The organism is Aurantimonas sp. 22II-16-19i (assembly GCF_002088275.1).
GTDB lineage: Bacteria > Pseudomonadota > Alphaproteobacteria > Rhizobiales > Rhizobiaceae > Jiella.
Genome location: NZ_AQQS01000010.1, coordinates 112,862 through 154,253, shown reverse-complemented (window position 1 = coordinate 154,253; position 41,392 = coordinate 112,862). Strand labels below are relative to the sequence as shown.

The 41,392-nt window shown below is 68.8% G+C and carries 28 protein-coding genes (1 of these 28 only partly in view); 16 read left to right on the top strand and 12 right to left on the bottom strand.

What is annotated here, in order from left to right; all coding sequences use genetic code 11:
- Positions 1-576: 576 nt before the first annotated feature.
- The 3 genes from ATO4_RS10605 to leuC all read right to left on the bottom strand — a co-directional run bounded on the left by ATO4_RS10605 (position 577) and on the right by leuC (position 4,282).
- The gene (locus ATO4_RS10605; RefSeq protein ID WP_348626460.1) at positions 577-921 is read right to left on the bottom strand and encodes a DUF6481 family protein; all 345 of its coding nucleotides are present in this window, start codon (positions 919-921) and stop codon (positions 577-579) included.
- 245 nt (positions 922-1,166) lie between these two features.
- Entirely contained in the window at positions 1,167-2,594 is a 1,428-nt protein-coding gene (locus ATO4_RS10600) for an SNF2-related protein (protein WP_083591492.1), read from the bottom strand.
- A 227-nt stretch (positions 2,595-2,821) separates the two neighbouring features.
- Positions 2,822-4,282, bottom strand: a complete 1,461-nt coding sequence (gene leuC, locus ATO4_RS10595; protein ID WP_083591491.1) for a 3-isopropylmalate dehydratase large subunit — start codon at positions 4,280-4,282, stop codon at positions 2,822-2,824.
- A gap of 502 nt (positions 4,283-4,784) precedes the next feature.
- On the opposite strand from leuC, the gene tssK reads away from it, so the two are divergent.
- From tssK to ATO4_RS10555, 8 genes are all read left to right on the top strand, one after another.
- Positions 4,785-6,116 carry a type VI secretion system baseplate subunit TssK gene (gene tssK, locus ATO4_RS10590; RefSeq protein WP_083591490.1) on the top strand — a complete coding sequence of 444 codons (1,332 nt, stop codon included), beginning with the start codon at positions 4,785-4,787 and terminating at the stop codon, positions 6,114-6,116.
- A complete protein-coding gene (gene tssL, locus ATO4_RS10585) occupies positions 6,113-7,639 on the top strand; it encodes a type VI secretion system protein TssL, long form (protein ID WP_083591489.1) in 1,527 nt (508 codons plus the stop codon). Before tssK ends, tssL begins: the two co-directional genes overlap by 4 nt.
- A 28-nt stretch (positions 7,640-7,667) precedes the next feature.
- Positions 7,668-11,309: a type VI secretion system membrane subunit TssM gene (tssM, locus tag ATO4_RS10580; protein WP_083591488.1), complete on the top strand. Its 3,642-nt coding sequence runs from the start codon at positions 7,668-7,670 to the stop codon at positions 11,307-11,309.
- On the top strand, positions 11,291-12,094 hold the full coding sequence (gene tagF, locus ATO4_RS10575; protein WP_083591487.1) for a type VI secretion system-associated protein TagF: 804 nt from the start codon (positions 11,291-11,293) through the stop codon (positions 12,092-12,094). Before tssM ends, tagF begins: the two co-directional genes overlap by 19 nt.
- On the top strand, positions 12,091-12,846 hold the full coding sequence (locus tag ATO4_RS10570; RefSeq protein WP_083591486.1) for a protein phosphatase 2C domain-containing protein: 756 nt from the start codon (positions 12,091-12,093) through the stop codon (positions 12,844-12,846). The genes tagF and ATO4_RS10570 overlap by 4 nt, the downstream gene beginning before the upstream one ends.
- A complete protein-coding gene (locus tag ATO4_RS10565) occupies positions 12,839-15,061 on the top strand; it encodes a serine/threonine protein kinase (RefSeq protein WP_083591485.1) in 2,223 nt (740 codons plus the stop codon). The genes ATO4_RS10570 and ATO4_RS10565 overlap by 8 nt, the downstream gene beginning before the upstream one ends.
- Before the next feature lie 172 nt (positions 15,062-15,233).
- Entirely contained in the window at positions 15,234-15,962 is a 729-nt protein-coding gene (gene otsB / locus ATO4_RS10560) for a trehalose-phosphatase (protein WP_083591484.1), read from the top strand.
- A 53-nt stretch (positions 15,963-16,015) separates the two neighbouring features.
- A complete protein-coding gene (locus ATO4_RS10555) occupies positions 16,016-17,452 on the top strand; it encodes a trehalose-6-phosphate synthase (RefSeq protein ID WP_083591483.1) in 1,437 nt (478 codons plus the stop codon).
- A 31-nt stretch (positions 17,453-17,483) separates the two neighbouring features.
- Here the strand turns inward: ATO4_RS10555 and ATO4_RS10550 are convergent, their stop codons facing one another.
- Positions 17,484-18,629 (bottom strand): YbfB/YjiJ family MFS transporter, encoded by a 1,146-nt coding sequence (locus tag ATO4_RS10550; protein ID WP_176222937.1) that lies wholly within the window; start codon positions 18,627-18,629, stop codon positions 17,484-17,486.
- A 289-nt stretch (positions 18,630-18,918) separates the two neighbouring features.
- Between ATO4_RS10550 and ATO4_RS10545 the strand changes: the two genes are divergently transcribed.
- Complete coding sequence (locus ATO4_RS10545) at positions 18,919-19,692, top strand: polyphosphate kinase (RefSeq protein ID WP_083591503.1); 774 nt, start codon at positions 18,919-18,921, stop codon at positions 19,690-19,692.
- A 45-nt stretch (positions 19,693-19,737) separates the two neighbouring features.
- Here ATO4_RS10545 and ATO4_RS10540 read toward each other — a convergent pair whose 3' ends face one another.
- On the bottom strand, positions 19,738-20,994 hold the full coding sequence (locus ATO4_RS10540; protein ID WP_083591482.1) for an ATP-binding protein: 1,257 nt from the start codon (positions 20,992-20,994) through the stop codon (positions 19,738-19,740).
- Positions 20,991-21,740: a response regulator transcription factor gene (locus ATO4_RS10535; RefSeq protein ID WP_083591502.1), complete on the bottom strand. Its 750-nt coding sequence runs from the start codon at positions 21,738-21,740 to the stop codon at positions 20,991-20,993. The genes ATO4_RS10540 and ATO4_RS10535 overlap by 4 nt, the downstream gene beginning before the upstream one ends.
- Positions 21,741-21,973: 233 nt before the next feature.
- Between ATO4_RS10535 and ATO4_RS10530 the strand changes: the two genes are divergently transcribed.
- Complete coding sequence (locus ATO4_RS10530; protein ID WP_139802378.1) at positions 21,974-22,939, top strand: hypothetical protein; 966 nt, start codon at positions 21,974-21,976, stop codon at positions 22,937-22,939.
- Between the two features lie 331 nt (positions 22,940-23,270).
- Here ATO4_RS10530 and ATO4_RS10525 read toward each other — a convergent pair whose 3' ends face one another.
- Positions 23,271-23,948 carry a DUF1045 domain-containing protein gene (locus ATO4_RS10525; protein WP_083591480.1) on the bottom strand — a complete coding sequence of 226 codons (678 nt, stop codon included), beginning with the start codon at positions 23,946-23,948 and terminating at the stop codon, positions 23,271-23,273.
- A gap of 381 nt (positions 23,949-24,329) precedes the next feature.
- Between ATO4_RS10525 and ATO4_RS10520 the strand changes: the two genes are divergently transcribed.
- Positions 24,330-25,145, top strand: coding sequence for a D-alanyl-D-alanine carboxypeptidase family protein (locus ATO4_RS10520; protein WP_245308678.1), 816 nt, complete (start codon positions 24,330-24,332; stop codon positions 25,143-25,145).
- A gap of 378 nt (positions 25,146-25,523) precedes the next feature.
- On the opposite strand, the gene ATO4_RS10515 is transcribed toward ATO4_RS10520, so the two are convergent.
- Entirely contained in the window at positions 25,524-31,784 is a 6,261-nt protein-coding gene (locus ATO4_RS10515) for a translocation/assembly module TamB domain-containing protein (RefSeq protein WP_083591478.1), read from the bottom strand.
- On the bottom strand, positions 31,784-33,685 hold the full coding sequence (locus tag ATO4_RS10510) for an autotransporter assembly complex family protein (RefSeq protein WP_083591477.1): 1,902 nt from the start codon (positions 33,683-33,685) through the stop codon (positions 31,784-31,786). Before ATO4_RS10510 ends, ATO4_RS10515 begins: the two co-directional genes overlap by 1 nt.
- Positions 33,686-34,335: 650 nt before the next feature.
- On the opposite strand from ATO4_RS10510, the gene ATO4_RS10505 reads away from it, so the two are divergent.
- The 3 genes from ATO4_RS10505 to ATO4_RS10495 all read left to right on the top strand — a co-directional run bounded on the left by ATO4_RS10505 (position 34,336) and on the right by ATO4_RS10495 (position 38,235).
- A complete protein-coding gene (locus ATO4_RS10505; RefSeq protein WP_083591476.1) occupies positions 34,336-34,824 on the top strand; it encodes a (2Fe-2S)-binding protein in 489 nt (162 codons plus the stop codon).
- 115 nt (positions 34,825-34,939) lie between these two features.
- Positions 34,940-37,291: a xanthine dehydrogenase family protein molybdopterin-binding subunit gene (locus tag ATO4_RS10500; protein ID WP_083591475.1), complete on the top strand. Its 2,352-nt coding sequence runs from the start codon at positions 34,940-34,942 to the stop codon at positions 37,289-37,291.
- Between the two features lie 137 nt (positions 37,292-37,428).
- Positions 37,429-38,235 carry a xanthine dehydrogenase family protein subunit M gene (locus ATO4_RS10495; RefSeq protein ID WP_083591474.1) on the top strand — a complete coding sequence of 269 codons (807 nt, stop codon included), beginning with the start codon at positions 37,429-37,431 and terminating at the stop codon, positions 38,233-38,235.
- A gap of 445 nt (positions 38,236-38,680) precedes the next feature.
- Here the strand turns inward: ATO4_RS10495 and ATO4_RS10490 are convergent, their stop codons facing one another.
- A complete protein-coding gene (locus tag ATO4_RS10490; RefSeq protein ID WP_083591473.1) occupies positions 38,681-39,127 on the bottom strand; it encodes a BA14K family protein in 447 nt (148 codons plus the stop codon).
- Between the two features lie 263 nt (positions 39,128-39,390).
- Here ATO4_RS10490 and ATO4_RS10485 point away from each other — a divergent pair, with 263 nt between their 5' ends.
- On the top strand, positions 39,391-40,638 hold the full coding sequence (locus tag ATO4_RS10485) for a putative DNA modification/repair radical SAM protein (RefSeq protein ID WP_083591472.1): 1,248 nt from the start codon (positions 39,391-39,393) through the stop codon (positions 40,636-40,638).
- 5 nt (positions 40,639-40,643) lie between these two features.
- Here ATO4_RS10485 and ATO4_RS10480 read toward each other — a convergent pair whose 3' ends face one another.
- A complete protein-coding gene (locus tag ATO4_RS10480) occupies positions 40,644-40,955 on the bottom strand; it encodes a HigA family addiction module antitoxin (RefSeq protein ID WP_083591501.1) in 312 nt (103 codons plus the stop codon).
- A 24-nt stretch (positions 40,956-40,979) separates the two neighbouring features.
- Positions 40,980-41,267, bottom strand: a complete 288-nt coding sequence (locus ATO4_RS10475) for a type II toxin-antitoxin system RelE/ParE family toxin (protein WP_083591471.1) — start codon at positions 41,265-41,267, stop codon at positions 40,980-40,982.
- Between the two features lie 14 nt (positions 41,268-41,281).
- Here ATO4_RS10475 and ATO4_RS10470 point away from each other — a divergent pair, with 14 nt between their 5' ends.
- On the top strand, positions 41,282-41,392 hold the 5' portion of the coding sequence (locus ATO4_RS10470) for a nucleoside deaminase (RefSeq protein WP_245308677.1). 504 nt of this gene lie beyond the right edge of the window; the window shows 111 of its 615 coding nt (coding positions 1-111); its start codon is at positions 41,282-41,284; its stop codon lies off the right edge, out of view.

Here is a 41,392-nt window from a genome sequence, read left to right as displayed (position 1 = left end):
GGAAGGGATTCGAACCCTCGATACCGTCTCCGGTATACTCCCTTAGCAGGGGAGCGCCTTCGACCACTCGGCCACCTCTCCGACGCCGCTCTTCTAGGCGCAACCGGCCGATTTGCGCAACCCCCTCGCAGCGGTGTTTCCGTCGCAGATCGCGGGAGATCGGCACGCTTGACTGCGCTGCAGCCGGATCAGCGGGGCAGGGTGCCCGATTGGTCACAGGGACACCTTCCGAAAGAGGCCCATCCAAGTGGCTCATCGCGAACCTGCCGGGATTGGCAGGCGTCCCATACCGCGTGCCACGGATCGCGAGGCGCGGGACCGCCGGTGCGTCCCGACGTGCGAGAATGCCGAGGCATCACGGCACGGAGAAGGCGGAAGGGCAGCCGCTCGACTCGGACCGCCTCGGGAAATGTTTCGAGCGGCTCGCGGATGCGCGGGACAGGAAAGTTCAGGAACGGCCACGGGGCCCGTCGGTGCCCCGGCGCCGACGAGGAAAAGAGTGTGCCGAAGGGGACATCACGGCGGCGGCAGTGATGGCCGACCAAGCCAAGCCGAGCCGGGCCGCGACCGCTGGGGTCAGCCGTTCCCCTTGCGGGCCTTGCGGGCCGCATAGCGTTCGTCCCGGGCGGCCTTCAGAGCGGCCTCGTCCTGAACCATGCGGTTGATCAGCTTGTTGTCCTCGGCGGCCTTCTCGGCCTTCTCGGCCTCCTCGCGCTCGGCGGTTTCGCGGGCGATCCGGTCGGCCTCCTCGCGTTTCGCGGCCTCGCGCTCCTCGCGGGCGGCGACGACGGCGGCGCGCTCGGCCCGGCGTTCCTCGGCGGCCGGATCGGCCTGCCTCGCCTTCACCTTCTCCAGAAGCGCCGCCTTGGCATCCTTTGCCGCCGCGCGACGCTCGACGAAATCCGCATCCTTGCTCTTCAAGTTTGTCCGACCGATCATGTTTGGAGGGAAACCGGGACATTCCGGCAATCCGGCCACGATCTACGCGCTCGCAGCCGCGAGTTCAACCCGGCGGTGCGCGACGATCAAGCAGATTTGCTCTGAAAGGCGCCACGAATCGCTGTCGGTGCGAAGGGCACGTCCAGCTGTCGCGGCGCCGGCGGGCCGTCGGATGTTCGGGATCAGGCGTTCACGATCGGCCGTTTCGGGAGGGTATGGCGGTCGGATCAAGCCGCGAGCCGCAGCTCCTCGGCGATCGCGTCGAGGAGGGCCGTGTCGTCGCCGGCCATGCCGTCCATCGCGGCCATGCGGGCAATCACGATCGCGGCGATCTTCTCTTCGACGGTGCCTTCCCCATAGGTGTAGTAGATGACCGCCCGCTGTCCGTCGCGATGGCAACGGCCCTCGATCTGCTGCAGCTGGATCGCGCTGTGGCGCATGTCGTGGACGACGAGGGAGCGCTGCCGGTCGCCGCCGGGCATCTCGCTTTGGTGGAGCGAGATCGATTCCGTCACCGTGAAGATCACTGCGTCGAGTTCGCCGGTCTGGAAGGCGAGGCGGGTCGCCTCGTTCGCCTCGCCGGTCTGGTTGCCGTTGATCTCGCCGACGCGCCAGCCATGGCCGGAAAGCGTCTCGGCGAGCATCGTGCTGGTCTCGAGGAAGGCAACGGAAAGCGCCACCTGCTGGCCGTTGCCGAGGATGTCGTCGGCAAAGTCGGCCGTGCCCTTCACCCGGATGAGGCTGGCCTTCTGGCGAAACCGCAGGTCGGCGGCCCATCCCGCCGGTCGCCGGGTCGAGCCGCCGGCAAGGCCGAGTTCGCGGCGGAACTCGCGCCAGGTGGCGTCGTAGAGACGCCGCGCCGCCGCATCGAGCGCCGTCGGCGCCAGCTCCCGCTGCACCTGCGGCCAGCCGGCGATCTGTTCCGGCCGGCGGCGCATGCCGATCGCATCCGTGCCCCTGTAGAGCAGCGCCGACATGACCTGCCGGTCCCTCTCGTTGGGCTCCCAGCTCCAGTTCTTCCACCGCCCCCTGGCGCGGCCGATCTTCAGCCGCTTCATCAGCGCCCGGAATTCGTCCATCTCGCCGGAGGCTCCGCCCGCCGCGAATGCGAGGAGCCTGCCGAGATAGGAGAGTTCATGCGGCGACTGCCCGGCAGTGGCGCTCATGTAGATGGTGAAATCGGCCGCTGCCGCGACGTGCCGGCAGACCTGGCCCTGCTGGGAGGCCGGGTTGCGGATGCGGTGGCTCTCGTCGACGATCACCAGCGGCCAGCGCCGCTTCAGCGTGCCGAGCTTCGCCAGTTCGTTGTTCTTCGCCCGGGTCGAGCGGCGGCTGCTGGCGGCAGGCGGCGCCATCAGCGACTTGGTGCGCTCGAAGTTGAGGATGGTGACGTCCTTGCCGGTCGCGGGCGAGCCGGCGATGGTGCGCCGCCACTGCGGGATCGCGCCCTTCGGGCAGACGATCAGCACGTCTTCCTCGGGCATTTCGCTGATCGCGCTCCAGGCGGACAGCGTCTTGCCGAGGCCGGTCAGGTCGCCGAGGAGGAAGCCCGGTCGCCCGCGCTGCCGCGCCGCGAGGATGGCGTCGCGGGCTTCCAACTGGTGGGGGCGCGGCACGAAGACCGGCCCGGAGGGGGGCGAGACTGCGGCGGACATGTTTTTTCCGTGATGAGGGGCCATCACCCCGCATCCCATGCGCTGGATCGGCCCATGGGCTGGCCGCTGCGCCTCATGGCGCAGCGGTGGCGACCTCAATCCGGCCGTCTCTTTCAGGTCGCGGCGATCGCCCGGCTTCGCCGGCGGCGACGCGTCGGCTCGTCTGAGGGCCCCGCCCTCGTGGCGTCGCGCGATCCTCGGGAGCGCTCTCCTCGGCGAGGAAGAGCCTATTCCGCCGGCTCCAGCGCTTGCGCCTTGCCGAACTGCCGCACGTCGACGAAGCGGCCCGCGACCGCCGCCGCCGCCGCCATGGCGGGGGAGACGAGGTGGGTGCGGCCCTTGGAGCCCTGGCGCCCCTCGAAATTGCGGTTCGAGGTGGAGGCGCAGCGCTCATAGGGCTCCAGCCGGTCCTCGTTCATGCCGAGGCACATGGAGCAGCCGGCCTCGCGCCATTCGAAGCCGGCATCCTTGAAGATCCGGTCGAGGCCTTCGGCCTCGGCCTGGAGCTTCACGAGACCCGACCCCGGCACCACCATCGCGGAGACGCCATCGGCCACCCTGCGGCCCTCGACGATCTTCGCCGCGGCCCTCAGATCCTCGATCCGGCCATTGGTGCAGGAGCCGAGGAAAACCCGGTCGATGGTGACGTCGGTCATCTTCGTGCCCGGCGTCAGGCCCATATATTCCAACGCGCGCTGCTTCGACTTGCGCTTGTTCTCGTCGGGAATCTCGGCCGGATCCGGCACGACGCCCTCGATCGAGACGACGTCCTCCGGCGAGGATCCCCAGGTGACGATCGGCGGCAGGTTGCGGGCGTCGAGCCGGACGATCTTGTCGTAGCGGGCGCCGGGATCGGAGACGAGGGTCCGCCAGTAGGCGACGGCCCGCTCGAACTCCGCGCCCTTCGGAGCGCGGGGCTTGCCCTCGATATAGGCGAAGGTGGTCTCGTCGGGGGCGATCAGGCCCGCCCGCGCGCCGGCCTCGATGGACATGTTGCAGACGGTCATGCGGCCTTCCATCGACAGCTGGCGGATCGCCTCGCCGGCATATTCGATGACGTAGCCGGTGCCGCCCGCCGTGCCGATCTGGCCGATGATGGCGAGGATGATGTCCTTGGCCGTGACGCCCTCCGGGATCGGCCCGTCCACCTCGACGAGCATGTTCTTGCCCTTCGACTGGATCAGCGTCTGGGTGGCGAGGACGTGCTCGACCTCGCTGGTGCCGATGCCGTGGGCGAGCGCCCCGAAGGCGCCGTGGGTGGAGGTGTGGCTGTCGCCGCAGACGATGGTCATGCCGGGCAGGGTGAAGCCCTGCTCGGGGCCGATGATGTGGACGATGCCCTGACGGCTGTCGGCGGCGTCGAAATACTCGACGCCGAAGTCGGCGGCATTCTTCGCCAGCGCCTCGACCTGGATGCGGCTTTCCTCGTTCTTGATGCCGTTCACCCGGTCCGAGGTCGTCGGCACGTTGTGGTCGACGACGGCCAGCGTGCGGGAGGGCTGATGCACCTTGCGGCCGGCGAGGCGCAGGCCCTCGAAGGCCTGCGGGCTCGTCACCTCGTGGACGAGATGGCGGTCGATGTAGAGCAGCGAGGAGCCGTTGTCCTGGCTGCCGATCAGATGGGCGTCCCAGATCTTGTCGTAGAGCGTGCGGGGCTGTTCGCTGGGGGTCGTCGTGGAAGTCGTCATGGAGGCTGGTCTCCCGGGGCGCCGGCCCGATCCTGTCGGCGGGGCGCTCGCAAATCGATGTGCAGAAGGTCGGAAATCACTTGCCCGACATGGGCCGAGATCGGGCAGAGATGCAGATGGCCGCCCGAAGGGTCGGCCACGCGACGCCGCTATCGGCCGCCGGCGACCATCAGCCGGTAGAAGAACCGGCCGGGCAGGCGCGCGTGATCGGAGAGCTTGGCGAAGCCCTCGCTGGTCGGCAGCCTGAGGCGCCGCCTGGCGTGCGCCCATGATTTCGAAAACCCGTTCATCGCGGCGGAAAATAACAACTCGACCCCGCTCTGACAATCGAGCGATTCCAATCTCCCGTACTTGCCGGCGCGGGCACTCCGGATGCGCCCATGAGGGGCTGGGCGGTCCAACCACCGGGCTGGCTGCGGGGGCGATCCAAGGTTGAACAACCCAGGATTTAACGCTATCCATTTATGCACCCATTTAGTGCGACCGGAGAGCGTCCTGCCCAATGTCCTGGTATAGCAAGGTCGCCTGGACGGAAGGGCTGTTCCTCAGGCAGCATCATCTGCAGCAGCATGACCGGTATCTGGAAAAGCTGATCGAGTGCCGGGTCCGGCATCTGTCGCCCTATCCCTGGGGATTCTCGGAGCTGGAGATCGACAACGATCTCGCCCAGCAGTCGAAATTCGCGCTGCGCCGGGCCTGCGGGATCATGCCGGACGGCACCCCCTTCGACATGCCCGGCGTCAGCCCGCTGCCGGACCCCGTCGAGGTGAGGCCGGAGGCGGGCAACCTGTTCGCCTGGCTGTCGCTGCCGGCGGCCCTGGTCAACGGGCGGGAGCTCGACATGGCGGAGGCCGGCAGCGCCAGCCGCTACACCCGCGAACTGGAGAGGATCGTCGATTCGGCGGCGGCGATGCAGCTGGAGGAGGAGATCGAGGTCGCCCATCCGCGTCTCGCCTTCGACATCCGCGAGACGCCGCGCCCCGGCTTCCACGCCCTGAAGATCGCACGGATCGTCGAGGTGCGCGACCGCACCGTCGTCTACGACCAGGGCTTCGCCCCGCCGGTCCTGTCCCTCGGGGCGCACCGGGTGGTGGCGGGCTTTGCCGAGCGCGTCATCGGCTGGATCGACAACCACCTGTCGACCCTGGCACGTCACGCCGCCGATCCCTCTGCCAGTGGCGGCCTGCAGAACATCGACTATTTCCGCCTGCAGATGCTGAACCGGGTAATCGGCGGGCTGAAGCACCTCACCGCCTCGCGCTACACCCATCCGGTCGAACTTTACCGCGAGGTCCTGGCGATCGCCGGCGAGCTCTCGACCTATTCGCCCGAGCGGCTGGCCAGAACCTACCGGCCCTACGACCAGGACGACCTGAAGGCGAGCTTCGAGCCGGTGCTCGACGACATCCAGCGTCTGCTCAACCTCGACATCGGGCGGCCGGTCCGCCTGGAACTGGTGGAGCGCGACAAGAACCAGTTCCTCGCCCCGATCACCAATCGCAACCTCTTCCGCGACGCCGCCTTCGTCCTCGAGGTTTCGGCGGCCCGGCCGCTCGTCACCATTCGCGACAAGTTTCCCGACCTCTGCAAGATCGGCCCCAACTCCCGCATGAAGGAGATCGTCCAGATGCATCTTCCGGGAATCCAGCTGGTGCATACGCCGACGCCGCCGCGGCAGATCCGCACCTATTCCGACCGGGTCTATTTCTACCTCGACAAGGAGTCGCGGCTCTGGCCGGAATTCTCGGTCGCGTCCGGCATCGGCATCCAGATCTCCGCCGACTGGCCGGAGCTGCACATGGAGCTGTGGGCGATCCAGGAGGGCTACCGGTGAGCGGCCGGGACGACGAATGGGGCGGGCGGACGGTGATCCGGCCCAATCCGGGCGGCGTCCGCAGGGGCGCGTCGCCCGGCTTGCCGCCTTCTTCGCCGCGGCGGGACGACTGGGCCCGGCCGGCGGGCAGGGGCGATGGCTGGTCGGTATCCGACGAGGCACGCCAGCCGGTCTGGGCGCGCACCGGCGAGGCCCCCGGCAACTGGCAGGCGCCGCGGGCCGGCGGCGATGCCGGCCGGCTGTTTCCCGAAGGCCCGACGAAGGAGAAGCCCGCAGCGCCGACCCGCAAGATCGCGCTCGCAGCCGTCATCGGCGCCCGCGAGGGCGAGCGCATGGCCAGCGCCAACCCGCTGCTCGATGCCGCCGCGCCGCTGCTCATCCTGATCGGGCGCCTGCGCCTCGGCGTCGTCGAGATGGAGGCGGCGCCGCTGATGAACCATGTCATCGGCGAGATCGAGCGCTTCGCCGCCAAGGCGCTCGATGCCGGCTATTCCAACGACGACGCGAGGCGCGGGCAATATGCCCTCTGCGCCACCGCCGACGACATCGTCCAGAACCTGCCGAGCCGCGAGCGGGCCGAATGGCTGCGCTATCCGATGCTTGCCCGCTTCTTCGAGGTGCGCGACTCCGGCGTCGAGTTCTTCGAGGTCCTGCGCGACATCCTCGACAATCCGGCGGCCGAGTACGACCTCCTCGAACTCTATCACGCCTGCCTGTCCCTCGGCTTCGTCGGCATGTATCGCACCGCCCATGGCGGCGACGCCGGGCTGTCCAACGAGCGGCGGCGGGTCTACGAGGCGCTCAGGCGGGTGAAGGCCCGGCCCGACGACGACATCTCGCCGCGCTGGCAGGGCCAGGCGATCGCGGCGAGGGCGCTGCGCGCCGCCGTTCCGCTCTGGGTGGTCGGAAGCCTTGCCGCGGTGGGGCTGGTCGGCCTGTTCTTCACCCTGCGCATCCTTTTGTCCGGCGAGGCCGAGGCCGTTGCCGCCGAACTCACGGCGCTGAACGCCGCCCCGAAGGTGGCGCTGCTGCGCCCCGCGAGCGCCGAGATCGTCACGCCGAAGCCACCCGAGACGAGCCAGCTCGAGCGCATCCGCTCGGCCCTGCGCGGCGAGATCGACAAGGGCGGCCTCGCCGTCGAGCCGGTGGGCGAGAGCATCACCATCCGGGTCGACAATTCGCTGCTCTTCGACAGCGGCAGCGCCGACGTCACGCCGGCCTTCCAGACGCTCGCCGACGACATCGCCGCGGCTCTCGATGCCGAGCCCGGCCAGATCTTCGTCACCGGCCATACCGACGACGTGAAGCTGAGCGGCTTCGGGCGGTTCAAGTCGAACCAGGAGCTCTCGCTCGCCCGGGCGAAATCGGTCGAGGCCGTCCTTGCCGCAAATCTCGACGATCCCTCGCGCATCGTCGTCGAGGGGAGGGGCGCGGACCAGCCGATCGCCGACAACGCGACGAAGGAAGGGCAGGCGCGCAACCGGCGGGTGGAGATCGCCATCCCGCGGGAGGAAACCCTGTGAACGCGCTGCCGCAGCCCGGGAGTGGCTCATGAAGCGCCTCGTCCTCCCGAGCCTCGTCCTCGCCGGTCTTCTCGCCTTTGCGACGGTCGTCTGGCTGGCCGGCCCGTTCGTCGCTGTCGCCGACGTGCGGCCGTTCGCCTCGGCTGGCATGCGCTTCGCGGTGATCGCCGTCGTCGGGACCTGGTACGGCCTTCGCCACTGGAAGCGGCGGCGGCGCGAGAAAGCCCTCGAGGAAGCGCTCGTCGCCGAGGGCGGCGCGGACGACGTCATCGGTGACGGGGCCGGTCTGTCTGACCGCATGGCCGACGCCATCGCCGTCCTGAAGACGTCCAGCGGCAGGAGCACCTATCTCTACGAGCTTCCCTGGTACGTGATCATCGGGCCACCCGGTTCCGGGAAGACGACCGCGCTGGTCAATTCCGGACTGGAATTCCCGCTGGCGGGGCCGGGCGGGCCGGCGGCGATCGCCGGGGCCGGCGGCACGCGCTACTGCGACTTCTGGTTCACCGAGGATGCGGTGCTGATCGACACCGCCGGCCGCTATACCACCCAGGATTCCGACGAGAGGTCAGACGCCCGCAGCTGGCTGGCCTTCCTGGCGCTCCTCAAGGCGCAGCGCCCGCGCCAGCCGATCAACGGCGTCATCGTGGCGATCAGCCTCGAAGACCTGATGACCCTTCCCGCCGCCGCGACGGAGACGTTCGCCACCCGGATCCGGGAGCGGCTGACCGAGGTCCACAAGGAGCTGAAGGTCGATTTCCCCGTCTACGTGCTCTTCACCAAGGCCGATCTCGTCGCCGGCTTCTCAGATTTCTTCGGCAGCTTCACCAAGGCGCGGCGGCAGAAGGTCTGGGGGGCGACGGTGCAGAGCGGCCGGCGCGACGCCTCGCTGCTCGACAAGGTGCCGGAGGAGTTCGACGCCCTGGTGCGCCGGCTGACCGAGGAACTGACCGACCGCCTGCAGGAAGAGCCGGACAACCACGCCCGCATCGCCATCTACGGCTTCCCGGCCCAGGTGGCGATGCTGAAGGAGGCGGTCACGGGCATGCTCGGCCGCATCTTCGAGCCGACCCGCTACCGGGCGAAAGCCAGCCTGAGGGGCTTCTACTTCACCTCCGGCACCCAGGAAGAAACGCCGATCGACCAGCTGCTCGGCGCCATGGTGGAGGCAGGCACGGGAGCCGACAGGCGAGGGGCCGCGGTCGGCGGGCTGATGTCGGGCCTCGGCAAGAGCTTCTTCCTCCATGATCTGTTGAAGAAGGTGATCTTCGCGGAGGCCGGCCTCGTCTCCCATGACCGCCGGGCGGTGCTGCGCGGCCTCGCCGTGCGCTACGGCGCCTTCGCTGCGATCGGTATCGCGACCCTTGCGCTCGCCGGCCTCTGGGGCCTCAGCTATGTCGGCAACCGGGCGCTGATCTCCGAGACGCGGGCCGACGTCCGGCGTTTCAATGCCGAGGCGGGGGCGGATCTCACTGCCACCGAGATCGCCGACACCGACGTCGTCCGCCCGGCCGGTGCGCTCGACATCCTGCGGGCCATGCAGGTCGGCTACGACAACCGCGACCAGCCGACGCCGCTGGCCGAGGGTTTCGGCCTCGCGGTCCGGCCGCAACTCGTCTCGGCGGCGGCGGTGGGATATCAGGCGGGGCTCGACCGGATGCTGAAGTCGCGCATCCTGATCGACGTCGAGCAGCGCCTGGCGGGGCTGGTGACCGCCAGCGACCCGATGCCGATCTTCGACGCGCTGAAGGTCTATCTGATGCTCGGCGGCGAGGCGACGAAGGTCGACGCGGAGCTGGTCCGCGACTGGCTGCAGCGCAATCTCTGGGAGGGCGCCTTCGTCGGGCCGGACGGGCGGCGCCTCACCGAGAGCCTCGACCGCCACGTCGCCGCGATGCTCGACCTGTCGGCGCGGCGCGCGCCGAGCTTCGGGGTGAATGCCGACCTCATCGAGACGGCCCGCAAGACGCTCGCCCGCATGACCATCGCCGACCAGGTCTATGCGGCCATCCAGTCCGGCGAGGCCGGCAAGACCGCTGCCTTTCCCGACTTCGTCCTCACCCGGCGGATCGTCCAGGACGCCGACGTCGTCTTTCGCACGCGCGACGGATCGTCGCTCGAAACCCTGCGCATCCCGATGCTATACACGGCGTCCGGTTTCCACGCGGTGTTCCTCGACCGGCTTTCGCAGGCCGCCGCCCGGTTCGCCGAAAACCGCTGGGTCCTCGGCGAATATGGCGACCAGAGCGCCATCGAGGACCAGCTCGGCAATCTCGGGCCGGAGCTTCTGGAGCGTTACGGGCGGGACTTCGTCGCCGCCTGGGAGGGGATGCTCGGCAATCTCGAACTCCAGCCGATGGCGGCCGACGAGCCCTATCACGCGGCGCTGGGGGCGCTCGGCGCGCCGACCTCGCCCCTGGTCGTCCTGGTCGAGGAGGTGGCGCGGGAGACCGAGCTGTCGAAGGGCGAGGCGGATGGCCAGGGGGAAGGCCCGGCCGGCAGCCCCGGCGCGACCAGCGACGTCTCGGCCCTGGCCGAGGTGGCCGGCGCGGTGAAGACGCGGATCAGCGACCGCCTCGGCGGGCTGTCGCGGATCGGCCTCGACATCGCGGTTCGCAAGTCCCAGAGCCGGCTCGGGGCGCTGGTCGGCGGTGGCGCCGCCTCCGACCCGGCGGAGCTTCTGTCCGGTCGTAACATCGAGGCGCACTTCCGCGCCTATCACCGGCTCGCCGACGGAGAACGCGGCAACCGGCCGATCGACGCCCTGCGCCAGAACTTCGCCGAGGTGCACAAGACCCTCGTCACGATGGGCGAGAACCCGGCCTTCGTCGGCCAGGGGGAGGCGGCGCTGCAGGGCTATGTCGGCACGCTGCGCTCGACCGTCTCCCGCCTGCCCGAGCCGGTCGCGCGGATGGTCCAGGCGGCTCTCGCCGACATCGAGGGCGGCGCGATCGACGCCTCCAGGGCCGAACTGGTGCAGGACCTCCAGGGCCGGGTCACGCGCGACTGCAAGCGCATCGTCTCCGGCCGCTACCCCTTCGACCGCGGGAGCAGCAGCGACGTGTCGATCGACGAATTCGCCCGGCTGTTCTCGCCCGACGGCATCATCGAGCGCTTCTTCCAGCAGAAGCTCGCGCCCTATGTCGATCTCAGCGGCAAGTCCTGGCGCTGGCGCGACGACACCCCACTCGGCCGGTCGCTTTCCCAATCGTCCCTGGCCAGCTTTCAGCGGGCGGCGACGATCCGCGACGCGTTCTTCCCGCAGGGCGGCTCTTCGCCGAAGGTGACGCTCCGGGTCGAGCAGACGGCCCTCGACGGCGCCGCCCAATACGCGCTGCTGACGGTCAACGACGAGATCCTCCAGACCTATGCCCAGGGTTTCTCCAGCAGCCAGGCACGCACCTTCGAGTGGCCGGGCGGCGGCGGCGGCGAAGTGATGGTCCATCTGATGCCGCCGATCGAGGGGCGCCAGCACTTCATCAAGAAGGACGGGCCCTGGGCCCTGATGCGGATCATCGCGGCCGGCTCGCCCCAGAAGCGCGGGGACGTGATCCAGTTGCGCTATCCGATCGGCGGGCGCTCGGTGAGTTACCAGTTCAAGATCGATACGGCGCTCAATCCCTTCTATCTGCTCGAGCTGAAGGACTTCCAATGTCCGGCGGATCTGTGAGCGTCAAGGCGGGCGAAACGGCCCGCGCGGCCGAATTCAGCGGGGTGGCCGCTGCGGAGAGGGGGCGCGGGGATGGGGCCGCCGGGCCTTCGCCGGCCACCTGCGAGGTGTCCTTCGCGGTCTTCGGCAAGCTGCCGCAGCGCCGGGATTTCGTCGAACATCGCCTGCCTCGGCCGCTGCTCCTTGCTTGGGAAGGGTTTCTTCAAGCCGGGATGGCGGCCGCCCGCAGGACGCTCACGACGGAGTTCGAGGCCGACTATCTCGTCATGCCCGCCTGGCGCTTCTTTCTCGGCGCAGGATGCTGCGAGGTCGCCGGCCTCGGCGTGCTGGTGCCATCGGTCGATGCCATGGGGCGGCTGTTTCCGCTGTCGATCCTCGCCCTTGCGCCGCAGGGTGCGGCCTTCGACCTTGCGGCCCACGAACGGATCGAGGCGGGCCTGGCGCTGATCGAGGCGCGGCTCTTGTCGGCACTTCGCGCCGACATGGGCGCGCCGTGCGATCTCGGCGCCTTGACCGCCGGCCTCGATCCGCCGCCGCTGGCTTGCGGTGAAGCCGCTCGAACGGATATGGGATGCCGGTTTTGGACCGCCGGCCATGGTGGGCATCGGCCGGCGAGGTTCGTCCGCTGCGGTCTGCCGTCGCCGTCCGACTTCACGGCGATGGTGCTCGGCATCGCTCCCGCCGACGCACCGACGCATACGGCGCACCGGGATGACACGACGTCTTCCGGCCTTCGCCTGGAGGCGGCGAGCGCTCCGGATGCGCCGTCCGAGGGTCGGCCATGACGCCGCGGCTCTTCCGCCTCGACGTCTTCGGCGCGAGCGATGTCGGCCGGGTGCGCGATCTCAACGAGGACCGCTTCTTCGCCGACGCCCGCACCGGCGTCTTCGCCGTCGCCGACGGCATGGGCGGCCATCATGGCGGCGAGCGCGCCAGCGCGGCGATCGTCGAGCGGCTCGCCAGCGTGGGCGTCGCGACGACGGCGCCGGATCTTAGGGCCCGCGTCGAGGCCAGGCTGAACGCCGCCAATGCGGAGATCGTCGCGCTCGGCGAGGCCGCCGGCGCGACGATCGGCTCGACCGTGGTGGTCCTCCTCCTCTTCGGCGATCGCTTCGCCTGCCTCTGGGCCGGCGACAGCCGCCTCTACCGCTTCTCGCGCGGCATTCTCTGGCAGGTCAGCCGCGACCATTCGAAGGTCCAGGAGCTGCTCGACGCCGGCCTCATCACGGCAGGGGAAGCCGCGAACTGGCCGGAGCGCAACGTCATCACCAGGGCGGTCGGCGTCTTTTCCGAGCTCGAACTCTCCCGCATGTCCGATGCGGTGCGGGCGGGCGACGTCTTCCTCCTGTGCAGCGACGGGCTCACCGGCCATGTCGGCGACGACGAGATCGCCACCTGGCTCGCCCGCGCCGACGCGAAGGGCGCCGCCGAGGGGCTGATCGCGGCGGCGCTGCAGCGCGGCGGCTCGGACAACGTCACCGCGCTCGTCCTGCGCTGCCTCGAATCCACCGCTTCGCCGGGAGCCGGGAATGTCTGACCGCCCGTCCGATACGGTCGTCGCAGGCGGCCTTGCCGGCGTGACGGAGGTCCACCGGCCCGCTGCGCGCCTGGAACCCGGCACTGAACTCAACGACACCTATGTGGTCGAGGAACTGCTCGCCGCGGGCGGCATGGGCGAGGTCTATCGCGGCCACAACCTCGCCACCGGCGAAACGGTGGCGATCAAGGTGATCCTGCCGGAATTCGCCGGCGATCCGACCTTCATGCGGCTGTTCCTGCGCGAGGCGTCGACCCTGTCGCGGCTGAGCCACGATGCCATCGTCCGCTCGCAGGTGATGTCCATCGACAAGCGGCTGAACCGCGCCTACTTCGCCATGGAGTTCGTCACCGGCCGCTCTTTGAAGGAGGTCGCCGCCGAGCGTCCGCTGTCGCCCGGCGCCGTCTGTCGCCTGATGTTGCGTCTCGCCTCCGGCCTCGACGTCGCCCACCGCGCCGGCATCGTCCATCGCGACATCGCGCCCGACAACGTCCTCCTGCCCGACGACGACGTGGAGCGGGCCAAGCTGATCGACTTCGGCATCGCCAAATCCGCCCGGCCGGGGGACAAGACCATCCTCGGCGGCAGCTTCGCCGGCAAGTACAATTTCGTCTCGCCCGAGCAGCTCGGCCGCTTCGGCGGCGAGGTCACCGGCAAGTCGGACATCTACAGCCTCGCCCTCGTCGCCGTCGCGGCGCTGCGGGGCCGCCCCGTCGATATGGCCGGCAGCGACTTCGAGCGCTTGGAAAAGCGCGCCCGCGTGCCGGATCTCGCCGATGTGCCGGAGCGGCTCGGCGGGCTCCTCGCGGCGATGCTGCAGCCCGACCCGGCCCACCGGCCGTCCGACATGGCCGAGATCTGCGGAGCGCTGCTCGACATCGGAGCGGAGCTTCCCGGCGGCGCGCCGACGGGCCAGGGATGGCATCCGCGGCGATCCGCGGGAGGCGTGCCGCCCGGCTCGCAAGGTGCGGATGGCGCCACGGCGGCGGCTGCAGGAGGAGCCGGTCCGGCAAGGGACGGAAGGATACGTTGGACGGAGCGGCGGAAGCCGCGGCGCTGGCCGGTCGTGGCGGTCGCGATCGTCGCCGCCGCTGGCGTCTCAGTCGGCGGCATCGTCTGGGCGAGGCCGGACTTTGCCGGCGGCGTCAGCGAAACGGCCCTGCAGATCGCCGCCCGTATCGGCCTCGGCGAGCCGCGAGATGATCCGTCCGTCGATGCGGGCCCGCCAGCAACTGGTGAGGAGACGGCGTCGCAGGATGACCAGCCGCCAGGGCGCCTCGTGCCGGCACTGCCCCGCGGGGCGCCGGCGGGCCCGACGGTCGGCGAGGACCGGCAGGCGATGCTGGGCGAGCCGCCGCGCTTGCCGCCGCTTGCCGCCGATCCGCCCCGGTATCGGCTGCCCGCACCGGCGGATCACGATCCGCGACCCGATCCCCCGACTGGTCGGAGGGATGCGCAGGATCCGGCTCCGGACCGGCCCGCCGATTCTCCACCCTACAGCCAGCCGCCGATCGCGCTGCCGCAACCGCAACCCGCCGATCCGTTGCTCCCCGACGGATCCTTCGAGCCGCCGCAGGAACCGGTGGAGGCTATGGACGATACCGCGCGCTTCGTCGACTTCATCCAGCGGTTCGAGGGCGGAACCTGCTTCCACGCCGTTCCGGCCAGCGTCTCCGACACGAAGGTCCGGATCGATGCCTATGGCAAGGGTGCAGGTCCCGCCCAGCGCCTGCTCGACCGGTTCCAGGCGCGCTTCGGCATCGAGCCTGACATCGGGCTGCGGCCGGTGACCGAAGGCCAGTGCGCCGCCGTCGACTTCGCCGCCGAGCGGCGCAGGAGTCGCGTCGATCGGGCGGCGATCGCGCTCGAAGACGACGTCGTCGGGCGCGGCGCGCCGCTGAAGGCGCGGATCGGCAATCTCGGCGATCATGCCTTCCTCGTCCTCTTCGTCGACGGCCTGGGCTTCGTTCAGGATGCGACGCCCGTCGCCAAGCGGCGCGGTGATGCGGCCAGCCTCGGCCTGTTCTTCCGGCTGAAGCGGGATGCGCCCGAGCGCCAGCTGATGATGGTGATGACCGCCGGGACGCCGCTGGGGGAGATGCTGCCCGGATTGCCGGCGCAGGCAGGCAGCGTATTCGAGGACCTCGCCCGCAAGCTGAAGCAGGCTTCGATCCCCGTCTCTGTGAGCCTGCAGTCGTTTCGGGTGGAGCGCTGATCCCCGGTCGATGCCGGATCGAGCTGGCGAGACCAGCCTCCGCATCCTTCGGCCGTGCCCGCGCTGCGCGTTTCGAAGGCAGCGAGCACGTTTTGCGATACAATCTTTCCGCCGCCGCCCTATCTTTGGGAACAACGAAACGATCCCTCTGACTTGACGAGCCTGTGGAGCGATGAAGCGACCCCCTGCGATCGACGCCAAGACCCATGCGCTGTTTCTCGATTTCGACGGCACGCTCGTCGATCTCGTCGATGACCCCGAGAGCGTCGCGCTGGCTCCTGATCGCATCGAGCGGCTGCAGGAGATGACCGAGCGGCTGGGCGGGGCGCTGGCCATCGTCAGTGGCCGGCGGATCGAGGCGCTCGACCGATTCCTGTCGCCGCTGGCTTTCGCGGCGGCTGGCGTGCACGGGCTGGAGCGCCGGGTGCGGCCGGGCGGCGAGACCCGATTCCTGATGGCGCCGGAAGCGCTCGATCCCGTGCGCGACGCCCTCGCTCCGACATTGGAGGAGAACCGGCGCCTGTCGCTCGAGGACAAGGGCACGGCGCTCGTCCTGCATTATCGCACGGCGCCGGACCTCGCCGAACTGGCGAAGACGGTGATGCACAAGGCCACCCGCGACCGCGACGACCTCCTCGTCATGGAGGGCGACAACATCGTCGAGGTTCACCCCGCCGGAATGGACAAGGGCAGGGCGCTTGCCGACATCATGACCGCGTCGCCCTTCGAGGGACGCATCCCGGTCTATCTCGGCGACGACACCACCGACGAGTTCGCCCTGAAGACGGTTGGGACGATGGGTGGCATCGCCATCAAAGTCGGGACGAAGGACAGCGTCGCCGAATACCGCCTTGCGGACGTGGCGGACGTCCATCACTGGCTGGACATTTGCGGAATCTGATCAACGATCGGCCGGGCGGGCTCCGGCCGGCAGCATGAAGAGGAAGGGAGACGATGGCTGAGGGGCATCGCCGACTGGTCGCAGTATCGAACCGAGTGGGGCCGCTGAACGACGAGGGCAAGGCGGGAGGGCTGGCCGTCGGCTTGTCCGACGCGCTGCGGCGGCGCGGCGGCCTGTGGTTCGGCTGGAGCGGCAACACCTCGCCCGAGGGCACGTTCAGCGAAGTGGTGACCGAGGTCGAGGGCGCCGTCGCGCTGACCACCATCGACATGAACGACGAGGAACTCGAGGGCTTCTACTACGGCTACGCCAACCGGTCGCTGTGGCCGCTGCTGCACTACCGTCTGGACCTTGCCGAGTTCGATCGGCAGTCGGATCGGGTCTATCGCTCGGTCAACCAGCGCTTCGCGGCGCGTCTGGCGCCGATGCTGGAGGAGGACGACCTCGTCTGGATCCACGACTACCACTTCTTCTACATGGGCTCGGAGCTGCGCCAGTGCGGCTTCAAGGGCAAGATCGGCTTCTTCCTGCACATCCCGTTTTGTCCGCCGGAGATCTTCACCGCCCTGCCGTCGAGCCACGACATCGTGCGGGCGATGCTCGCCTATGATGTGATCGGCTTCCAGACCGACACCGACCGGCGCAACTTCGCCAACTTCTGCGTCCGCGAGCTCGGCGGCGAGAAGCTGCCGGGCCACCGCGTCCAGGTGGGCGACCGGATCGTCGTCGCCGACACCTTCCCGATCGGCATCGACGCGCCGGGCTATGCGCGCTTCGCCGTCTCGCCCGAGGCCGGCGAGCACGAGGAGATGGTCCGCGAGATCGCCGGCGACCGGCTGCAGATCATCGGCGTCGACCGGATGGACTATTCGAAGGGCCTGGTCGAGCGGTTCCGCGGCTTCGAGCGGCTGCTCGAGGAATATCCGGAGAACCGCGGCACGGTGCAGTTCCTGCAGGTGGCGCCGCTGTCGCGCTCGGAGCTCGACGCCTATGTCGAACTTCGGCGCGAACTCGAGGAACTCGCCGGCCATGTCAACGGCCGCTTCGCCACCCTCGACTGGACGCCGCTGCAGATCATGACCCGCGGCTTCACCCGGCGGGCGCTGGCCGGCATCTACCGGGCGGCGCGGGTCTGCCTCGTCACGCCGCTGCGCGACGGGATGAACCTCGTCGCCAAGGAATATGTCGCCGCGCAGGATCCCGACGATCCGGGCGTTCTCGTCCTGTCGCGTTTTGCCGGTGCCCGCTCGGAGCTGAAGGACGCGCTGGTGGTCAATCCCTATTCGACCGACGACATGGCGAGGGCCCTGCAACGGGCGCTGACGATGCCTCTCGATGAACGCCGGCAGCGATGGGAGAAGATGCGCGAGTCGGTTTTCCGCGGCACCTCGGCCCATTGGTGCGACGGCTTCATCGACCGGCTGGAGAAGGCGGGGGGCGACGACGATGGCCCGGCCGCCGAAGCGATGGTCGAGGCGCACCCGTCCTGAGGGTCGGGGCAACGGTCGCGCCGGGCTCCGATCAGGACGCCCGGCCGCGGATCGCCCAGAGGACCGCCAGCAGTCCGGCGCCAAGGACGCCGGCGGAAGCCGCGAGGGGCAGCGTGTAGTCGGCAGCTCCGGCCACCAGCTTGCCGGCGACATAGGGGCCGACCATCTGGCCGAGGCCGAAGCCGGCGGTCAGGACCGCAAAGCCGCGACCGCCGAGGCCGCTTCGCCCCAGCGGCATGGTCAGCAGCGTGATGGCGATAAAGGTGCCGCCGAACAGCACCGCGCCGAGGAGCGCCGCCGCCGGGGCGCCGCTCACCACCGGCAAGAGGACACCGACGATCTGCGCCCCGTAGGCCGCGACCAGCGCCAGCGAGAAGCCGATCCGCTCGGCGATCCTCGACCAGAACAGGCAGCTCGGCAGGATCGCGAGGCCGGTGACGATCCACACCCAGTCGCCGAGGTCCTCGATCCCCGGCCGGGTTTTGATCAGTGCGACGATGAAGGTCGCAAAGACCGAGTAGCCGAGGCCCTGGAGCGTGTAGCCGACGAAGAGCGGCCAGAAGGGCAGGGGGCGGGGCACCCGCCGGCGCGGGTCGGCGACCCGCCGGGAGGCCGGCAGGTCGCGCTCGCGCACCAGCATCAGCGCGACCGGTGCGATGAGCGCCGTGATGGCGCCGACCAACACCCAGAGCGTCGAAGATTCCAGCGTCGCGACGAGGAGATGGACGACGAGGCCGGACGCGGCGATGCCGGCTCCGACGCCGCCGAAGACCCAGGCGAGGCGAGCCTCTTCGCCGACTTCCGCCAGCTTTTCGGCGACGATCCCGGCCGCCGAGATCATCGCGAAGGCGCTGGCGAGGCCGGACAGGGTGCGCAGGATCAGCCAGAGCGTGACGTCGCCCGTGAGGCCCATCAGGATCGTGGTGAGGACGCTCGCAATCAGGCCGCCCTGGAAGGCCAGCCGGCGCGCGTTGCCCCTCGAGACCAGCGCCGCGAGCATCGAGCCGGCGAAATAGCCGGCGAAGTTGGCGCTGGCGATCAGCCCGGCCACATCCGGGCCGAAGCCGTACTGGCGCTGCATCAGCGGCAGCAGCGGCGTGTAGAGGAAGCGGCCGACACCCATGACGATGGCAAGGGTGAGGCTTCCCCCAAGAAGAAGCTTGGCAGTGGATCGCATGGGATCGGCGGGCTCTCGCGGCGGCAATGGCCCTGGACAGGCCGTTCGCGCAGATAGTGGGGCACAGCTCTGTCTCGCATGTGGAGCACGCCGCCGCCAAGACCATATGATACGGTATCGGCCGAAGAGACCGGATCGCGCATCGGGCCCGTGCGTCACAGGAGCGGGCCGCAGGTCCGATACTCCGGAGTGAGACCTCCGGCTTTGGATCACGGGCCGAAGGGCGAATATGGGGGGCTGCTCGCGGCGGGCGGGCCTCGGACGATCGAACGGAAAGGCCGGCAGCGCGATGAAGCTCGAACAGCTCGACATGGACGCGAAGATCGACGACCACGCCTACGAAGAGGCGATGGCCGCGCTGATGACGCGGTTCCAGGCGATCCATCAGGCCTATCTCTACCATGGCGAAAAGGCCGTGGTGGCATTCGAGGGATGGGACGCGGCCGGCAAGGGCGGTACCATCCGGCGCATGTCGTCGGTGATGGACCCGCGCGGGCTGAAGGTCTGGCCGATCGGCGCGCCGAGCGAGGAGGAACGCACGCGCCACTATCTCGCCCGGTTCTTCGAGCGGCTCCCGCGCGCCAGGGAGATCGCCGTCTTCGACCGCTCCTGGTATGGCCGCGTGCTCGTCGAGCGGGTCGAGGCGATCACCAGCGAGAAGGCCTGGCAGCGGGCCTACGGCGAGATCAATGCCTTCGAGGCGATGCTGGCCGACGGCGGGACGAAGATCGCCAAGGTGTTCCTCTACATCGACCCGCATGAGCAGCTGAAGCGCTTCGAGAAGCGGCTGGCCGATCCCCTGAAGCGCTGGAAGCTCACCTATGAGGACTTCCGCAACCGCGAGAAATGGGGCGACTATGTCGAGGCGGTGAACGACATGCTGGCGCGCGCCGACACCGCCGACGCCCCCTGGCATGTCGTTCCGGCGAACCAGAAGAAATACGCGCGGATCGACGCCCTGACCCACATCGCCGACAGGCTCTCGGAAGGCGTCGACCTGACGCCGCCGCCGGCCAATCCCGAGCTCGAGAAGCGCTTTCGCCGGGAAACCGGCAGGCCGTAGCTGCTCATGACCTCGGCCCGGTCTTCGACCGGCGCCTAGCGGGTTTCACGCCGGCGCCAGCGGCAGCACGATCACCTGCCTGAGGCCACCTTCGGGCCGGTTGGCGATCCGGATCATGCCGCCTGCCTGGTCGACGATCTCTTTCGCGATCGCCATGCCGAGCCCGGCGCCGGGCTTCAGCTTGCGGCGGCCGGGATCGACCCGGAAGAACGGTTCGAAAGCCCGCTCCAGCATGTCCTCGGGAATGCCGGGGCCGTCGTCCTCGATGCGGATCTCGGCCTCGCGGTCCGACTGTCGCAGCGTCACGTGAGCCTTGCCGCCATGCACGGCGGCATTGTCGATGAGATTGCGCAAGGCGCGCTTGAGGGCGAGGGGCCGGGCCATCACCGTCAGCGCCGGCATCTTGCGCGAAAGCGGCTCGATGTCGCGGCCGATTTCCGTCAGCTCCCGCGCGATGTCGGCCAAAAGCCCCGGCAGCGCCACCGGCTCGGCGGCCTGGGGCTCGACCTCCTCGCGCACCAGCCGGATGGCGCTGTCGGCGATGCGGTCGAGCTCCTCGAGATCCTTCAGCCAGGTCTCCCGTTCGTCGTCGGGCAGGAATTCGGCCCGCAGCCGCATGCGCGTCATCGGCGTCCTGAGGTCGTGGCCGGCGGCGGCGACGAGGCGCATGCGGCTCTCGACCGCCGCCCGCACCCGCGCCGTCAGCCGGTTCAGCGCCGAAGCCGTGGCGCGCACCTCGGCCGGCCCGTCCTCGGGGACATGGGCGGGAAGTCCGTCCGGACCGACCGTGGAGACGGCCCGGTCGAGGATGACGAGCGGCCGGGTCATCTTCGTCGCGGCGAAGATCGACACGGCGGCGACGCCGATCGCCAGCACCGTGAGATAGGTGAGGAAGCCGCGCAGATTTCGTGGGGGAAAGCCCGGATAGGGCAGGTAGGCCCAGCGACCCGGCGTGATCTCGAAGGCGATCTGGCGGGTGCGCGAGGTCGGATCCCCGACGATCCGCACCTTTGTCCGGACGCCGCGCTGCGCCAGGGCCTCGTTGATGCCGCGGCTGTCGTGGACGAAGACGTCCGGCTCCCGGGTCGGCATCCTGCCGATGGTGATGCCGAGCCGCTCGGCGGCCGACGGATCCTCCCGCAGGACCGCCGTGACGATCCGCACCTCCTCGGCGAAGGTCGTCCGGAAGCTGTCGCGGTCCGGACGGTCGAGCGTCAGCAGCGAGACGAGGGCGGCGAGGACGACGACGCCGAGGATCGAGCCGACGAGAAGGACGGCGAGCCGGAAGCGGAGCGACTTCACGGCCGCGCCTCGTCGCCGCCGTCCTCGTCCCGGTCCACTCGCGCGGCGAACTGGTAGCCCCCATTGCGCACTGTCTTGAACAGCCGGAAGACGCCATTGTCGTTGAGCTTGCGCCTGAGGCGGCTCATCGTCACGTCGATCGAGCGGTCGAAGGGATCGACCGAGCGGCCATGCAGGAGGTCCATGAGGATCTCGCGGGAGAGAACCCGTCCCGGCCGGTCGAGGAAGATCATCAGGAGATCGAATTCGGCGCCGGTGAGGGGCACGTCCGCGCCGTCGGGCCCGGTGAGGCTGCGCCGCTCGGGAACGGCGACGAAGCCCTCGAAGCGGTAGATCGGCGCCGTCTCGCCCTCCCTGGTCGCCGCGGCCGCGGCGCCACCGCCGCGACGCAGCACCGCGCGGATCCGGGCGGCCAGCTCGCGCGGGTTGAAGGGCTTGCCGAGATAGTCGTCGGCGCCGAGTTCGAGGCCGATGATCCGGTCGACGTCCTCCTTGAGCGCGGTCAGGAGGATCACCGCCACCTCGGGCTTCTCGTCCTTGATCTGCCGGCAGATATCCAGCCCGGAGGCGTCCGGGAGCATGACGTCGAGCACGACGAGGTCGACGCGGGAATCGGCCAGCCGCTGCTGGCATTGCCGGCGATTGGCGGCGAGCTGGCAACGAAAGCCTTGCCCCTCGAGATATTTGCCGAGGAGACGGCAGATCTCCGGATCGTCGTCGACGACGAGAATGTTGGGTTGGGTCATCGTCGGGTGTCCCATTGCGAAGGTCATGGATCCTGCCTCGTGCGAGGCTGTCATTGCGCCGTCCGGCGCATGGGCGCGAGACGCAAATTGTTACCGCGTGTTGCCCCGCCGGCTGTCGATACATGCCGTAACAAATCAGGCGCTTCCTGGCGACGTTCGGCAACTTTCCGCCGCATCTGCGCAACAACCCCTCTCTATCACTCGTTCATCACTCGAAGCAGAGGAGATCAGTGATGAGATCAGTTCGAGATACCGAAACCGCCGTCATGAAGAAGCGCCGCTTCGGCCGCCGTGCCGGCATGACCACCGGCGCCATTCTCGCGGCGGCACTCGTCGGCACCAGCGCCTTTGCCCAGTCCGCTCCCCAGTCCGGCCGGGAGCAGGCGCAGACGATGCGGCCCGGCGATGCGGCCAAGGGCCAGATGCGCTTTGCCGAGCGCGGCGACCGGGAGGGTGGCCCCAGATGGCACCACGGGCGCGACGATCGCGGACCGGGCCATCGCGGACCCGGCCGGCACGGGCCGCGCGGCGGCATGATGATGTCCCCGGCCAAGCTCGCCGGCGCGCTGGCGGCGCTGGAAACCGGCGTCGGCATCCAGCCCGACCAGATGGCGACGTGGCGCACCTTCACCGGCGCGCTGATCGCCTTCGCCGAATCGGTGCAGCCGCCGCGCCATGGAATGCGTGGCATGGGCCCCGGACCCCGCGGCATGGGAGCGGACGACGAGGCGGATGATGCGGCCGATGCGCCGGACGTGACGGCGCCACAGGACGGCGCGGCACAGGCCTCGCCGGGCGCGAGCGGTTCGCAGAACCGGGACGGGCGTGAACTCTTCGCTTTCAAGATGCTCGACCGCTTCGCCGACCGCGCGATCGAGGCCGGGGAAAGGGCCGAGACCCTGAAATCGGCTCTGGCCGATCTCGAGAGGACGCTGACGCCGGAGCAGATCGACACGGCGCGTGGTCTCGTCCGCTCGATGATGCGCGACATGCGCCACGAGTGGCGCCGGGGTGAGCACGGACCCCGCCATGGCATGGGCCCACGCCACGGCGGCCGGGACGGTCATCGGTTCGGCGATCGCGACGACGGTCCGCGCGGCCCGAAGCCGGACGAGATGCGCAATCAGCCGGACAGGCAGGGCATGCCGGACGGCGCCGGCTCCGATGACGACGAGGATGGCGGCCCGGAACGCGGCTGAGCCTTCCGGGCATGGTCGCGGAGGGGCGGCAATATCGTTGCCGCAGATCCGGCCCGATCATGCGGGATGAAGAGCTGGAGCGGGACGGAGGACGAGGCACGCCCCGCTCCCAGAGGATGATCCCGAAAAGTGGGAACCGGTTTTCGGGATCATGCGGCAACAATAAGATGGAGCGGGATGTCGATCGAAGCTGATCTCATCCCGCTCTAGGCGACCAGATACGGCGGCGGGGCCATCCCCTCGGCATTGCCGCCGTTCCGCCAGGCCGGCCGCCACCGACCGAGCGGGTGGGAACCGCCGAGGCGCTGACCCGCCTCGGCGGTTTTCTGCGTTACGAGGGCAGCGTCTCGAAGCGATGCACCGAGTGGACACGGAACGGCGCTTCCGGCTCCGGCTCGACGAAGATCGCCAGCTGGTCGATCGCAAGCTTCTGGCCGTCGAAGCCGCCGAATGCCGCCTCGAGATCCGGGCGGAGCGTCTCGGCCTCGGCGGCGGGCAGGGCGCCCGACAGCGTCATGTGGAAGCGGAATTCCTCGAAGACGTAAGGATAGCCCCATTCAGCGAGATAGTCCCGCTGGCGCTCGGTCAGTCGCTCCGGTCGACGGCGCGCGATCTCCGCCTCCGTCGGCTGCGCCCGGAACGGCGCGAAGGCCCGAACGGCGGCCTCCTCCAGCGTCTGCAGCTTCGCCGAGGGCTCGGCGGGAACGAGGGCGAAGAAGGCCCCGAGCGCCCGCGGAACGGCGGCGGTGACCTCGAACGGCGTCTGGCTGGCGCAGAATTCGGCCAGCCGCGCGTCGACGTCCTCGAGATGGGACGTCCCGATCAGGCGAAACGGCGCGACGATGGTCGCATGGAAGCCGTAGCGGGCCGGCGAAGCCACGAGCGGATCGCGCTGCTCGTCTGGCATGCGGGTGGGTTCGCCGTCGAACGGATTGCGGCCGAGCCATTGAGCCGCCGCCTGGGCCAGCGCCGAACCGGCCGGCGGAGTGAAGTAGATCGCCGCGCGCATGGGTTCGCCTCCAGATATGGCCAGTCAAGGCGGAAGCTGGCCGCCTGCCGAACGCGATGCATGGTCAGCCGCTTGCGCCCCGCCGCGGGCCGTTGCGGACCACAGTGCTCCCGTCATGGTGACGCGGTGATGTCAGGACAGTCGGGAAACGTCCACCCCTTGGAGCCGCCTCCAACCTGCGCCCCACGCGAGACACACCGTCATGTGGCATGGCCGGCACAGGCGAAGCGGGAAGTCTTTCAAGGCTCTCTTCTCGGTTTGACAGGATTCCGGCAGGTTGCGCATAGCTCCTGCAGCGCAACCCCCCAAACTGACGGCAGGCCCATGCGACACTGGTCTCAGGCAATTCGTTCCGCCCGGCCTTTCCGTCTTCTTGCCGCGATGCTTCTCGCGGCCACGCTCGCCGGCTGCCAGACCGCCGAGCTCTCGCCGGCCGGCCTCGGCATCGCGACGCTGAACGACCAGAGCGTCGCCGAGATCCGCGGGCGCTCGGTCCTCGTGATGGACTACCAGTCCGGCCGCATCCTCGAGGCGGAAAAGCCGGACGCGCTGCGCTATCCGGCGTCGCTGTCGAAGATGATGACGCTGTATCTGCTGTTCGAGGCGGTCGACACGGGCAGGATCTCCCTCGATACCGAGCTGGTGGTCAGCGCCGAGGCGGCATCAGAGCCGCCATCCAAGCTCGGCTTCAAGCCGGGCGAGACGATCTCCGTGCGCGATGCCGCGCAGGCTCTTGCAACCAAGTCGGCCAACGACGTCGCCGTCGCCGTCGCGGAAAATCTCGGCGGAACGCAGGAGAATTTCGCCGCCGTCATGACCGCCAAAGCGCGGTCGCTCGGCATGCGCAACACCCGCTTCGTCAACGCCTCGGGTCTCCCCGACCCCCGCCAGATCTCGACGGCGCGCGACATGGCGATCCTGGCGCGGGCCCTGATCTCGCGCAACCAGCGCTACATGCCGATGTTCCGCGTCACCGAATTCTCCTTCAAGGGCCGCACCTTCCGGGCCACCAACAAGCTGCTCGGCAAGGTCGACGGCGTCGACGGGCTGAAGACCGGCTACATCCGCGATTCCGGCTTCCACCTCGTCGCCACCGCCACGCGCGGCGGCCGGCGGATCGTCGTCGTCGTGATGGGCGGCCAGACGGGCGCCGTCCGCAACGCCGAAGCCACGGCGCTGATCGACAAGTATCTGTAGTCGATGAGCCAACGGCGAGGGCAGGGTCTTCTCTCCCCGCTGCTGCGGTGCTGCAGCAGACACTCCGGTCGATCCCGGTACGAGCCGAGAGATGACGCCGCGGTGAGAGAAGCCGCCTGAGAAGGCGTGTTCGCAGCGTTGCACTGCGACCCGTGACACGCACGATTGGTCTTGCGGGTATGCGTGAGAGCCGGGGACCGACCCTGCCGATGACAAGACAATCCGTTTTGCCGCGGTGTTCCACCACTCGGGCCGCTGCCGACATTCCAGCGACGACCGACAGCCACCGGAGCGAACCCGCCCCGAGGCAGTCAAACGAGACGAGTTTTTGAGTTCAGCAACGCGGGAAGCGGCGCGATCGCGTCGCCCGCCCCAGCCTCAGAACTCGCCCTCGTAGAACACGCCCACCTCGCCTCCGCCGGAGGAGGTGACGGCGCCGCGGGCCTTCAAGCCGCCGCCGAGCTTCAGGTCGATCGACACCCGGCCGGTCGAATCGACGCCGACATAGGTATTCTCGTTCAGATACTTGCCGACGCCGACCGCGGTCTGGCCATCGGCCGTGGTGCTGACGTTCAGGTCGTCGACGCCGAGCTGCGAGCGCAGATTGTCGAGAAGGCCGGTCGAGCCGCCGACGCCGGCGAGCGTTGCCGCGGCCTCCGCCAGCTGGGCGATCTGCAGCGGCGACAGGTCGGAGGTGCCCTGGCCGAAGATCAGCCGCGCCAGCACCTCGTCCTGGGGCAGGGCCGGGTTCGACGAGAAGCTGACGGAGGGATTGTCCGCCGGCCCGGTGACGGTCACGAAGATCGTCGTGTCGTTGACGGTCGAGGAGGCCTCGAGGTCGAGGGTCGGGACCAGATTGCCGGTGAAGCTCAGATTGCCGCGCTGGAAGGTCAGCTGCTTGGCGAGGATCTGGAAGCGGCCCCGGACCAGTTCGAAGCCGCCGACGATGGAGAGATTGGAAGCCGGCCCGGTGATCCGCAGCGAGCCGCCGAGCTCGAGATCGAGGCCGCGGCCGCGCACGAAGACCCGGTTCGGCGCGTTGAAGGTGATGTCGAGATCGATGCCGCCGCCGCTGGTGCCGCCGGCGTTCTTGGGGAAGAGTTCGCGCTGCTGTTCCAGCACCGCGGCGCTGGCATTGCGGTGGGTGACGTCGATCCGCGCCAGCGACGAGGGCAGGTTGTCCGGCACGATGATGTCGATCTCGGTGGCGTTGATCGTGCCGGCAAGGGTCGGCGTCGCGACCAGCGGGCCGGTCAGCGTCAGGTCGGCCGAGAGCCGCGCGGCGACGAGTTCGCCGTCGTTGTAGCGCGCCCTGTCGGCGTTGATCGTCAGGTCGGCCGGGAACTGGCCGGTAAGGCCGATCGTGCCGCCGATCGTGACGGTGCCGCCGGAGGAGATCTGGCCGGTGAAGCTCTGGATCGTCGCGCTGCTGCCGTTGAGCGCGATCGTCGTGGTGATGTCGTTGAGGGCGATATTGAAGCCGGTATCCACCAGCCTCGCACCGGCGACGCTGACCGTGCCGTTGACGTTCGGCTGGGTGGCCGGGCCGGTGATGCGGGCATCCACGCGCGCCGTGCCATCGAGGGAGCGGCCGCCCTCCGCCAGGATCGGGTTGGCCAGCGACAGGGGAGCGGTGCCGTTCGCGGTGAGGTCGAGGGTGGGCGTGCCGGACAGCCCGACCGAGCCGTTGACCGCGAGTTCGATGCCGCTGCCGGTCAGCCGGGTGTCGGTGGTGACCCGGTTGCCGGCATACTGGCCCTGCGTGGCGATCTGCAGCGCGCCGACGCCGGCCTGCCGGGTTGGCTGGATCGAGACGCCGGAGGCGGTGACGTCGTAGCGGACCTGGGGATTGCTCGGCGCGCCGGTCGCCCGGACGGTGCCGTTGATCGTGCCCTGGGGGGCCAGATCGCCGGCGGCCGCGCTGGCGATCGAGGCGGGCAGGTCGCGGATCTCCGCCGTGAGGTTCAGATTGCTGGTGCTCGCCCCGCCGGTGACGCGGATGGTGCCGCCGCCGGCCCGGACGAGTGCCTGGTCGAGGGCGAGGTTGCCGTTCTGATAGGCGCCGGCAAGGTCGGCGCTGAGGGGAGGGGCGCCGGCGGCCCGGCTCTGGGCGACGGAGATGTTCGCCGCCGAGAGCTTGAAACGCGCATTCGGGCTGGAAAGAGAACCCGACGCGCTGGCCGTGCCGGACACGGTGCCCTGCGCGCCGAGACCGGCGACGAAGCCATTGGCGATGCCGACCGGCAGCTGATTCAGGTCCACGGCGATGTCGAGGGCCTGGCCGACCGTGCCCCTGGCGGTGAGCCTGCCGTTGCCCACGACGACCTCGGCATTGGCGAGGTTGAGGGTGCCGTCGTCATAGGTGCCGGCGGCGTCGAGGGTGAGCGGCGCCGTGCCCGAGCGGGCGATGTCGCTCGTGGTGATGCCCCGGCCGGTGACGGTGAACTCGGCGGACGGGTTCGACAGGGAGCCGGTCGCCCTCGCGCTGCCCGAGATCGTGCCACTGGCGCCGAGGCCCTGGACGAAGCCGTTGGCAAGCCCCGCGGGGATGTCGTCGGCGGTGACGTCGAGGTTCAGCTGGTCGCCGACGGTGCCCTTCGCCGTCAGCGATCCCTCGCCGACCTGCACATCGGCCGTCTCGATGGTCGCGGTGCCGTCGGCATAGGAGCCGCTCGCGTCGAGGCTGAGCGGCGCGACGCCGGACGCGGCGATCTGGTCGGTCGTGATCCCGCTGCCCGTCAGCTGGAAGGTCGCGTTGGGATCGGACAGCGATCCGGTCGCCCTGCCGGTGCCCGAGATCGTGCCCGTGGCGTTCAGCCCGGAGACGAAGCCGTTGGCGAGGCCGACGGGGAGGGCGTCCAGCGCGAGATCGAGGTTCAACTCCTCGCCGACCGTGCCCGATGCCCTGAGCGAGCCGTCGCCGACGTCGAGCCGGGCGGTGTCGAGGCTCAGCGTCCCATCGCGGAAATTGCCCGCTGCATCCATCGTCAGCGGCGGCACGCCGCCCTTGGCGATCGCCTCCGTGGTGATGGCGGTGCCGGTGAGGTCGAAGCTCGCGACGGGGTTCTGGAGCGTGCCGGTCGCCTTCGCGCTGCCGGAGATCGTGCCTTCGGCGGCAAGACCGTCGACGAAGCCGTTGGCGAGGCCGACCGGCAGGCGGTTGACTTCAGCGGTCAAGTCGAGCGTGTCGCCGACGCGGCCGGAGACATTGAGCGAGCCGTCGCCGACATTGACGACGCCGGTCTCGATATCGGCCGTGCCGTCGGCATAGCGGCCGGCAAGCCGCAGGTCGAGCGGCTTGACGCCGGACTTAGCGATCTCGTTTGTGGTGATCCCGCTGCCGGTGAGGTCGAAGGTGGCGCTGGGGTCGTCGAGGGTTCCGGTGGCGCTGGCCGTGCCGGAGATCGTACCCTCCGCGGACAGGTCCGGCACGAAGCCGTTCACCAGCCCGACGGGGAGATTTTGCGCTCGCACCTCAATGTCGAGCGCTTCGCCGACCGTGCCTGACGCCGCGAGCGAGCCGTCGCCGACGTCGATGTCGGCATTGGCGAGGGTCAATGTGCCTTGCTCGTAGGAGCCCGAGGCATCGAGCGACAGCGGCTCGATGCCGGCCTCGCCGATGGCCCTGGCGGTGATCTCGCGCCCGGTGAGCGAGAAGGACGCCGCCGGCTCGCTGGTCGTGCCGGACAGCTGCGCCTCGCCCGAGAGCGTCCCCGAGGCGTCGAGCCCCTCGACGAAGGCGTTGGCGATGGCGACGGGGGCCTGGGAGAGGTCGATGTCGAGGTCGATCGTCTCGCCGATCGATCCCGATGCCGTCAGCGAGCCTTCGCCGAGATCGAGCCGCGCCGTCTGGAGCTGCAGCGTGCCGCCGGAATAACTTCCGGCGATGGTTCCGTCGACCGGCGGTGTCGCGGGGCCGCCCGTGCGGTCGGCGACGATCTGGCGCAGCCGCAGGTCGAACCGTGCGTCGGGGTCGCTCGCCTGGCCGGAGACCGCGGCCGTGCCGTCGATCGTGCCGGCCAGCGCGAGATCGGGAACGAACGGGCTGGCGACGGCGGCAGGCACGGCTTCCAGCGTTGCCGACAGGTCCAGCGTCTCGCCGGCGGTGCCGGAGGCGGTGAGCCGTCCGTCGCCGATCGACAGGACGAGATCGCTGAGGGAGGTCGTGCCGTCGGCGATCCGCACCCGCGCCGGATCCACCAGCGCGACCGCCGCGTCGGGGATTGCGGCGGTGAGCGTTTCGAGCGCGATCAGCGTCTCGTTGGGCGTGAAGCTGGCGTTGCCGGCGAGGTCGACCGGCACGCCGTTCGCCCGCGCCGAGACGTCGATCCCGGTGCCGTCGCCCGCGCGCGCGAGTTGAATGGTGAGGTTCTCGATGTCGATGCCGGCGGTGCCGATGGAGAGCGCGGTGACGCTGCCTTCGGGCTTGGGAACACCCAGATAGTCGAAGAGGCTGAGGTCGATCTTCGCGCCGGCAAGAGTGGTGCCCGCGACCGAGACGCTGTCGCCGGCAAGGTTCGGCCGCGCCACCGGCGTTCCATCGGGCAGCACGTCGAAACCGATCGTGCCGGAGACGTCGCCGCTGGCCTCGACGCCGCCGAGAGCGGCGAGGGCGGCGAGATCGTCGAGATTGACGTCGAGCGTGCCGGTCGGCAGGAAGTTCTCGCCGAGGACGAGGTCGCCCGAGATGCGGTTCGGGCCCTGGCGGATGACGAGGCCGGAGAGCCGCCGTTCGCCGCTGTCCTGCGTCGTCAGCTGCGCCTTGCCTTCGAGCGGCTGGCCGTCGATGACACCGGAGATGTCGACGCTGGCGCGGGGCGAACCGGGATCCAGGGTGCCCGTCGCCCGGACGGTGAGTTCGGCGAGTTCGCGGCCGTTGATCGACAGGCCGTTGCCGTCGACGGTGAGGTTCACGTCGGGCTTTTCCACCGGGCCGCTGGCGGTGAGATCGAAGGTGGCTGCGCCCGAGAGCGACTGGCTGACGCTGCCGGCATTGGCGAGGCGGCCGGAGATGTCGGCTGTGACGGTCTCGCCGGAGAGGCCGGCGGAGCCTTCGACGGAGAGGTTGTCGCCGGTGACCTTGAGATCGCTGGCGGCGAGCGCGCCATCCGCGGTCCGTGTGACATTGCCCGCGACGGCCAGCGTCTCGCCTGCCACCGGTGAGAGCGCTGCCGACAGCGCCACGGTCTGGAAGTTCGAGTCGAGCGCCAGGTCGAAGGTCGAGAAATTCAGCGCCGCCGAACCGGTGACGCGCAGGTTGGCGGTGTCCGTCTGGAGCGTCACCGGGTCGAGCCGGAGGCCCGCCTCGCCGAGGGCGCCGTTGCCCTCGATCCTGATCGGGCCGTCGAAGAAGCGCTGCTGGACGCCTTCCGGCGCCCTTGCCGAGGCGGCGCTCGCCGAAAGCTGCACGGGACCGGCGAGGCCGGTGACGTCGAAGCCCTGGCTCGACAGCCGGGCGCCGAGATTGTCGGCGGCGTAGTCGCCATAGACGAGCTGGGGCAGGCTGGCATTCACCGACAGGTCGGCGCTGGACAGCGCGCCCGTCAGGGCGGCTTCGACGCTGGCGATGGAGATCTCGATCGGCGTCTCCGCCGTTCCCAGCGACAAGGCGAGGGGGCCACCCCCGGGGGCGCTCAGCTGGACGGCGAGGTCGTTGCCGGAGCCGGACGGATCCACCGCACCCGTCGCCGAGAGCTGGATCGCCTCGGACGACAAGGTGCCCTGCTCGATACGGTAGGTGCCGTCGTCCCGGATCTCGACGGTGGCGTCGAGATTGGCGCCGCGTGCGACGTAGCGCTGATAGGCCTCGGGCACGAAGCGCTCGGCCGCGACGTTGAGCGACAGGGCGGCGCGATAGGCCGCATCCTGCCGGTCGACCCGGGCCGTCAGGGTGGCGGCCTGCTGGTTGTCGACGGTGAGAGCGCCGTTCGCCATGAAGCCGGAAAGCGGGCCGGACCCGTTGACCGCCAGTTGCACCGGCGGCGCGCCGGGAATGCCGAGAAGGGTGGCGACGAGGCCGCCCTGCGGCTCGCTGGCGTCGACGGCGATGACGAGCCGGTTGTCGTCCGGCGCGAACTCGACGTTGAAGGCGACGCGGCCCGGCTGGTCCAGGCGCTCGACGGTGGCCTCGGCCGAGACCTGCGTCGGGTCGGCCTCGAGCTTCAGGCTGGCATTGGCCTTGAGACGCGCCCGCGTGCCGGCGATCGCCTCGCCGAGGATGAACTCGTCGATGGCGATGGACCGGATGTCGGCGGTGATCGACGGCAGCGACAAGCCGCCGCCGCCTTCGCTGGCGGGCTGCCCGCGGGGCAGGCGCTCGAAGACGATCTGGCCGGCGGTGAGCTGCTCGATCGAGACGTTGGAGCGCACCAGCGCCAGCGGCGACCAGTCCATGGCGAGGTCGGTGGCGGTCAGGAACGTGCCCTGGGGGTCGGAGACCGTGACCTTCTCGATGCGGATCGCGCCGGTGAGGGCGCCGGACAGTCCCTCGATGTCGACCTTCATCGTGTCGGTCGAGACGAGGTTCTCGATCTGGCTGGCGATGAATTGCTGGGCCTCTGCCGGTCGGCTCGTCGGAACGAGTGCGGCGAGGGCCAGGAAGAACGTCAGGGCGAGGGCGGCGAGGCGTTCGTTGATCATCAGAAGGCCTGTCCGATACCGGCATAGATCTGGTAGCCCGCGTCCCGCGGCCCGGGATCGAGCGGGATGCCGACGTCGATGCGGATCGGCCCGAAGCTCGTCAGGTAGCGGGCGCCGATACCGGCACCGAGCTTGAAGTTGGAAAAGTCCGGCACGAGGTCGTCGGAGACCGTGCCGAAGTCGAGGAAGGGCACGACCTGGATGTTCTCTGTGATGCCGATGCGTGCCTCGACCGAGCCGTCGAACAGCGACAGGCCGCCCGTCGGCGTATCGGTGAATTCCGGATTGAAGCCCGAGCCCGCCGGCACATTGCCGGGGAAGTATGGCCCGATGGACTGGAACTCGTAGCCGCGCACCGAGCCGCCGCCGCCGGCGTAGAAGCGCCGATCGTTGGGGATGTCGAGGAGGTCGGCGCCGAAGACCGTGCCGTAGCCGAGGCGGCTGGCGAGGATGAGCCGGTCGCTCTCCGTCAGCGACAGATAGGCACGGCCGTCGAGCCTGGTCTTGACGAAGGGCGTCGAGGTATTGAAGCCGTAGGAAGGCTCGGCCAGCGCCTGGAAATAGAAGCCCTCGGTGGGGTTCAGCTCGTTGTCGCGGCCGTCATAGGTGTAGGTGATCGGCACCGAGGCGATGAAATAATCGCGGGTTCCGAGATAGTCGGTGATCTCTTCGTATTCGCCCCGCAGCGAGACGTTCACCGTCTGCTGCTTGTCGATCTCGTATTCGACGCCGCTGGTGGCGGCATAGCTCGTCCGGTCGTAGGCGAGGGGTTGCTCCCGCTTGATCTCCAGCGAGCCGATATAGACGGAGTTGGGGCCGAGAACGCCCGGCTTCTTGAACACCAGCGAGCTCGAATAGTCGAAACCGTCAGTCTCGCGGGCCTCGCCGGACACGGCGGTCGCGCCGATCCGCGAGACGGAGGCGTCGAAGCGGATCGACTCGGCCCGGCCGAAGAGGTTGCGATAGCCGACATAGCCGTTGGCACCGGCGCCTTCGGTGTTGGAATAGGTCGCGCCGACGCCGTAATAGCCGAACTTGCGCTCCCCCACCTCGACCTGCACCGGCAGCGAGCCGTCCGCGGCCTGGGCTTTCGCCTCCTTGACGGTCACCGACGAGAAGACGCCGAGCTTCAGGAGCCGGTCCCGCGCATCGGCGAGTTCCTGCGGCGAGAACACCTCGCCCGCCTTGATGCCGGTCATGTAGGCGATGAAGCCGGGATCGACGTCCTCGGCGCCCTCGACCCAGATGTCGCCGAACGGCACGCGGGGGCCAGGATCGAGGCGCGCCTCATATTCGAGGCGGTTGTTGGCGGCGTCGGCGATGATGTCGCGGTCGGTGACGGCGACGAAGGGGCGTCCGTCCTGTCGCAGCTTCGAGAACATCCTCGCCTCGGCTTCGAGAACCTCGGCCGAGCCGGCCGCGCCTCCGGGTGCCAGTCCGTATTCCGCCGGATCGACGGGAATGCCGCCGCTCGTCACCGCGATCCGGCCGAGCGTATATTTCGGCCCCGGCCGAACGCGGATCGTCACCGGCACCGGGCGGGCCGAGAATTCCGCATCCGGCTGCAGCGTCGTGATGTCGCGGCCCTCGATGAAGATGTCGACGAGGCCGTCATAGCGGGCGTTCTCGAACAGGGCGGCGACGAGACGCTTGCGATCGGTCTTCGCCTTTGAGAGCAGCCCGAGGGAACCGGACACCGGCTCGTCCTCCTCGCCGACGAGGCTGGACGCGGTGCTGAGAGAATCCTGCAGCGTGCCGTCGTCGTCCGGCGCCGGCTCGACCGTCAGGGTCGCGTCGTAGTTCAGCGGGTCGATCACCTCGACCGCCGAATCGGGGCTCTCGAAGAACGTTACGCCGAAGATCTCGAACGCATGGGCAGGCGAGGTCAGGCAGATCGCCATGGCAATCGACAGACAGATTGCAGGCGGGCGTCCAATTCCGAGCAAACGCTTACATCCCCTGAGCCAGCGATCATGCGGAGGGACGAGTGCCGGCTGTCATGGCGCGGCGAGGCCGAAGAGGCCCCTCCCGAAAAGTTTCACTCCCCCCTTCAGGTGCAGGTAAGGATGACGGGAATTGATGAAATAACAACTACCTCCGGCCCCCAAACCGGGCGCGAGGGCACCTTGATGGGTCGATTGAGCTGGGTCTGTGCCGATGCGACAACAGCTTCGTCGCAAAGCCGGACTTACTGTCGCAGTCTCGGTGCGTCGGCTCGACGCGGCTAGCCTGTTGCCGGCGCACATCATGCAGCCGAGCCGTCCGGCACAGGCTTGCTGACGCGCCCTGGCGACGAGGGCGCGTTCCGGCATGCATGCGGCGCCGAGAGCCGCCTGGCGCCCTCGCCGAACCTCGGCGTCGTCATGACGCTCCCACCATGATGGAATGATTCTGAAAAGCGCTTGAAGCCTCGCCCGCAAAGGGGCAATCTCCGGCCGAACGAACCCTGGGCTGCTTCGTGCATCGCGAGAAGGATCGCGCTCAGCCGGCCGTGGGGGGCGCGAAGGGTTTGAAGACCGGCCGTCGTGCCGGCGAGTTTGGGAGGAGTTTCATGACGGACGTCACCATCACCGTGAACGGGCGCGAGATGAAGGGATCGGTCGAAGACCGCACCCTCCTGGTGCAGTTCCTGCGCGAAAATCTCGGTCTGACCGGGACCCATGTCGGCTGCGACACGTCGCAGTGCGGCGCCTGCGTCGTCCATGTCGACGGCAGGGCGGTGAAGTCCTGCACCATGCTGGCTGTTCAGGCGTCCGGCTCCAGCGTCACGACGATCGAGGGTCTCGCCAACGGCCAGGAACTGCACCCCGTTCAGGCGGCCTTTCGCGAGCATCATGGCCTGCAGTGCGGCTACTGCACCCCCGGCATGATCATGACCGCGGTCGACATGATCGAGCGGCACGGCTCGTCCCTCGACGAGGAGACGGTGCGCGAGGAGCTCGACGGCAACATCTGCCGCTGCACCGGCTACCACAACATCGTCAAGGCGATCCTGGCTGCCGCGAGTGCTTCGCAGGCTCCGGCCATGGCAGCCGAGTGACGTGACGAGCTGCCGCGGCCCCGCTGCTGGGCGCCGCGGTCCTTGAACGGTTTCATCGGTCGCGGATGCGCCCTGGCGCATGGGAGCCGTGACCGAGCTTAGGGAGGGTTTGACTATGGGCGTTGAAGGTATCGGTGCGAAGGTTCTTCGCAAGGAGGACCGCCGCTTCATCACCGGGCGCGGCCGCTATGTCGACGACATGAGCGTGCCGGGCATGAAATACGCCGCCTTCGTGCGCTCGCCGCATGCGCATGCGACGATCACCGGCCTCGACACCAGCGCGGCAGAGGCCATGCCGGGCGTCGTCGGCGTCCTGAACGGCCGGCAGCTGCAGGGCGACGGCATCGGCAATCTGATCTGCGGCTGGGCGGTGTCCTCGAAGGATGGCACGCCGATGAAGATGGGCGCCTGGCCGGCGCTCGCCAGCGAGACCGTCCGCCATGTCGGGCAGGCGGTCGCGATCGTCGTCGCCGACACGCAGGCCCAGGCCCGCGACGCCGCCGAGGCGGTGGTGGTCGATTATGACGAGCTTCCCGTCGTCACCAGGGCCGTCGACGCCCTGAAGGACGGCGCGCCGCAGCTTCATCCCGAGGCGCCCGGCAATCTGATCTTCGACTGGGAGATCGGCGACAAGGCGGCGACGGACGAGGCCTTTTCGAGGGCCGCCCACGTCACCAAGCTGCACATCCACAACAACCGCCTCGTGCCCAATCCGATGGAGCCGCGCGCCGCGCTCGGGCTCTACGATCCGGCCGAGGATCACTACACCTGCTGGACGACGTCGCAGAACCCGCATGTCGCCCGCCTGGTGATGAGCGCTTTCTACAACGTCGCGCCCGAGCACAAGCTACGGGTCATCGCGCCGGATGTCGGCGGCGGCTTCGGCTCGAAGATCTACATCTATCCCGAAGAGATCGTCTGCCTCTGGGCCTCCAAGCGCACCGGGGTTCCGGTCAAGTGGACCTCCGACCGCACCGAGGCCTTCCTCACCGACGCCCATGGCCGCGACCACGAGACCGAGGTCGAGATGGCGCTCGATGCCGACAACAAGATCCTCGCTTTGAAGGTCGAAACGGTCGCCAATCTCGGCGCCTACATGTCGCTGTTCTCGTCGGCGACGCCGACCTATCTCTATGCGACGCTGCTCTCCGGCCAGTACGACATCCCGGCGATCCACGCCAACGTCAAGGCGGTCTACACCAACACCGTTCCCGTCGACGCCTATCGCGGCGCCGGGCGGCCGGAGGCGACATACGTCGTCGAGCGGACGATGGAGACGGCGGCACGCGAGCTCGGCATCTCGCCGGCGGACTTGCGCCGCATGAACTTCATCCGCTCCTTCCCGCACCAGACGCCGGTCATCATGGCCTATGACGCCGGCGACTTCGACGCCACGCTGAACGCCGGCATGGAAGCCGCCGACGTCGCCGGCTTCGAGGCGCGGCGCGAGGAGGCGAGAAGCCGCGGCAAGCTGCGCGGCCTCGGCATGAGCTGCTACATCGAGGCCTGCGGCATCGCGCCCTCGAAGGCCGTCGGTTCCCTCGGCGCAGGCGTCGGCCTGTGGGAATCGGCCGAAGTCAGGGTCAATCCGGTCGGCACGATCGAGATCCTCACCGGTTCGCACAGCCACGGCCAGGGGCACGAGACGACCTTCGCCCAGCTCGTCGCCGAGCGTTTCGGCCTGCCGGTCGACAACGTCCAGGTCATCCATGGCGACACCGACAAGGTGCAGTTCGGCATGGGCACCTATGGCTCGCGCTCCGGCGCCGTCGGCATGTCGGCGATCCACAAGGCTCTGGACAAGGTGGAAGCCAAGGCCAAGAAGATCGCCGCCCATGTGCTGGAGGCGGACGAGGGCGACATCGTCATCGAGAATGGCGAGGTGAAGGTCGCCGGGACCGACAAGAAGCTCGGCTGGCACGAGGTTTGCCTCGGCGCCTATACCGGGCACAACCTGCCCGACGGCATGGAGCCGGGTCTGAAGGAGGGGGCGTTCTACGACCCGACCAACTTCACCTTCCCGGCCGGATGCTACATATGCGAGGTGGAGGTCGATCCCGAGACCGGCACGACCGAGATCATCCAGTTCGTCGCGGCCGACGACTTCGGCCGGGTGATCAACCCGATGATCGTCGAGGGCCAGGTGCATGGCGGTTTGGCCCAGGGCATCGGCCAGGCGCTGCTCGAGGGCACCCATTACGACGAGAGCGGCCAGCTGACGACGGCCTCCTACATGGACTACGCGATGCCGCGGGCCTGGGACCTGCCGAATTTCAAGGTCTCCACCACCGAGACCCTCTGCCCGGGCAATCCGCTCGGCATGAAGGGCTGCGGCGAGGCCGGCGCCATCGGCTCGCCGCCGGCGGTGATCAACGCCATCACCGACGCGATCGGCAACAACGAGCTGACCATGCCGGCGACCCCGGAGAAGGTCTGGAAGGCGCTGAACGCGGTCCGCCAGGCCTGACGATGACGATCGGCCGTGCCCTTCGGGGCGCGGCCGGCGCGGCCGGTCGTCCGGCCCGCCAGATTCGAAGATTGCGCCGCGCGGCTGGCGAAGCTGCCAGCCCGGCGCCCCGATGAGCCCCCAAGGAGGCACGACCGATGTACGAGACCAGCTACCACCGCCCGTCTTCGCTGGCAGAGGCGACGCAGCTCGCCGCGGAAAAGGGCGACGAGGCAAAATACCTGTCGGGCGGCATGACGCTGATCCCGACCATGAAGCAGCGGCTCGCGGCGCCCGAGGCGCTGATCGACCTTCGCCACGTGGCGGAACTGAAGGGCATCTCGGTGAACGGCCGGTCGATCCGCATCGGCGGCGGCATGACCCATGCCGAAGTCGCGACGAACCCGGAGATCAAGTCCGTATGCCCCGGCTTTGCCGCGCTCGCCGGGCTGATCGGCGATCCGGCCGTGCGCCACATGGGCACGGTCGGCGGCTCGGTCGCCAATTTCGACCCGGCGGCGGATTATCCGGCGGCGCTTCTCGCCCTCGGGGCAACGATCCATACCGACAAGCGCGACATGCCGGCCGACGAGTTCTTCCAGGGCCTGTTCGAGACGGCGCTGGACGAGGGCGAGATCGTCACCGCGGTCTCCTTCGAGGCGCCGGACCAGTGCGCCTATGAGAAGTTCCGCAACCCGGCTTCGCGTTACGCCATGTGCGGCGTCTTCGTCGCAAGGCGCGCCGACGGCGTGAAGGTCGGTGTCACCGGCGCCGGATCGAGCGGCGCCTTCCACTGGAGCGACGCCGAGAGCGCGCTGTCGGGCAACTTCTCGCCGGAAGCCGTGGACGGACTTGCGGCATCGGAAGGCGACATGATCGCCGACATCCACGGCTCGTCGGCCTATCGCGCCAATCTGGTCAAGGTCGTCACCAAGCGCGCCGTGAAGAAGGCGCTCGCCCACTGATCGAGGTTCGGGCGGCCGGCGGCCGCCAAGCCCTTCCAGACAAGACAACGCCGGCGGATCGTCCCGCCGGCGTTTCGATTCCAGGCTCATTGATTTCGGCGGCGACGCGCGTCCTGCGATGTCCGGTATCTCGCCTCGGACCGCGCACTTGATGTCGGCTCGGTTGCCCGCCGCGGCTTGGTTTCCGTCCGCTCGGTTGAGCCGATAGGGAGTCAGAAATTGCGGCGGAGACGGCCGCCATCATTTCCCCGGGACTTGTCCGATCGGGGGGCGTCGGAGCGGTAAGTGGAGGAGCGGTAGGGAGGGCAGGGCTCACGGCCGCTGAAAGGCGGCGCTCCATTCAGGGGAGCAAGGCGTCCTGCGATGCCCACCGACAACGCAAAAGCGCCGGCGGAAGGATCCGCCGGCGCTTCGGGTGTCTCATGTCGAACAGATCGGCGAGCGATCAGTACTTGCAGCGGTGGCGATGACCGTCATAGCCGAGGAAGGTGTCCGTGCGACGGTCATAGGAACGGTAGCGCGCCTCGCAGCGCGCCACATGCGATCCATAGCCGCGGCTCGGATAGACGCGCTGCACCGGGACCGGACGATCCCGGTCTGCCAATGCACCACCGACGATCGCGCCGATCGCCAGGCCTGCAATGCCGGCGCCGATCGCCGCTCCATTATTGTTGTGGCGGCGGCCATAATGGCGACCCCCGCGATAGTGACGGCCACCCCGATAGTGGCGCCCGCCGCGATAATGGCGCGGTCCGTTCCAGTTCCCGCGGTTCCAGTGCTGCCCGCCATTATGGCCCCGCCAGTGCGGTTCGGCGCTGGCACTGACGGTGCCAGTTCCGAGGGTGCCGATGGCCAGCAGCAAGGCCAGGGCCATCGAGATGATTTTCTGCATGAAGATGCTCCGGTCGTCGGGGGCGTTCGAAATGCCGAAGTCCGAGAACGAGATCGACGCCCTCGCACAGTCACGCCCCCGGATTGTCCCACTGCCTGATATAACGCCGCTTTCGCTGATTTGGTTCATACGGCCGATCAAAACTGATTGAGAGTCAAGATCTTGGTGTTTCCGGTCGGCGCGCGGTGGCAGGCGCCGCGACAAAAGGTAACGGTTGCAGGATCGCTCTGGCGCGAACGTTTCATGAACGCTATGTCCGTCTCATGCCGACGCTCGATCTCCGCACCAAGCTCGCCGTTCTGTCCGATGCGGCGAAGTACGACGCCTCCTGCGCTTCCAGCGGGGCGGCGGGGCGCAACTCCGTCAAGTCGAAGGGCATCGGTTCGACCGAGGGTTCCGGCATCTGCCACGCCTATGCGCCGGACGGCCGCTGCATCTCCCTCCTGAAGATCCTGCTCACCAACTTCTGCATCTACGACTGCGTCTACTGCATCAACCGCTCGTCCTCGAACGTCCAGCGGGCGCGGTTCAGCGTCGACGAGGTGGTCGCGCTGACGATGAACTTCTATCGCCGGAACTACATCGAGGGTCTGTTCCTCTCCTCGGGCATCATCAGGAACTCCGACTACACGATGGAGGAGATGGTCCGCGTCGCAAGGAAGCTGCGCCTCGAGGAGAACTTCTCCGGCTACATCCACCTGAAAACGATCCCCGACGCCTCGCCGGCGCTCCTGGAGGAGGCCGGTCTCTTCGCCGACCGCCTGTCGGTGAACATCGAGATGCCGACCGATGCGACGCTCTCGGCCCTGGCGCCGGAAAAGGACGCGCGCGACATCCGCCGCTCCATGGGGCACCTGCGGGCGAAGATCGAGGAGCACAAGGGCGAGAAGCGGGACCGGACGAAGCCGCAGCGGTTCTCGGCGGGCGGCCAGTCGACGCAGATGATCGTCGGGGCGGACGCCTCCACCGACGACGACGTGCTGATCCGCTCGGAAAACCTCTATGGCAACTATCGCCTCAGCCGCGTCTACTATTCCGCCTTCTCGCCGATTCCGGATTCGTCGAGCCGACTGCCGCTGTTAAAGCCGCCGATGATGCGCGAGCACCGGCTCTATCAGGCCGACTGGCTGATGCGCTTCTACGGCTTCCAGCGCGCCGAGATCGTCTCGGGCGGGGAGGGCGGCATGCTCGATCTCGCCGTCGATCCGAAGCTCGCCTGGGCGCTGCGGAACCGCGAGAGCTTTCCCGTGGACGTCAACCGCGCCGACCGGGAGATGCTGCTGCGGGTGCCCGGCCTCGGCACCCGGGCGGTCAAGCGCATCCTCTCGACACGCCGGCACCGGACGCTCAGGCTCGACGACGTCGCCCGGCTCTGCCAGTCGATCGACAAGGTCCGGCCGTTCGTCATGGCGCTCGACTGGTCGCCGGGCGGGCTGACGGACCGGGAGAGGCTCAAGGAGAGCTTCCTGCCGAAGGCCAAGCGCGCGGCGAGCCAGCTGGAGCTGTTTTGACCATGTCAGGCGGCCTGATCGGGGTGGGTCAGGGGGGCGATCTTCGCGATGACATCGCCGAGCCGTTCGCCCGTGACATGAAGGTCATAGGCGTTCTGCAAGTTCAGCCAGAATTGCGGCGTGGTGTCGAAGACTCGTGCGAGCCGCAGGGCAGTGTCCGGCGTGACGCCGACCTCTTCGCGGATCAGCCGTTCGATCCGTGTCCTCGGCAAGTCGAGGCGCTTGGCCAATGCGCCGGCACTGATCGCGAGCGGAACGAGATATTCCTCCCGCAGATATTCGCCGGGATGAATCGGTCGTGCAAACCGCAGCGACATGGAGCCTACCTCCTGCATCCGGGTTCATCCGGAATGATAATCGACGATCTCGACATCTTCCACACCGGTTTGCGTCCAGCGGAAGCATATCCGCCACTGGTCGTTTATCCTGATGGAGTGCTGCCCCTGCCGATCGCCTTTCAAGGCCTCCAACCGGTTGCCCGGCGGCGACCGCAGATCCTTCAGATCGACGGCCAGGTCGACAGCACGAAGACGGCGCTCCGCCCGAGCGACGAGATCGGCAGGAAATCCCTTGGGCGCTTTGCCGGCCGCGATCTGCTCGACGAACTTGCCTCGCGTTGAAAGGATCATATGATCGTCTCGGCTTGTATCACATCATGATACACGATTCGATCGGCTCAGGAAGAGGTCATCGCTTCGAGGGTAGTTGCAACGACCAGAGATGCCGAACGACAGACGCGCGAGAGACCTGCGAA

What these genes read in the sequence shown, in the direction of transcription:
- ATO4_RS10525 (WP_083591480.1), bottom strand. Translation starts at nt 23,948, where the DNA reads ATGCGCGCGGCGATCTACTTCACTCCGCCGGCCGGTTCGGCGCTGGCC.
- ATO4_RS10570 (WP_083591486.1), top strand. Translation starts at nt 12,091, where the DNA reads ATGACGCCGCGGCTCTTCCGCCTCGACGTCTTCGGCGCGAGCGATGTC.
- ATO4_RS10505 (WP_083591476.1), top strand. Translation starts at nt 34,336, where the DNA reads ATGACGGACGTCACCATCACCGTGAACGGGCGCGAGATGAAGGGATCG.
- ATO4_RS10600 (WP_083591492.1), bottom strand. Translation starts at nt 2,594, where the DNA reads ATGTCCGCCGCAGTCTCGCCCCCCTCCGGGCCGGTCTTCGTGCCGCGC.
- ATO4_RS10535 (WP_083591502.1), bottom strand. Translation starts at nt 21,740, where the DNA reads ATGACCCAACCCAACATTCTCGTCGTCGACGACGATCCGGAGATCTGC.
- ATO4_RS10490 (WP_083591473.1), bottom strand. Translation starts at nt 39,127, where the DNA reads ATGCAGAAAATCATCTCGATGGCCCTGGCCTTGCTGCTGGCCATCGGC.
- ATO4_RS10475 (WP_083591471.1), bottom strand. Translation starts at nt 41,267, where the DNA reads ATGATCCTTTCAACGCGAGGCAAGTTCGTCGAGCAGATCGCGGCCGGC.
- ATO4_RS10510 (WP_083591477.1), bottom strand. Translation starts at nt 33,685, where the DNA reads ATGGCGATCTGCCTGACCTCGCCTGCCCATGCGTTCGAGATCTTCGGC.
- ATO4_RS10485 (WP_083591472.1), top strand. Translation starts at nt 39,391, where the DNA reads ATGCCGACGCTCGATCTCCGCACCAAGCTCGCCGTTCTGTCCGATGCG.
- ATO4_RS10555 (WP_083591483.1), top strand. Translation starts at nt 16,016, where the DNA reads ATGGCTGAGGGGCATCGCCGACTGGTCGCAGTATCGAACCGAGTGGGG.
- tssK (WP_083591490.1), top strand. Translation starts at nt 4,785, where the DNA reads ATGTCCTGGTATAGCAAGGTCGCCTGGACGGAAGGGCTGTTCCTCAGG.
- tssM (WP_083591488.1), top strand. Translation starts at nt 7,668, where the DNA reads ATGAAGCGCCTCGTCCTCCCGAGCCTCGTCCTCGCCGGTCTTCTCGCC.
- ATO4_RS10550 (WP_176222937.1), bottom strand. Translation starts at nt 18,629, where the DNA reads ATGCGATCCACTGCCAAGCTTCTTCTTGGGGGAAGCCTCACCCTTGCC.
- otsB (WP_083591484.1), top strand. Translation starts at nt 15,234, where the DNA reads ATGAAGCGACCCCCTGCGATCGACGCCAAGACCCATGCGCTGTTTCTC.
- ATO4_RS10545 (WP_083591503.1), top strand. Translation starts at nt 18,919, where the DNA reads ATGAAGCTCGAACAGCTCGACATGGACGCGAAGATCGACGACCACGCC.
- ATO4_RS10565 (WP_083591485.1), top strand. Translation starts at nt 12,839, where the DNA reads ATGTCTGACCGCCCGTCCGATACGGTCGTCGCAGGCGGCCTTGCCGGC.
- ATO4_RS10515 (WP_083591478.1), bottom strand. Translation starts at nt 31,784, where the DNA reads ATGATCAACGAACGCCTCGCCGCCCTCGCCCTGACGTTCTTCCTGGCC.
- ATO4_RS10480 (WP_083591501.1), bottom strand. Translation starts at nt 40,955, where the DNA reads ATGTCGCTGCGGTTTGCACGACCGATTCATCCCGGCGAATATCTGCGG.
- ATO4_RS10495 (WP_083591474.1), top strand. Translation starts at nt 37,429, where the DNA reads ATGTACGAGACCAGCTACCACCGCCCGTCTTCGCTGGCAGAGGCGACG.
- ATO4_RS10520 (WP_245308678.1), top strand. Translation starts at nt 24,330, where the DNA reads ATGCTTCTCGCGGCCACGCTCGCCGGCTGCCAGACCGCCGAGCTCTCG.
- leuC (WP_083591491.1), bottom strand. Translation starts at nt 4,282, where the DNA reads ATGACGACTTCCACGACGACCCCCAGCGAACAGCCCCGCACGCTCTAC.
- tagF (WP_083591487.1), top strand. Translation starts at nt 11,291, where the DNA reads ATGTCCGGCGGATCTGTGAGCGTCAAGGCGGGCGAAACGGCCCGCGCG.
- ATO4_RS10500 (WP_083591475.1), top strand. Translation starts at nt 34,940, where the DNA reads ATGGGCGTTGAAGGTATCGGTGCGAAGGTTCTTCGCAAGGAGGACCGC.
- ATO4_RS10530 (WP_139802378.1), top strand. Translation starts at nt 21,974, where the DNA reads ATGAGATCAGTTCGAGATACCGAAACCGCCGTCATGAAGAAGCGCCGC.